50 protein-coding genes and 2 pseudogenes (2 of these 52 running past the window's edge) are annotated in these 57,671 nt (G+C 55.5%); 36 read left to right on the top strand and 16 right to left on the bottom strand.

Translation table 11 applies throughout. The features are described 5' to 3' along the window. The 3 genes from DYE26_RS18660 to DYE26_RS33535 form a co-directional block, all read left to right on the top strand. Nucleotides 1-665 carry the 3' end of an MDR family MFS transporter gene (locus DYE26_RS18660; protein ID WP_051985708.1) on the top strand. It extends 901 nt beyond the left edge of the window, so 665 of the gene's 1,566 nt are visible here — the last part of the coding sequence; its start codon lies beyond the left edge, outside the window; it ends in the stop codon at nucleotides 663-665. Between the two features lie 99 nt (nucleotides 666-764). Further along, entirely contained in the window at nucleotides 765-1,109 is a 345-nt protein-coding gene (locus DYE26_RS18655; protein WP_036626254.1) for a hypothetical protein, read from the top strand. A 21-nt stretch (nucleotides 1,110-1,130) separates the two neighbouring features. Then, complete coding sequence (locus DYE26_RS33535) at nucleotides 1,131-1,304, top strand: hypothetical protein (RefSeq protein ID WP_164815280.1); 174 nt, start codon at nucleotides 1,131-1,133, stop codon at nucleotides 1,302-1,304. A 65-nt stretch (nucleotides 1,305-1,369) separates the two neighbouring features. Here the strand turns inward: DYE26_RS33535 and DYE26_RS18650 are convergent, their stop codons facing one another. After that, complete coding sequence (locus DYE26_RS18650; protein ID WP_036626252.1) at nucleotides 1,370-1,840, bottom strand: MarR family winged helix-turn-helix transcriptional regulator; 471 nt, start codon at nucleotides 1,838-1,840, stop codon at nucleotides 1,370-1,372. A gap of 263 nt (nucleotides 1,841-2,103) precedes the next feature. Here DYE26_RS18650 and DYE26_RS18645 point away from each other — a divergent pair, with 263 nt between their 5' ends. Beyond that, the gene (locus DYE26_RS18645) at nucleotides 2,104-2,808 is read left to right on the top strand and encodes an ABC transporter ATP-binding protein (RefSeq protein WP_227872940.1); all 705 of its coding nucleotides are present in this window, start codon (nucleotides 2,104-2,106) and stop codon (nucleotides 2,806-2,808) included. Nucleotides 2,809-2,822: 14 nt separating this feature from the next. Further along, nucleotides 2,823-4,094, top strand: a complete 1,272-nt coding sequence (locus DYE26_RS18640; RefSeq protein ID WP_036626248.1) for an ABC transporter permease — start codon at nucleotides 2,823-2,825, stop codon at nucleotides 4,092-4,094. A 463-nt stretch (nucleotides 4,095-4,557) separates the two neighbouring features. Here DYE26_RS18640 and DYE26_RS18635 read toward each other — a convergent pair whose 3' ends face one another. Further along, nucleotides 4,558-5,844: a BaiN/RdsA family NAD(P)/FAD-dependent oxidoreductase gene (locus DYE26_RS18635; RefSeq protein WP_036626246.1), complete on the bottom strand. Its 1,287-nt coding sequence runs from the start codon at nucleotides 5,842-5,844 to the stop codon at nucleotides 4,558-4,560. A 190-nt stretch (nucleotides 5,845-6,034) separates the two neighbouring features. Between DYE26_RS18635 and DYE26_RS18630 the strand changes: the two genes are divergently transcribed. The 3 genes from DYE26_RS18630 to nadE all read left to right on the top strand — a co-directional run bounded on the left by DYE26_RS18630 (nucleotide 6,035) and on the right by nadE (nucleotide 9,343). Further along, nucleotides 6,035-7,735 (top strand): two-component system sensor histidine kinase NtrB, encoded by a 1,701-nt coding sequence (locus DYE26_RS18630; RefSeq protein ID WP_036626244.1) that lies wholly within the window; start codon nucleotides 6,035-6,037, stop codon nucleotides 7,733-7,735. A 199-nt stretch (nucleotides 7,736-7,934) separates the two neighbouring features. Beyond that, nucleotides 7,935-8,369: a BrxA/BrxB family bacilliredoxin gene (locus DYE26_RS18625; protein ID WP_036626242.1), complete on the top strand. Its 435-nt coding sequence runs from the start codon at nucleotides 7,935-7,937 to the stop codon at nucleotides 8,367-8,369. Between the two features lie 164 nt (nucleotides 8,370-8,533). Continuing rightward, nucleotides 8,534-9,343, top strand: a complete 810-nt coding sequence (gene nadE / locus DYE26_RS18620) for an ammonia-dependent NAD(+) synthetase (RefSeq protein ID WP_036626240.1) — start codon at nucleotides 8,534-8,536, stop codon at nucleotides 9,341-9,343. Between the two features lie 144 nt (nucleotides 9,344-9,487). On the opposite strand, the gene DYE26_RS18615 is transcribed toward nadE, so the two are convergent. The 3 genes from DYE26_RS18615 to DYE26_RS18605 form a co-directional block, all read right to left on the bottom strand. Then, nucleotides 9,488-10,096: a 3'-5' exonuclease gene (locus tag DYE26_RS18615; RefSeq protein ID WP_036626238.1), complete on the bottom strand. Its 609-nt coding sequence runs from the start codon at nucleotides 10,094-10,096 to the stop codon at nucleotides 9,488-9,490. Between the two features lie 459 nt (nucleotides 10,097-10,555). Further along, the gene (locus tag DYE26_RS18610; RefSeq protein ID WP_036626235.1) at nucleotides 10,556-11,215 is read right to left on the bottom strand and encodes a methionine ABC transporter permease; all 660 of its coding nucleotides are present in this window, start codon (nucleotides 11,213-11,215) and stop codon (nucleotides 10,556-10,558) included. Next, entirely contained in the window at nucleotides 11,209-12,243 is a 1,035-nt protein-coding gene (locus DYE26_RS18605; protein ID WP_036628822.1) for a methionine ABC transporter ATP-binding protein, read from the bottom strand. Before DYE26_RS18605 ends, DYE26_RS18610 begins: the two co-directional genes overlap by 7 nt. A 226-nt stretch (nucleotides 12,244-12,469) precedes the next feature. Here DYE26_RS18605 and DYE26_RS18600 point away from each other — a divergent pair, with 226 nt between their 5' ends. From DYE26_RS18600 to DYE26_RS18585, 4 genes are read left to right on the top strand one after another with little or no spacing between them, the layout of a single operon-like run. Further along, nucleotides 12,470-13,495 (top strand): uroporphyrinogen decarboxylase family protein, encoded by a 1,026-nt coding sequence (locus tag DYE26_RS18600; protein WP_036626232.1) that lies wholly within the window; start codon nucleotides 12,470-12,472, stop codon nucleotides 13,493-13,495. Nucleotides 13,496-13,497: 2 nt separating this feature from the next. Next, the gene (locus DYE26_RS18595; RefSeq protein ID WP_036626229.1) at nucleotides 13,498-14,322 is read left to right on the top strand and encodes a MetQ/NlpA family ABC transporter substrate-binding protein; all 825 of its coding nucleotides are present in this window, start codon (nucleotides 13,498-13,500) and stop codon (nucleotides 14,320-14,322) included. Nucleotides 14,323-14,340: 18 nt separating this feature from the next. Next, nucleotides 14,341-15,156, top strand: coding sequence for a pyrroline-5-carboxylate reductase (gene proC, locus DYE26_RS18590; protein WP_036626227.1), 816 nt, complete (start codon nucleotides 14,341-14,343; stop codon nucleotides 15,154-15,156). Continuing rightward, nucleotides 15,153-15,929 (top strand): VOC family protein, encoded by a 777-nt coding sequence (locus DYE26_RS18585; protein WP_036626224.1) that lies wholly within the window; start codon nucleotides 15,153-15,155, stop codon nucleotides 15,927-15,929. The genes proC and DYE26_RS18585 overlap by 4 nt, the downstream gene beginning before the upstream one ends. Nucleotides 15,930-16,015: 86 nt before the next feature. Here the strand turns inward: DYE26_RS18585 and DYE26_RS18580 are convergent, their stop codons facing one another. Then, complete coding sequence (locus DYE26_RS18580) at nucleotides 16,016-16,927, bottom strand: AraC family transcriptional regulator (RefSeq protein ID WP_036626221.1); 912 nt, start codon at nucleotides 16,925-16,927, stop codon at nucleotides 16,016-16,018. A 573-nt stretch (nucleotides 16,928-17,500) separates the two neighbouring features. Between DYE26_RS18580 and acpS the strand changes: the two genes are divergently transcribed. The 3 genes from acpS (at nucleotide 17,501) to DYE26_RS18565 (ending at nucleotide 20,771) form a co-directional block, all read left to right on the top strand. Next, nucleotides 17,501-17,902 (top strand): holo-ACP synthase, encoded by a 402-nt coding sequence (gene acpS / locus DYE26_RS18575; RefSeq protein ID WP_036626218.1) that lies wholly within the window; start codon nucleotides 17,501-17,503, stop codon nucleotides 17,900-17,902. Nucleotides 17,903-17,919: 17 nt separating this feature from the next. Then, nucleotides 17,920-19,365, top strand: a complete 1,446-nt coding sequence (mutY, locus tag DYE26_RS18570; RefSeq protein WP_036626215.1) for an A/G-specific adenine glycosylase — start codon at nucleotides 17,920-17,922, stop codon at nucleotides 19,363-19,365. Between the two features lie 632 nt (nucleotides 19,366-19,997). After that, nucleotides 19,998-20,771: a family 16 glycosylhydrolase gene (locus DYE26_RS18565; protein ID WP_036626212.1), complete on the top strand. Its 774-nt coding sequence runs from the start codon at nucleotides 19,998-20,000 to the stop codon at nucleotides 20,769-20,771. Between the two features lie 113 nt (nucleotides 20,772-20,884). Here the strand turns inward: DYE26_RS18565 and DYE26_RS18560 are convergent, their stop codons facing one another. Further along, nucleotides 20,885-21,100, bottom strand: coding sequence for a hypothetical protein (locus tag DYE26_RS18560; protein ID WP_036626209.1), 216 nt, complete (start codon nucleotides 21,098-21,100; stop codon nucleotides 20,885-20,887). A 33-nt stretch (nucleotides 21,101-21,133) separates the two neighbouring features. After that, nucleotides 21,134-21,748 (bottom strand): superoxide dismutase, encoded by a 615-nt coding sequence (locus tag DYE26_RS18555; protein WP_036626207.1) that lies wholly within the window; start codon nucleotides 21,746-21,748, stop codon nucleotides 21,134-21,136. A 594-nt stretch (nucleotides 21,749-22,342) separates the two neighbouring features. On the opposite strand from DYE26_RS18555, the gene DYE26_RS18550 reads away from it, so the two are divergent. From DYE26_RS18550 to folE, 6 genes and pseudogenes are all read left to right on the top strand, one after another. Continuing rightward, complete coding sequence (locus DYE26_RS18550) at nucleotides 22,343-22,786, top strand: GNAT family N-acetyltransferase (RefSeq protein WP_036626203.1); 444 nt, start codon at nucleotides 22,343-22,345, stop codon at nucleotides 22,784-22,786. 181 nt (nucleotides 22,787-22,967) lie between these two features. Beyond that, the gene (rnhA, locus tag DYE26_RS18545) at nucleotides 22,968-23,408 is read left to right on the top strand and encodes a ribonuclease HI (protein WP_036626200.1); all 441 of its coding nucleotides are present in this window, start codon (nucleotides 22,968-22,970) and stop codon (nucleotides 23,406-23,408) included. 96 nt (nucleotides 23,409-23,504) lie between these two features. Next, nucleotides 23,505-24,662: pseudogene (gene queG / locus DYE26_RS18540) on the top strand (tRNA epoxyqueuosine(34) reductase QueG); the annotation flags it as partial. Nucleotides 24,663-24,764: 102 nt separating this feature from the next. Next, nucleotides 24,765-25,805: an HD-GYP domain-containing protein gene (locus DYE26_RS18535; RefSeq protein ID WP_036626197.1), complete on the top strand. Its 1,041-nt coding sequence runs from the start codon at nucleotides 24,765-24,767 to the stop codon at nucleotides 25,803-25,805. An 86-nt stretch (nucleotides 25,806-25,891) separates the two neighbouring features. After that, a complete protein-coding gene (locus tag DYE26_RS18530; protein ID WP_036628819.1) occupies nucleotides 25,892-26,128 on the top strand; it encodes a YneF family protein in 237 nt (78 codons plus the stop codon). 119 nt (nucleotides 26,129-26,247) lie between these two features. Next, nucleotides 26,248-26,841 carry a GTP cyclohydrolase I FolE gene (gene folE / locus DYE26_RS18525; protein WP_036626194.1) on the top strand — a complete coding sequence of 198 codons (594 nt, stop codon included), beginning with the start codon at nucleotides 26,248-26,250 and terminating at the stop codon, nucleotides 26,839-26,841. Between the two features lie 85 nt (nucleotides 26,842-26,926). Here folE and DYE26_RS18520 read toward each other — a convergent pair whose 3' ends face one another. Continuing rightward, nucleotides 26,927-28,786 (bottom strand): Fe-Mn family superoxide dismutase, encoded by a 1,860-nt coding sequence (locus DYE26_RS18520; protein ID WP_115311245.1) that lies wholly within the window; start codon nucleotides 28,784-28,786, stop codon nucleotides 26,927-26,929. Nucleotides 28,787-28,850: 64 nt separating this feature from the next. Beyond that, complete coding sequence (locus DYE26_RS18515) at nucleotides 28,851-29,858, bottom strand: alpha/beta hydrolase (RefSeq protein ID WP_082208107.1); 1,008 nt, start codon at nucleotides 29,856-29,858, stop codon at nucleotides 28,851-28,853. Between the two features lie 333 nt (nucleotides 29,859-30,191). On the opposite strand from DYE26_RS18515, the gene DYE26_RS18510 reads away from it, so the two are divergent. Next, complete coding sequence (locus DYE26_RS18510) at nucleotides 30,192-30,938, top strand: IclR family transcriptional regulator (protein ID WP_036626188.1); 747 nt, start codon at nucleotides 30,192-30,194, stop codon at nucleotides 30,936-30,938. An 806-nt stretch (nucleotides 30,939-31,744) separates the two neighbouring features. On the opposite strand, the gene DYE26_RS18505 is transcribed toward DYE26_RS18510, so the two are convergent. The 3 genes from DYE26_RS18505 to DYE26_RS18495 are packed head-to-tail and all read right to left on the bottom strand — an operon-like array spanning nucleotide 31,745 to nucleotide 34,899. Further along, entirely contained in the window at nucleotides 31,745-33,352 is a 1,608-nt protein-coding gene (locus tag DYE26_RS18505) for an alpha/beta hydrolase family protein (protein ID WP_036626185.1), read from the bottom strand. 48 nt (nucleotides 33,353-33,400) lie between these two features. Then, the gene (locus DYE26_RS18500; RefSeq protein WP_036626182.1) at nucleotides 33,401-34,501 is read right to left on the bottom strand and encodes a DUF1648 domain-containing protein; all 1,101 of its coding nucleotides are present in this window, start codon (nucleotides 34,499-34,501) and stop codon (nucleotides 33,401-33,403) included. 2 nt (nucleotides 34,502-34,503) lie between these two features. Beyond that, entirely contained in the window at nucleotides 34,504-34,899 is a 396-nt protein-coding gene (locus DYE26_RS18495; RefSeq protein WP_036626179.1) for a GntR family transcriptional regulator, read from the bottom strand. A gap of 320 nt (nucleotides 34,900-35,219) precedes the next feature. On the opposite strand from DYE26_RS18495, the gene DYE26_RS18490 reads away from it, so the two are divergent. Further along, on the top strand, nucleotides 35,220-35,456 hold the full coding sequence (locus tag DYE26_RS18490; protein ID WP_082207937.1) for a GNAT family N-acetyltransferase: 237 nt from the start codon (nucleotides 35,220-35,222) through the stop codon (nucleotides 35,454-35,456). Between the two features lie 95 nt (nucleotides 35,457-35,551). On the opposite strand, the gene acnA is transcribed toward DYE26_RS18490, so the two are convergent. Continuing rightward, complete coding sequence (acnA, locus tag DYE26_RS18485) at nucleotides 35,552-38,269, bottom strand: aconitate hydratase AcnA (protein ID WP_036626173.1); 2,718 nt, start codon at nucleotides 38,267-38,269, stop codon at nucleotides 35,552-35,554. Nucleotides 38,270-38,491: 222 nt separating this feature from the next. On the opposite strand from acnA, the gene DYE26_RS18480 reads away from it, so the two are divergent. The 8 genes and pseudogenes from DYE26_RS18480 to DYE26_RS18445 all read left to right on the top strand — a co-directional run bounded on the left by DYE26_RS18480 (nucleotide 38,492) and on the right by DYE26_RS18445 (nucleotide 46,587). Continuing rightward, nucleotides 38,492-39,493 carry an amidase domain-containing protein gene (locus tag DYE26_RS18480; RefSeq protein WP_036626170.1) on the top strand — a complete coding sequence of 334 codons (1,002 nt, stop codon included), beginning with the start codon at nucleotides 38,492-38,494 and terminating at the stop codon, nucleotides 39,491-39,493. A gap of 70 nt (nucleotides 39,494-39,563) precedes the next feature. Further along, entirely contained in the window at nucleotides 39,564-40,661 is a 1,098-nt protein-coding gene (locus tag DYE26_RS18475) for a D-alanine--D-alanine ligase (RefSeq protein WP_036626167.1), read from the top strand. A gap of 251 nt (nucleotides 40,662-40,912) precedes the next feature. Beyond that, nucleotides 40,913-41,235 (top strand): annotated as a pseudogene (locus DYE26_RS18470) (hypothetical protein). Next, nucleotides 41,232-42,230: a UV DNA damage repair endonuclease UvsE gene (gene uvsE / locus DYE26_RS18465; RefSeq protein ID WP_036626162.1), complete on the top strand. Its 999-nt coding sequence runs from the start codon at nucleotides 41,232-41,234 to the stop codon at nucleotides 42,228-42,230. The pseudogene DYE26_RS18470 and the gene uvsE overlap by 4 nt, the downstream one beginning before the upstream one ends. Before the next feature lie 94 nt (nucleotides 42,231-42,324). After that, entirely contained in the window at nucleotides 42,325-43,095 is a 771-nt protein-coding gene (gene fabI, locus DYE26_RS18460) for an enoyl-ACP reductase FabI (protein ID WP_036626160.1), read from the top strand. Nucleotides 43,096-43,306: 211 nt separating this feature from the next. Beyond that, a complete protein-coding gene (locus DYE26_RS18455; protein WP_051985707.1) occupies nucleotides 43,307-44,176 on the top strand; it encodes an inositol monophosphatase family protein in 870 nt (289 codons plus the stop codon). Between the two features lie 217 nt (nucleotides 44,177-44,393). After that, nucleotides 44,394-44,642 (top strand): hypothetical protein, encoded by a 249-nt coding sequence (locus DYE26_RS18450; protein WP_036626156.1) that lies wholly within the window; start codon nucleotides 44,394-44,396, stop codon nucleotides 44,640-44,642. Between the two features lie 538 nt (nucleotides 44,643-45,180). Further along, nucleotides 45,181-46,587, top strand: coding sequence for a stalk domain-containing protein (locus DYE26_RS18445; protein WP_240534193.1), 1,407 nt, complete (start codon nucleotides 45,181-45,183; stop codon nucleotides 46,585-46,587). Between the two features lie 699 nt (nucleotides 46,588-47,286). Here DYE26_RS18445 and DYE26_RS18440 read toward each other — a convergent pair. Next, a complete protein-coding gene (locus DYE26_RS18440; protein WP_036626153.1) occupies nucleotides 47,287-49,197 on the bottom strand; it encodes an ATP-dependent nuclease in 1,911 nt (636 codons plus the stop codon). Between the two features lie 379 nt (nucleotides 49,198-49,576). Here DYE26_RS18440 and DYE26_RS34570 point away from each other — a divergent pair, with 379 nt between their 5' ends. The 5 genes from DYE26_RS34570 (at nucleotide 49,577) to pgmB (ending at nucleotide 56,643) form a co-directional block, all read left to right on the top strand. Next, nucleotides 49,577-49,756 (top strand): ribbon-helix-helix protein, CopG family, encoded by a 180-nt coding sequence (locus tag DYE26_RS34570; protein ID WP_036626150.1) that lies wholly within the window; start codon nucleotides 49,577-49,579, stop codon nucleotides 49,754-49,756. 135 nt (nucleotides 49,757-49,891) lie between these two features. Further along, complete coding sequence (locus DYE26_RS18430) at nucleotides 49,892-50,200, top strand: DUF6809 family protein (protein WP_036626148.1); 309 nt, start codon at nucleotides 49,892-49,894, stop codon at nucleotides 50,198-50,200. 966 nt (nucleotides 50,201-51,166) lie between these two features. Further along, the gene (locus tag DYE26_RS18425) at nucleotides 51,167-53,473 is read left to right on the top strand and encodes a glycoside hydrolase family 65 protein (protein ID WP_036626146.1); all 2,307 of its coding nucleotides are present in this window, start codon (nucleotides 51,167-51,169) and stop codon (nucleotides 53,471-53,473) included. Continuing rightward, the gene (locus DYE26_RS18420; RefSeq protein ID WP_036626145.1) at nucleotides 53,470-55,962 is read left to right on the top strand and encodes a glycoside hydrolase family 65 protein; all 2,493 of its coding nucleotides are present in this window, start codon (nucleotides 53,470-53,472) and stop codon (nucleotides 55,960-55,962) included. The genes DYE26_RS18425 and DYE26_RS18420 overlap by 4 nt, the downstream gene beginning before the upstream one ends. A gap of 45 nt (nucleotides 55,963-56,007) precedes the next feature. Further along, on the top strand, nucleotides 56,008-56,643 hold the full coding sequence (gene pgmB / locus DYE26_RS18415) for a beta-phosphoglucomutase (RefSeq protein WP_036626143.1): 636 nt from the start codon (nucleotides 56,008-56,010) through the stop codon (nucleotides 56,641-56,643). A 96-nt stretch (nucleotides 56,644-56,739) separates the two neighbouring features. Here pgmB and DYE26_RS18410 read toward each other — a convergent pair whose 3' ends face one another. Next, on the bottom strand, nucleotides 56,740-57,671 hold the 3' portion of the coding sequence (locus DYE26_RS18410; RefSeq protein WP_051985706.1) for an asparaginase. Its footprint extends 202 nt past the window's final position; the window shows 932 of its 1,134 coding nt (coding positions 203-1,134); the start codon falls outside the window, past its right edge — the gene reads right to left on this strand; it ends in the stop codon at nucleotides 56,740-56,742.

Below are 57,671 nucleotides of genomic sequence, written 5' to 3'. Positions count from 1 at the left end.
AGGGGGTGCGCGGGGAAAGCGCCACCGCCTCGGGCCTGATCCTGGCGCCGATGTCCATCGGCTGGATGCTTGGCTCCGTGCTGGGCAGCCGGATGATTATTACTCGGGGCTCGCGCCTGACCTCCTTGATCGGGATGGCGGTGGTCGCCGCCGGCGCTGGCGGGCTCGCGTTCATGACGGAGGGGACGCCGCTGCTTCCGCTGCTGCTGTTTAACGCCTTGTACGGAATCGGCTTTGGCTTTTCGTTCGCCGTGTTTACGATCATCGCCCAGTCGTCGGTGGGGTATAGCTTGCGCGGCGCTTCCAACGCCCTGAACTCGTTCGTCAAATCGATTGGGCAAACGATCGGCGTCACCGCCTTCGGCACGCTGATCAATCTGCAAATCGCCGCCAAAACCAAAGACCTCGCCGCTTCCGGGATCGAGGTTTCTCAAAACGACATCGACCAGCTGCTGTCCCCGGAGAAGGTGCATCTGCTGCCGCGCGATCTGTGGAGCGAGTTAAAACACGTGCTTGGAGCCAGCCTGCATTCGTTGTTTCTGGTGATGGCGGTGTTGGCCGTGATCGGCGTGCTTATCGTATTGGGGCTGCGAAACCGGGCTCCGGGTACGGACGAGGAGCAGGGGGAAGGCGCGGCCGAATCGCCGGACGCTTCCGGAGTTTAAACCGGGGAAGGGCGGCGTGCCTGTGACCGGTTTAAGTCCCCGGCACGGTATAAAAATGGCCTCTCCTCCGCATCTTAACGGGAAAGGGGAGGTGTTACCATGAGTAAGGAACATATGAACGTGGACCAGAACACGCTCGTAGACGCGTGGAAAAAACAGCTTCCGGAATACCTGAACCCCGGAGATTCGGCCGAGGTGCTGGCCGACATGGCGAATCCCCAAGGATTGCGGATTCATATCGACGCGGCGGGCCATCAAATGTATTCCTTTGATTTTTCATGCTCCTACATGGATCCGCGCGAGGTTAACGTAGAACTGGTCGATGTCGAACGCGGCGGACAGACGATCTCCGAACACACCGAGCAAATCCAGGAGCTGACGGGGGATTACGTCCGTCATATCCACGAATGCGCCCAAGCTCTCGGGCAGCTCACGAACCCATGACGAGAAAGCGAGGATAAGCGAATGGCCAAAGGCAAGGCAGGGGTGGACAAAAACCTGACCAACGTCGTTTCCGATTTGGAGCGTGATCCGGCAAACAGTCATGAGGCCCAGCAAATGCAGCAAGCGGTCAATGACCGGAGACACCGGGACGCTCTGAACCGCCATAAAAACAAGGATATGGACCCTACACATTAGCCGTAATTAAAAAGCCTGCGTCTCTTGGTTTACACACACAAGAGCGCAGGCTTTTTTGCGTCAGCTTAACCTTTACGCGCCAGCGGGGCCAGCTTTTCCGCTTCGCGTCCCATCTTTTTCAGCAGATCGATCATAATGTGTTTCTCTTCATCGTTCAGGCCGCTTAAGGCATAATCGATCCGGTTGGCAAATTCGGGATACAGCTGGTCCATCAGCGCTTGCCCTTTGGAGGTAAGCTCCGCGTAAATAACGCGCCGGTCGCGCGGGCAGGGGGTGCGGTGCAGCAGACCCGCCGTTTCCAGCTTGTCGATCACGTAAGTCACGTTGCCGCTTTGCAGCAGCAGCTTGGCGCCGATTTGCTGGATCGGCTGCGAGCCCTTGTAATACAACACCTCCAACACGGCAAAGGCCGTCGGGTTGAAGCCCTGGATCTTACTTCCGGTCACGGCGTGTTCATTGACGCTTTTGAAGGATTTGGCAAAAACCCGGTACAAATGCATGGACAAATCCGTGCCGATTTCCTCGGTTTTCAACATATACATCCCGCCTTATCTTATATTTGTGAATATTTTTACATGGGTGAATTATTGCTATCTTAAAACAATCGGAATTTTAAAAAAATATAATTTATCACAATTTGCGGTTTTTTAATGTAAAAAAGTTACAATTTTGCGAACCGTTTGCACCGCGACCACACTCAAGGGGAAGCGGCGGCGCCGGGCGCTTGAAGCCTGTCCTCGTGTCCCGCTGCCGGTTTAAGGTATAATCGTAATATTACAGTTTACGGCAGGTGAAAGATGTGACAGATGTACTATTGGACGTGGCGATCCGCAAGGCCGGATACGAGCCCGGGAAGGCCGCGATCGAGAACGTTTCGCTTCAGGTGAGGCCGGGGCGGCTGACCGGGCTGATCGGCCCCAACGGGGCGGGGAAAAGCACGACATTAAAGGCCATTCTCGGCCTGCTGCCTTACGCGGAAGCCGAGGTGCGGTTTCGCGGCGGGTCCGAGCGGTACGCTTATATTCCGGAGCATCCCGTCTATTTTGACACGTTAACGTTATGGGAGCATCTGGGCCTGGCCGCGGCCGTTTACGGCATGGAGGAGCATAGCTTCGAACAGGGGGCGGGGCTGTTGCTGGAAAAGTTCCGTATGACGAAAGTGAAGGATCATCTTCCGGACGGGTTCTCCAAGGGCATGCGCCAGAAAATGATGCTGATGGTCGGATTTCTCGGCCGCCCGGACGTTTATATCGTCGACGAGCCCTTTATCGGGCTGGATCCGCGGGCGACCAAGGATTTTCTCGGCCTGCTGGAAGAAGAGCGGCGGCGCGGCGCCGGCGTGCTGATGTCCACGCACGTCCTGGATACGGCGGAGCGGATCTGCGACGATTTTATTCTCGTGTCGGACGGCCGCACCAAAGCCGGCGGGACGCTGGATGATATCCGCGCCGCCGCTTCGCTGCCGGGGGCGTCGCTGTTCGACTGCTTCGACGCTTTGACTTAAGGAGACAATGCCGCATGAAAAATATTACTTCCATAACCGTAAACCGGTTGTTCTTCCGCAGGTGGAGGGATCGTTTGGGGCTGCAGCTCGGCGCCCTGCGCAGCACTTTTGATCTGACGATCTTGCTGTATATCGGCATCCCCGGGCTGCTGCTGGGGGGGCGGGCCTACTACGGGCTCTGGCGGGACGAGCTCCCGGCCTGGCTCGTTTCGCTGCCGTTTGCGGCCGTTCCGGTGCTGCTGCTGTTCCTGGTGTACTCCATTGGCGGGCTGTCCCTTTATATCGAAGCCGCCGACGTATTGTTTCTCAGGCAGCGCCCCCGCTGGGTCAAGGGGCTGCTGCTGCGCGGATGGATGTTGTCCATGGCAAGGCAGGCCGCGGTATTGTGCGCGGTTTTTGCGGTGTTAAGCCCGCTGCTGGTTCGGGTGTTCGGGATGAGCTGGCCCTCCGTCGCCGCCTGGTGTGCCGTGGCGTACGGCCTCAAAGCCGTGCAGATGCTGCTGGCCAATTTGCTGGGCGTCTTGACCACAGGCTGGCGGCGCATCATATATAGCTGGCTGTCCTACGGCTTGCTGAGCGCCGTTTTTTCGGTTTGGGCCTTCGCTGCGGGGGCGTCAGAGGAAGCGGCAAACTTCCTGCTTGCGCTGCTGGCCGCCGCGCTGTTAGCGGCGGTGCTTGCAGGGTGGAGGTTCCGGCTGAAAGGGCGGTTTGATGCCGAAGTCCGCGAAGAGGAGCGGCAAAAAACGAAGCTGATCGCGCTTTTGCTGGCTCCTGCCGTCGATGCGCCGAAAGCGCCGAAGCCGGGGGCGAGGCCCTGGCTGTTCCGGCGCTGGCGCAAGCTGCTGCCGTCGCGCAGCCCGCAGGCGCGGACCGCGGAAGCGCTCGTCAAAGCTTTTTTTCGCGGCGGCGAGCTGAAGCTGTACGGGCAATTGGTCCTGGCCGGCCTGGCCGCGGTTGTGCTTCCCCCTTATCCGGTGAATGCCATCGTGTATATCGCCCTGATTTTTTTGCTGATGTATTGGTTAAGCGGCCATCTGCGCGCTTTTTTCGCCAGGGATGCCATGAGGATGCTGAATCCCGGGGAAATGCTGGAGTACCGCACGGCGGTTCCGGCGATGACCCTGCTGCTGCTTCCCGGACTGGTTTGCTTTACGGCCGGGCTTGGGCTCACCTTGTATCCGCCGCTCTGGGGAGGCCCGGGGGCGATTCTCTGCGGCGTTTTGCTGGCGATCGTGCTGGGCGGCTTTTATGGAAAAATCGGGATCTTGCTTTTGCGCAGAGCGTAAAACAGAGCGTAAAATCTGCCTCCCGAAATCATGAACGTTGGTGACGGACGATCTGACTGCAAGGAGGCTAGCTAGGATTGGCTTACTGTAGGATCGTTCTACTAGTAGAATGATCCGGAAATAATATGGCTTATCTGCGGACGGGGGCCATCTTGTGCACAGTATTATCCCCATGAAATAGCGGAACTTTAGGGGCTTATTTTCCGAATTTGGGCCTATTCATCACCATAGGGGAACTTTTGGGTCTTATTTTTCGATGAACATGTCGAAAGGCGGCCTTTTGCCACTAAATCGTGAAAATAGCGCCATAAAATTCCTCAATACTTACGCAACATAGGGGATGTCGCGGAAATAGCGCCCTTTTTTTCCTTGATGTTGTCACCCGAGATCTTCAATAGGCCATTTTTCCGTTTTCTCAAGTCTTCACTTGCCATCATGCTAACGTTATTTTCAGAATCGTCTACTAGGCATCCCTTCCTGCGCTCTCCAGCGCCGCCAGCCCGGCGTGATGCCCCGCGGTGTAGCCGGTCGCGAAGGCGGCCGTGATGTTATAGCCGCCGGTATAGCCGTGGATGTCCAAGATTTCGCCGCAAAAATACAGCCCCGGCATCAGCTTCGAGCCCATCGTGCGCGGATCGACTTCTTTAAGGTTGACGCCTCCGCCGGTGACGAACGCTTCCTCAAACGAGCGGGTTCCCGTGACCTTAAGCGTAAAGTTTTTGAGCACGGCGACAAATTGCTGCCAGGGCTCCTTGGGCAGATGCTCGTAAGTCGTATCGGCGGCGAGGCCGGTCCGTTGGAACAACAGCGGCAGCAGGCGTTCGGGCAAGGTGCCCTTAAACACGTTTTTCAGCGCTTTTTTCGGTTCCGCCGCGGCCAGCTGCCGCAGGCGGAGCTCCAATTCGCCGGCTTTTTCGCCCGGAAACAGATCGATGGCCATCGTGACGTCGGCGCCCCCGTTTTTCTGTTTGACGCCCCGGATAAATCCGCTGCAGCGCAAGGCGATCGGGCCGGACAACCCGAAATGGGTAAACAGCATGTCTCCCCGGTGGGAAACAACCGGTTTGCCTTTCGGGTTCAGTACGGACAGCTCCACGTCGCGCAGCGACAGGCCCTGCAGCTCCCGGCTTTGAATAAACGGCTCCCGGGAAACGATCGGCACCTCGGTCGGATATAGTTCAGTAATCGTATGGCCGGCGGCGGCGGCCCAAGGGTATCCGTCCCCGGTGGAACCGGTATGCGGCACCGATTTGCCGCCGGTTGCCACGATGACCGAGGCGGCGGGCAGCGTTTCGCCGGAGGCCAGCTTTACCCCGCGCACCCGGTCCGCCCCGTATTCGATTGCGCCGACGGGATGATGGACGAGCAGCTTTACCCCGAGCGAGCGGGCTTTGCCGATCAGCGCGTCGACCACCGTCTTCGCTTTGTCCGACACCGGAAACATCCGTCCATTGTCCTCTTCCTTCAGGGCGATCCCCAAATTCTCAAAAAAAGCGATAATGTCCCGGTTGCCGAACAGCGAAAAGGCGCTGTACAGGAAACGGCCGCCCCCCGGGATATAAGCGATCAGCTCGTCGATGTCCTTGTTGTTGGTTACGTTGCAGCGGCCGCCCCCGGAAATGCCGAGCTTGCGTCCGAGCTTGTCCCCTTTGTCGAGCAGGGCCACATTTGCGCCTTGTTCGGCCGCGGCGATCGCCGCCATTAATCCGGAAGGCCCCCCTCCGATGACGATAACGTCGTATTTTTTCATGCCGTCGTTCCTTTCCGTTTGTACTTTCTTACTTATTTTTAAAACTCTTGAGACGATGCAACACTGCGAGGCTCATCCACCTGTGCCCTAAAATAATTTATATTTTTCTGAACCAAGCATTATTGTAAAACTTTGTCGCCTATGTTTTAATCGAACTAGAATGGTATTCTTCCGCCTGAGGAGGGAGAACGTGGAGGCTGTAAAAGAAATCGTGTTGCAGGTGCTCATTGCCAGCTTGCCTGCGCTTCTGTTTCCGTTGTCGTATGAAAAAAGAAATTGTCATTTACAGCAAAATGGTGCCGCTGCTAAAGGGACGCCCTACGTCCAGGGACTTACGTTTACGTGTATGTTCAGCATGCTGCTCTGCGCCTTGTTCGCTTCTCGCCTGTGGGAAGCGGTCCCGCTTAATTTCGGAATACTGCCGCTGTTCGCGCTCATTCTTTACGGCAGGTTTCGGAGCGGAGCGATCCTTGCGGCGCTTCATATTATAATCTATCCGTTGTATACAATAAACCACACCTTGGCCGGAATTATACTGGAGACGGGGCTGCCGCTTTATCCGCTTGTATTTTTAGCCTCCCGTTATTTCAGAAGGACCGAACGGCACGGCAAAGTTGCGATTCTTTCGCTGTGCTTCATGGGCGGCGGGCTGATGAGCGGCGGATCTCCGTTCCTGACGGGGGATTTATCCCTGATTTCGGATTTAAGCGCTTTAATTTCCACTCTGCTTAATGTCGGCATTGCGATGGCGGTTGGCAGCTTGTTTGTCCATATGGTGGAGAACACGCTGGAAAAGGAAAAACTCCGCGAGCAGGTTACGCAGCTTTCGGGCGAATATTTCCGCGAAGCCGAGAGATTGCAGCAGATGATGGATGCCGCGCCGCTTGGCATCGTTCTGCTGGATCAGCAAGGCTTTATTATCTCGGTAAACGATACGTTTCTCCAGTTATATGGAATGCACCGCAACGAGCAGGCGGAAACGGCGGCGCGCGCGGATCTGATCTCGCGCAAGCTGGAGGACGTCCTCGGCGGCTTGCCGATCGGCAAGCTCGCTTCCCGGGTGAAAAGTGCGCTTGCCGGAAAGTCGAAAACGTCCGAGCTGCTGCAAAGCGATGACCATATTTATTTTACCAGCGCTTCGGCGATCCTAAAAAGCCGGGAAATCATCGGCGCCGTGGCTATCGTCCAGGACATTACGGAGCTGGAAACCCTCCGCATGGAGCGGGGACATGTCGAGCGGCTGAGCCTCGTCGGACAAATGGCGGCCGGCATTACGCATGAGCTCCGCAACCCGATGGCCGTCGTTCGCGGCTTTCTGCAGCTGATGCGGGAGAAGAGTCCGTCCAATCTGGACCACTATTACCGGATCGTGTTGGACGAGCTCGACCGGGCCAACGGCATCATCAACGATTTTCTCTCGCTGGCGCAAAACCGCCCGATGGAAAACGAGCTGTGCGATCTGCACGACATCATCATGGAGCTGACGCCTTTGCTGTGGGCGGATGCCAATTTGCGCGGACAGACGATCGAGGTCAAGCTGGATGAGCAGGTGCCGGCGCTGCTGCTGAACGGGAAGGAGATCAAGCAGCTGATCCTGAATTTGGCGCGCAACGCCATGGAAGCGATGGAGGGAAAAGGGCAGCTGACGATGGAAACGAGGTTGGCCGATTCCGGCGTGGAGCTGCTCGTGACCGATACGGGTCCGGGAATACCGCCAAGTCAACAGGCGAAGCTGTTCGAACCGTTTTATACGACGAAAGAGAAGGGGACGGGGATTGGACTGGCCTTATGCCTCAGCATCATCGAACGCCACCGGGGCAAAATCAGCGTCCGCTCCGGGGAAGGGGAAGGAACGACGTTTACGGTCTTTTTTCCGTTCGCCGAGACGTAAAGCGCCTAGTGAAGAACCGCTCCGCAAGAAGTTGGGCGCCGTCAGGAACGGGCCGGTCAACGCAGGGTTCAATCTTGCGCCGTTTGTCTTTGCTTTCCAACTTGATGAATGTATAATAGATATAATCCGTAAGCCGGGAGCTATAGGTACGGCAAGGCTGCGGGTGCCACTTATTTCGTATGCACAAGGAGTGATTTGAATGTCTATGTCATTTGACCAATATATGAGAGACATGGTTCAACCGATGAGAGACGAATTAACCGTACTGGGGATTCAGGAACTGCGGACGCCGGAAGAGGTTGAGGAGAAGCTGCCCGGAGCGAAAGGAACCGCTTTGGTCGTCGTGAACTCCGTCTGCGGCTGTGCGGCGGGCCAATGCCGTCCGGGCGTGGCGAAGGCGCTGCAGCACGATTTGACGCCGGACCATCTGTTTACGGTGTTTGCCGGACAGGATAAGGAAGCAACCGCCAAAGCCCGCGAATATTTCGCGCCGTATCCGCCGTCCTCGCCTTCCATCGCGCTGATGAAGGATGGGGAATTGGTGCATTTTATCGAGCGCCATCAAATCGAAGACCGCTCGGCCGAGGAAATCGCCGCTGATCTGACCAGCGCGTTCGACCGCTTCTGCCGGTAATCCGCATGTTTGCAATCCGCGGCAGGGCTATCCGCCCAGCGCCGCAAGCGCCCCGAGGTTCGGCTCAAATCCGTTACCGCAGGGGCATTTTTACATAGTAGCGCGAGTTCCAAACGGGCTCATGGCACATGGCAAAAAAGATATTGGAGTTGGAGGGATAAGGAATGAGTCTGCAGCAGGAAATTATTGAGCGTTTGGGCGTAAAGCCCGTCATTGACGTCGATGCGGAAATCCGTAAGCGCGTCGATTTTTTGAAGGAGCATGTGAAAAGCTCGCGGACGAGCGGTCTGCTGATCGCCATTAGCGGCGGCATCGACAGCGCCGTGACGGCCGGCCTGTGCAAACGGGCGACGGATGAGCTGACGCAGGAAACCGGCCAGCCTTACATGACGCTTGGCGTGTTCCAGCCTTACGGGCAGCAGGAAGACATTGAGCACAGCTACGAGGTGGCCAAGGCGTTTGGACTCGAGCATACCGTGGAGACGAACATCGAGGAAGCTGTGGACGAAATCGCGCTGGAGGTGGAGCACGGCCTCAAAAACATCGGCAAACCGCGCCATCTCAGCGCGCCGGGCAAAGGCAACGTCAAAGCGCGGACGAGAATGGTGATGCAATACGCGCTCGCCTTTGAATTGAATTTGCTGGTGGTCGGCACCGATCACGCCTCCGAAGCGATCACCGGATTTTATACGAAATGGGGGGACGGCGCGGTTGACATTACCCCGCTCAGTTCCCTGAACAAGCGCCAGGTCCGCCAGCTCGCCGCCCGCCTTGGCGTGCCGCAGAGCGTGCTGGACAAAGCGCCGACCGCCGGGCTGTGGGAAGGCCAGACGGACGAGAAGGAGCTGGGAATCAGCTACGAAGACAACAGCGACTATCTGGAAGGCAAAGAGGTCGATCCGGCCGTTCGGGAGCGCCTGGAATCGTTCTATTTGAAAACGGAGCATAAGCGCAGCCCGATCCCGGGGATCTGACATTAGCCGGCCGGCATGTGCGCTTGCAGGAAGCCAAGCTAAAGAGGATGAATTTATTTAAAGTCCCTTTGCTTGGCTTTTTTTGCCTTGTGCGATGGTCTTACGGCAGGCGGAATGCCCCAAAATTGACTCTTTGCCTGCATTTCATTGGCCGACTTTTTGCTGTTTTTTGGGCAAAGCTTTAAAGGGAGTATAACCGCCCGCATACATCGTTCCGGGATTGTAACCCTGACTGACGGCAAGCTGGAGCGGATCGGCCTGCTGCTGCTGCTCCATTAGTTTCAATAGAATATAAGCGGATGCCTTAGCGTCATCAAGCGCATCATGATGTTTAAAGCTGATGCCGAAATGCTTGGAGACGATATTTAGTTTATGGGAAGGAAGCTCCCGGAGCATCGCCTTTCCAATGCGGTATGTACATAAGTACTGGAAATCAGGGTAACGCAATTCCGCGGCATCCAGACAATAGCGCAGCACGCTTATATCAAAAACGGCGTTATGGGCCACGACGACTTCTCCTTGAAGCAGCGGCTCCACAATAGGCCAAAGCTCGGCAAAGGAAGGTTGTCCCTCAACCATGGAAGGAGTGATTCCGTGAATCGCGATATTCATCCTGTCAAACGGCTGGAGCGGATCGATCAACCAGACATGTTCTGCCGTCACCACTCCATTTCTAACTTGAACCAGCCCAAGGGAACAGGCGCTTGAACGGCTTGCATTGGCGGTCTCAAAATCAATGGCTGTAAAATTCACCGGTACATCCTCCTATCAATCAGGTATATCAGTCTCTACTTTAATAGTATAGGAGGCAAATATAATCCGCGCTATGAGGATAAGAACATCTTTTTATCCGGCACCCCAAAACTGCGTTTGGACGCTGAACTATCAGACGTACATCCTGCCTTGGGCAAATCCGGCAAAAAATAAGGACAAAAAAGCGCGTTATTCCGGCGATATCCGTTCAATTGAGAGAATTAGAGGCAAATTATGTCGCTATTTCCCCTCGTCGCCAGGAAATGCCCGCGTTCTGGACCATTCATAGGGAAATAAGTACATAAAATGGCGCTAATGGAGACGAACTAGCCGGGCTCCGGATCATAAGTACATAAAGTGCCGCTATTTTGCAGGCCGACGGCCGGCCGTTCCGCTAATCGGCTGTTAAAGTGCCGGCTTCCAGGTTGAGCTTGTTTTATGCGGCCGCTTCGCCGCGCACTAGCGGCGCCTTACTTTTCGCGCCAGCCAGTTGCCGAGGGATTGCAGCCCCTGAACGAACAAAACGAGCACGATAACCGTAGCCACCATCACCACATCGTCGAAACGCTGGTATCCGTACGAAATAGCCAGATCTCCGACGCCGCCCCCGCCAACCGTTCCGGCCATCGCGGTTGCGCCAATCAATCCGACCGTTGCGGTGGTCAGGCTTAAAATAAGCGAGCCGAACGCTTCGGGCAGCAGAAAGTGCCAGATCACCTGCGCGGGCGTCGCCCCCATGGCTTCCGCCGCTTCCAATATTCCCGGATTTACTTCCAGCAGCGAGTTCTCGACCAGCCGCGCAATATACGGGGCAATATAAATGATCAGCGGAACGATGGCCGCGTTCGTGCCGATGGAGGTTTGAACGATCGCCCGAGTCAACGGGATGATAGCGACGAGCAAAATGATAAACGGCAGCGAACGGACGATATTGATGACCGGATTAAGCAGGGCGTACACCGCCTTATTTTCCAGCAAACCTCCGGGCCGCGTTACTACGAGCAAAATACCCAGCGGTATGCCCAGCAATGCCCCAAGCAGCAAAGAGAAGCTGACCATGTAAATCGTTTCATAGATGGCTTGCATAAATTGATCGAGGGTAATGGTTGTACTTAACATACGGTTTCGGTCACCTCCTGAATTTGAACGCCTTGGGCGTGAAGGAAGCAGGCCGCTTCATCGATGGTACGGGAAGGTCCTTGGAGCTGAAGGATCATGCTTCCGAGCGTCGTATCTTGAATTTCGGAGGTGGAGGCAAACAAAATATTAACCTCCATGTCGGTAAAATGGCGAATCAGCCTGCTGATAATCGGGGAAGATGCGGCGGCCCCGACAAACCCCAGCTTAAACAGGCGGGCTTTCTCCGCTTTCCGGTCGAGGCTTATTTTAACGCTTTGCGGCAGGCGGTCGTGAATGACCGTCTGCACGAAGCTTCGCGTCGTCGGATGCTGCGGGCGGCCAAACACATCCAGCACGGGGCCTTGTTCGACGATCCGGCCGGCCTCCATTACGGCGACGCGGTTGCAAATTTCCTGAATGACAGCCATTTCATGCGTAATAATCATGATCGTAATATGGTATTCGGCGTTGATGCGTTTAAGCAGCTGCAAAATCGCTTGCGTGGTTTGCGGGTCCAGCGCCGAGGTAGGTTCGTCGCACAGCAAAATGGACGGATTGGAGGCCAGCGCCCGGGCGATCCCGACCCGCTGTTTTTGGCCGCCCGACAGTTCGCTCGGGTAACTTGCGGCTTTGTCGCCAAGGCCGACGAATTCCAGCAGCTCGCTGACCCGTTCCCGGATCTCTTGCTTCGGCTTTTTTTGCAGGATGAGCGGTATGGCCACGTTATGATAAACCGTCCCCGACTCCAGCAGGTTGAAATGCTGAAAAATCATGCCGATCCGTTTCTTCAAAGCCCGCAGTTGCTCGGCATTTAAGGAATCAAGCGGCTGCCCTTCGATAAATACTTGTCCGCCGGTGGGTCTTTCCAGGCGGTTGACCAAGCGGATTAAGGTGCTTTTGCCCGCTCCGCTGTAGCCGATTACCCCGAAAATATCCCCTTTTTCCACGGTTAAGCTTACCCCTTGCAGCGCGGTGCTGGAAATTCCTTTTCGTTCGAAAACTTTGTAAACATCCCTGATCTCAATCATTTGCCGTCCTGCCGATGAGTTTAGAGTCATGTGGCTTCCTCCTGATTCATTGATGCTCGTATGCATACTTTTCCGATGAATTTTATAGTATTTTCAAATATATATAACCCCATCAATGAAGGAGTGTCAATTAAAAATCACATTGACGTCAAACTTTTTGGTATGCTAGTATGATTTAAACTTATCCAACCTGATAACTCGGAATTGTTGGAGGGAGAACAACGACATGGCAGACTGGAATAAAACGGCCCGATTTCGGGCCCTGTTGTCCGGCGAAACGGCGGATCGTCCGATTGTCAGCGGCTGGCATCATTTTTTGAATAAAGAACAAAATGCCGGGGACTTGGCGGAAGCGACGATCGCTTTTACGCGGGAATTCGCTTGGGATTGGGTCAAAATCAATCCGCGGGCGACCTATTACGCGGAAACTTGGGGGAACTGCTACGATTTCCGCGATTACCGCACGGTGTTTCCCAAACAGACCGCGGCGGCCATTCGGGAGGCGGCCGATGTATGGCGGATTGAGCCGCGGCGGGCGGCGGAATCGGCCCCGCTGGCGGAGCAGCTGCAGGCGGCCCGGCTGATCCGGTCCGGACTGGCGGATACGCCGTTGACGCAAACCGTCTTCTCGCCGCTGACGGTATTGTTGTTTCTGGCGGGACAGTCGGCTTACGTGAACGATACGGTTTACGGCAGCGAACGGCCCGTCCCGCTCGCAGCTTTATTCGGCGGGCAGCGGGCCGGGGTGCACCGCGCTTTGCACGCCATCGCGGTAACTTTGGCGGAGTATGTGGAGGAGCTCGGCCGGATCGGGATCGATGGCATTTTTTACGCGGTGACGGGAACCGCCCATCCGGGATTGTTCGACGAATCCGCTTTTAACGAGTTCTCAAGGCCTTATGATCACATCGTGCTTGAAGCGGCAAGTTTCGGCAAACGGATTCTGCATACTTGCGGAGCTCATTCCCAGCCTGAACGGTTTAACGATTATCCTATCGAGGGGATCAGTTGGGATACATACGCCGCCGGCAACGCCGGTTTGGACGCTCCGCTCCGGGCAACGAAGGTGGGAGGGATCGACCATGCCCTGTTCGCCGGCGGCGATCTTGAACGCATTCGCGCGCAAGCCCGCGAGGCGCTTTCGCTGATGCGGGGCCAACCGTTCCTGCTGGCGCCGAACTGTGCGGTGCCGGTGAATGCGACGGACGCTGCTTTATACCAATTGCGCAATTCACTGGAAGAGGGGTTGTAAACATGAAGAAATTTTCGGCTGTTTTATTGATCGGACTGTTGCTGGTGCTTTCCGCCTGCGGCAAACAAAGCACCGCCGGCCAAGACAAAAAGGAGATTACGGTCGGCTTCGGCGTCGGAACCTATGAGGAACAATTCCGGGCGGGCATCTTGCCGATCCTTGAGAAAAAAGGGTACAAAGTGAACATCAAAACTTTTTCCCAAAATATGCAGGTGAATCCGGCGATGCAGGAAGAGTCTATCGATGCCAGCGTGTTCCAGAGCACCGCATACATGGAAGGGATCAATGACGAGCTGCATATGGACATGACCGGCATCGCCTTTGTTCCCAGCGCGCCGCAGGGCTTGTATTCCGAGAGACATCAGTCTTTGGACGAAGTGAAGGACGGCAGCACGGTGGCCGTTCCCAACGATCCGGTGAATCAGGAGCGCGCCGTCCGGATATTGGAGGAGCTGGGCTGGGTGAAGGTGGCCGAGAATGCCGGCACGACCGACTTCAACTTGAACAGCGTGTCGCCGGGGCAATACGCTATCGACATTCAGGTGCTGGATCCGGCGCAAATTTTAGTGTCGCTGAAGGATGTCGATTTCGGGGTGGTGAACGGCAACTATATCGCGAATGCGAAGCGGAAAATTACCGAGGCTTTAAAAATCGAAAATACGCCTGAGCAGCACCGGATTATCGTATCTATAAACAAGGCCGACGAAAACACGCAATGGGCAAAAGACCTGAAAGCCGCTTATGAATCCCCGGAGTTCGAGGAGTACATCAAGTCCCAGGACAAGTATGACGGATTTATTTTGCCGGCGGCATGGGAGAACAATTAATAGAGGAGGTAATGTAAAATGGCGCAGCAACGTATTCATTTCATCGGCGGAGGGCAGATGGCCGAAGCGATCATCCGGGCGCTTGTCGGCAGTGGGACGGTGCCGGCCCATCTGATCAGCGCGGCGGATGTTCGGGAGGAGCGCGTACGATATTTAAGTGAAACCTACCGTATACAGGCCGCGGAAGAACCGAAACAGGCGCTGGCGGAGGCCGAGCTGATCGTGATCGCTGTGCGGCCGCAGGATGACTTGGCCGGGGTCGGCGGATTGATCCGCGAGTTTGCCGGCAAGGACGGCGTTGTCGTATCAATCGTAGCGGGCGTGACCATAGCCAAGCTGGAAAGTTATGTCGGCTCCAAGCGTTCCGTTGTCCGGGTTATTCCGAACACGCTTACGGACACCGGCTTCGGATACAGCGGAGTGGCGTTTAACGAACATGCGGAACTGGCCCAAGTGGAAGCATTCCTGAACGGGTTTGGCAAAGTGCAGGTGGTGGACGAAGCGCAGCTTGACGTTTTTACCGGTTACGGCGTGGCCGGACCGAATTATGTTTATTATTTCATCGAATCCCTTGCCGATGCGGGGGTGCTCGCCGGACTGCCGCGGGAACAGGCCTGGCGGATCGCTTTGGAGAACGTCGAAGGCGCGGTGGCGATGCTGCGGCATACCGGGCTGCATCCGCGCCAGCTTCTCGACATCAACAATTCCCCCGGCGGGGTGGGCATTAACGCCTTGCACGAGCTGAACCGCAGCGATTTTGCCGCCGGGTTGCAGCGAAGCGTGCTGACGGCGGTCAGACGGACAACGGAACTTGGAAAGGAAGTGTCCCAATGATGCTGAAGTGGGACCACACCGTGCAATACGTCAACGATTTGAATACACCGGTTGAGGCGTTTGCAAAATGGGGACTGACGGCCTTTAAAGGCGGTTCCCATAAGTTCTGGGGGACGTATAACGCGCTAAGTTATTTTGGCTTAACGTATATCGAATTTCTCGGGATCGAGGACCGGCCGCTGGCGGAAAAAATCGATACGCCCAACGCGGTTGTCCGCGACGCCTTGGTGGAGTTGCCAGCCCGCGAAGCGTTCAGCCGGGTCGCGCTGCGCACGGACGATATCGATGGGCTGGCGTCCCGTCTACAGGGTCAGGGCCTTGAACTCTCGCCGATTTTGGACGGGCGGAGGCTCGATGCGCGAGGGAACTGGATCGAATGGCGGATGTTTACGATCGACGGGCATTACCGGGGCCTAAATTATCCGTTTATCCTGCAATGGAACGGTACGGATGCTGAGCGCTTGTCGGGGCTGAAAGCATCGGGGATTATCCAAGATCATCCCGCGGGAGAAGTGGACATTCACAGCGCCGTGTTTACGGTCTCCGATCCGGCGGCCGCGGCCGCACACTGGCAAGCGTTGTTCGGTTTGCCGCTGCTGGAATCGGAACCTGGCGGCGAATCGGCCCGGCTTGGCATCGGAGACAAGTCGTTTCTGTTCAAGCGGGGGGACGCGGAGCGGTTAACGCAGCTTGTTTTTAAGACCGGCGCGCCGGGCTTGCAGAACGGGACGCTGGAAATCGGCGAAGCGCAATTTGTCTTTTTGCCGGAATGAGTTGAATGAAAATATTGAGGCTGTCCCGTTAGCCGCAGCGGCTTACGAGGCAGCCTCTTTGTCGTTTTGTTTGCGTTGTTGGCTACTTAAGCTTCCGGATTGGATTTCGCTGGCTGGACGGGAATGTAGATATCGATCTGCTTGCCTTCTTTTGGCCAACAGCGTTCATCGTACCATTCGAAATCGGGGGCATTGATTTGCTCGTAACCGGATACAGGGAACCAGTTCGCAAAAATCCCGTCCCAGGTCGTTTGGATGGACGTGCTGAAATTGTCCTCGCCGGCCGGAGGTGTCGTAAAGATGGCGTAGGTAGCCGCCGGAATGAGATATTCTGTTATGCCCTCCTGAACCTCGGCCGCTTCGTCCACTTCAAAGCCGATGATATATTGGAAGGTTCCGTCTTCGTCGGTAGGGGAGCAAACGCCAAGCTCGACGTTTGGATTTTTTTTGCCGGGAATCCGTTCTCCGAGCCGCTCCTGCATGTACGTTTGCCAAAATGCCGGAATATCGTCATGGTTTTTGCCTTCCACGATGGTGCTTTGCATCGCGTAGCCCAGAATCCGCATGGCGGGTAGTTGTTCGATACGGTATTGCATGATTTGATCTCCCCAATCACTGGTTATTTGCGCATCGATGGTCGGAAGAGGCGCGGCGCGCGGCACAAGAAACGGCGGACGGCCCAGCTTGCGGCACTCTGTCGGCAGGATGCCGTACATTTTCCGGAACGCCCGGGTAAAGGCTTCATGGGAGCCGAAGCCGCACCGCAGCGCGATCTCCAGCACCTTCAAGTCGGTTTCGGTCAGCAGTTCCGCCGCCGTCGACAATCTCCGTTTCCGCACATAGGATGTGACCGTGTCGCCGACAAAGTACAAAAAAGTGCGGTGAAAATGGTACTCGGAATAAAACATCGCTTTGGCGATCCTGCTTAGCGTCAGCTCTTCGCCGAGCCGCTCTTCAATGTAGTCGATGCTTTGCATGATAGTGCTGACAGCGTTCATGAACATCCTCCAGACCGGTCTATGTGCTTAGTATAAATGGGGGGCGCCGCTTCTTCTTGATCATTCTTGCTTTCCGGGAAACCAGGGGCGGGGCAAAAGCGCGCTTGATCGGCCCCACTCTGAACGTTAATTGCAAATTATACAACTAACTTTATAACCATTTATCCAATCATTCGTTTAATTGCATTTCGTACATTTATTTCTACGTTTTTAGCCTCATTTTTCGAAAGATACCTGAGAACTGCAGGTATTACACTTAATCGAGCGCTGTGGCAGCATTTCCGGATAAGTAACTGTACATTTTGCAGCTATTTCATTTGTCCACTAGTATATCAAGAGTAAAATGGCAGGAGCTAGTCCGGGGGAGGGAAGCGGGGGAGTATTTGGAATCGCACCGCACTTCGTAAGCTACACCTGCACCGCTACTCGCTTAGGAAGGCGGCGGGTGTCAGGCAGGCGCCGTTTTGTCCCTGCCGGACTCGCGCCGGAGCGGCTTCCCTGTTACAATGTGATTGGCGGCTTGTAAGGCAAGCCAGGCTATAATCCCAACCGTATGAGGAAGAAGGGCTTACGTTGATTTACGGAATCGGACATGATGTTGTCGAAATCGAACGCGTCCGGCGGATGTTAAGCGGTTCGGTCGGCGAGCGGCTGACGCGGCGCATCCTGACCGCGGCCGAACGGCAATTGCCGGGGCAAACCGCGCGTGCGGCAGAGTTTTTGGCGGGGCGGTTCGCCGCCAAGGAGGCCGTCAGCAAGGCGTTTGGCTGCGGCATCGGCAGGACGCTCGGGTTTGCCGACATGGAGATTTTGCCGGATGCGAGCGGCAAGCCGTGCGTATTTATGCCGCCGGAAGCCTGGGAGCGGCTGGGGTTGACGGGCCATGGCCGGTATACGGTCCATTTGAGCATTACGCACGAACGGAATTTGGCGTCCGCCTTTGCCGTGGTGGAACGCATTGAACAGGGCACATAAAAGGAGAACATAGATCGATGCAGGAGAGCAGGGAAAACAAGATTTTCTTCAGTACGGAGCTGCTGGATTGGTATGAGCGCTCCAAGCGGGATTTGCCTTGGCGCAGGCACCGCGATCCGTATTATATTTGGGTTTCGGAAATCATGCTGCAGCAGACGCGCGTGGATACGGTGATTCCGTATTTCCACCGGTTCATCGAGCGGTTTCCGACGATTCAGGACCTGGCGGAAGCCCCGGGGGAAGAGGTGCTGAAATGCTGGGAGGGGCTCGGGTATTATTCGCGGGCCCGCAACCTGCAGGCGGCCGCGCGCCAGGTGGTCGAGCGGCACGGCGGGGCTGTGCCGGACAACAAGGCCGACGTGTCCGCCTTGAAAGGGGTCGGCCCGTATACGGCGGGGGCGATCATGAGCATCGCCTTTAACCGGCCCGAGCCGGCCGTCGACGGGAACGTTATGCGGGTGCTGTCGCGGTATTTCCTGATCGATGAGGATATCATGAAAACCGGCACCCGCACGCTGATGGAGGACCTGGCGGCGGAGCTGATCCCCGAGGGCCGGGCCGCGGATTTTAATCAGGCGCTGATGGAGCTGGGGGCATTAGTCTGTACGCCCAAGTCGCCGCAATGCCTGATTTGCCCGGTCATGGCCCGCTGCGCCGGGCGGCTTGCGGGCGCGGAGGAGCGCCTGCCGGTGAAGAGCAAGGCGAAGCCGCCGCGGCCGGAATACCGGCTTGTCGCCCTCGTGGAGGGCGGCGGGGCGCTTGGGGGCCGCGTGCTCGTGCGCCGGCGGCCGGATACGGGGCTGCTCGCGCGGATGTGGGAGCTGCCCCATATCCCGGCCGACGCCGTGCCGGGCGAAGGCGCCGGGCTGCCGGACGGCCCGGCGATGGACCGGCTGGCGGCGGCGCTGGCCGCCGCGGGCATGCCGGCGCGGCCGGGGGAAGCGTGGATGAACGCGGAGCATACGTTCAGCCACATTCACTGGAACCTCCGCGTGTTCCGGTTCGCCGCGGAAGATGCCGCCGGCCAGGCCGAAAACGATGAGGCCGAAAACGACGTGGCCGTGACGGGCGGGACCGACGGTATGACCGGCAGCGCCGAGGCCGCATACGGCCAGGCTCCCTACGCCGGGGCCTCCGTTGCCGCTCCGAATTCCGTCCCGTACGCGGGAAATGCCGATTCGGCAGCGCAGCATCAGGCGGCAGCCGGTTCGGCCGGCTTATTCGCCGCCGAAACCGCCGCGGCTTATGAGGCGGAGGCGAATCAGGCCGGCGAAGCGAGCGCGTCTACGGGGTGGGCCGAGCAGGAGGCGGCATCGCCGGCCGGGGACGGGGTCAAGCAAGCGGGCTTCGATCTGGCCGCGGACTCCGCGGAATACCGCTGGATCACCAAGGAAGATATGGGAAGTCTGGCGTTTCCGAACGTTTTTTTGCGGATATTAAACCGGTATTTTAAACAAGTATAGGCAAAAACCGCACGTAGGTGTTTTACCTGGGTGCGGTTTTCTTTTCCGTAATGCGGGGTTCCGCGAAATGCAAAAGTGCATGCGGTATTTGTCGAACTTCCCCGAAAATGGCTCGTCAAATGCAAAAGTGCAGTCCATTTCTGTTTAAAATTCTCTTTGTTACCGAATAGTTTCAAAATAGATGTATTTTTGCATTTCATACGCTCAAAATAGGCAGGTTACGGGAAAATGAGATGCACTTTTGCAGTTGAGCTACTTTCACCAAACCATTGATCCTTTCACGCCCCGCGAAACCCTGCACCGCGAAACCTCACACCACGAACCCCACATAGCAGAATCCCATGCTGCCTGCCACGTCCGCTTGCCGCGTGCCGCTGAAAATTCTAGTACCGCTTTATCATGCTACTCCACTGGATGCTGCTACTTCCTGCTCATACCCAACATCTTTCTTCTATGGTACATTTATGCATATAATAGACAGCTTGGATCGGCATGGCGGATACATTGCGCAAAGGAGGGAGCGGAGCTTTCCAGCGGAAATGCTGGAGCAAACCCGGCGTTATTTTCCGTGATTTTTTTGCGGCAATTATGACGCGGCAATCATGACGCGGTAAATTATGAGGAGGGATATGATGAAAAACTTTGCGCTTTTGCCTAAAATTTGCAGCGGTTTGGGAGTCTGTCTGATAGGCTGCAGCCTGCTGCTGGCGGTCCCGGCGGCGGACGGGTTTGTGGAGCCGCTGAACGCTTTTAACGGGAACATGTTTTATGCTTCGGACGGCTGGGAGAACGGAGAGGATTTCGGAGTAGGGTGGCGGGCGAACAATATAGAATTCAACAATGGAGTCATGGCCCTTCGACTGGACAAGTCGGGGTGTCCAAGCCGATGCACCGGCAAGCAGTACGCCTCCGGCGAATATGCGACCATTGGGGAAGACTACGGCTACGGGCGTGTGGAGGCGCGAATGAAGGTAGCGAAAGGCGAGGGACTGGTCACTTCACTGTTCACTTATTATGACCTCAATCCGGATCCGGACACGGAAGAGAATGACGAAATTGATATTGAGATTCTCGGAAAAGATCCGACGAAACTGGAGACCAACTATTATACGGCCGGAGACGGGGATCACAGCACGGTCATTGATCTTGGCTTCGATGCATCGCTGGACTTCCATGACTATGCTTTTGAATGGTCGCCGGCCTCGATCAAATGGTATGTCGACGGCAAGCTGGTGCATACCGAGGACGGTTCCCGCGGACCACTGCCGAGCCATCCGGGCAGCATTATGGTCAACTTCTGGGCGGGCGCGGGCGATGCCGCCAAAACTTGGACGGGGAAATTCATTTATCCCGGGTCCCCGGTTCGGGCGTACTATGACTGGATCAAGTATACCCCGGCGGAATAGCGGCCCAGTAAGAATCAAGCCGTGCGCCGGTTCAAGCTGGCGCGCGGTCGTTTTCATACCATAGCCGATAAAAAGAGGCCTCCCTTCCAAAGGGAGACCACTTTTTATCGTCACTATTCCAGCATGCGGTTTTCCACCGTTTTCATATAGTTTTGCGTATCCGGTTCGCGGTGTTCTTCGCCCACCACTTTGCCCGGATCCGCCGCCTCGGCTCCACCGGTAACGCTGTGCGCGAAGTTCGTGAACTGCTGCTTATGCTCGTCTTCCGCGTGCTTGGCTTTCAGCAGTTCCTCCGGATCGTTGGTCAGCTTACGCTTTTGCTCGGCCATGTGTAACCTCCTTCCGGCGATCGTCAATCGCCCTTATTTCTTGGCGGCTTCGTAACGGCGGTTAACTTCGTCCCAGTTGATGATGTTCCAAAATGCCGCGATGTAATCCGGGCGTTTGTTTTGATATTTCAAATAGTAGGCGTGCTCCCAGACGTCCAGGCCAAGAATGGGCGTCTGCCCCTCGGAGAGCGGGTTGTCCTGGTTTGGCGTGCTCGTTACGGCCAGTTTGCCGTCCTTGCCGACGACCAGCCAGGCCCAGCCGCTGCCGAAACGGGTCGTCGCCGCTTTTGTAAACTCCTCTTTGAATTTGTCGAACCCTCCAAGGTCGCTGTCGATGGCGGAAGCGACCGCGCCGCTTGGAGCTCCGCCGCCGCCGGGGCCGATCACGGTCCAGAACAAGCTGTGGTTGGCGTGGCCGCCGCCGTTGTTGCGCACGGCCGTGCGGATATTTTCGGGAACGCTGCCGAGGTCGGAAATGAGCTCTTCCACGCTTTTGTTCTGCAGTGCCGGGGCGCTTTCCAGCGCGGCGTTCAGATTGGTCACGTAGGTATTGTGGTGACGATCATGGTGAATGTTCATCGTCTGCTCATCGATGTAAGGTTCAAGCGCGTTTGCCGGATAGGGCAAAGCAGGCAATTCATGGGCCATAACGGAAAACCTCCCGATTTTTTTGTTAAAGAGTTGTTCAAAAAGTCGTCTTTTGATCACGAAGCAGGTCAGAAAGTGGATCGGGCGTCGAATCTTGAATTCAGCCAGGCCATAGCATATGCTTCCGTAGCATGTTTCCTCATGTTTCCTGCGGAAACATGTCAGATGCTCACGCCCCCAAAACCTACGCTCCGCTCCTTTCGTCCCTAGCTTCATCCGACCTACAGCGTTTTGAAAAAACGCACATCGTAAGCATACGCTTCGGTGCTGAAAACCCGACTTTTTGAACACGCACTTAAAATGTCGATCACATTTACATACTCGAAACAAAACCTATTATTGACATACGATCAAAATATATGTATGAAAACCTGTTTTTTTGAAAGGAAATTCACAAAAAATAAATGTAAACGCTTAACATTAAGCGCTTTCAGAAGAAAATTGGTGTATTTCGTTGATTTATATGGTTTAATGGACGAAGAAGCAGTTTTTTTCTCGTTTTTTGTCTGGATTCAATTATTCGCTTGATGTAAAAATAAAGGCTGCGCCTTTAGCATGAATCTATCTAGTGTTAAGGAAAAAGGAGATCATAGCATGCTTATTCGTTCCTTTCAGTTGAGTGATGTGAATCAAGTGATGGATCTTTTGCAGGTATCCTTGTCCGAGGCTTGCTACGAGGACACCAAACAAGCTTTTGCCAGACAATTGGCCTGGGATTCCGAACTGATTCTAGTTGCGGAAGCGGAGGAAGAAATTCAGGGGGTCCTGATCGGAACGATCGATCAGCATACCGGGTGTATTTACCGGATGGCCGTTCACCCGGATTATCGCCGGCGCGGCGTAGGCAGAAGCCTCGTTTCCGCGATGGAACAACGTTTTCAGCAGCGCAATGTCCGCCGGATCATGGTGGCCGGAGACGAGCATAACAAAGCGATTATGCCGCTGTACGAAGCGATGGGCTACGGCGCAAGCAAATTTTTAGAGGCGTTCCAGAAGCTTGGCATCGCTGCTGCGCGTTCTTTATCGGGGTCTAATTGATTTTTAAATTATAGACAGGTAAGAAGAGGAATGATTGAAGCATATCTTCCATCCGTTGCAAATGGGTGCGGGATATGCTTTTCTATTTATAGATTGACCAAATCGTCGGTAGGCCGAATTCATGTTTTGGCCTGTCGGCAAAATCCGCGGTTTATGGCCTGCGAATCTTGGAGGATGAACGGTGAAGGAGATAACGATATATACCGACGGCGCCTGTTCCGGAAACCCGGGCCCTGGGGGATGGGGCGCTGTATTAATATTTAACGGGCATCGCAAGGATCTGTCCGGCGGCGAGAAAATGACCACAAACAACCGGATGGAAATCCAAGCGGTTATTTCGGCGCTCAGTCAACTGAAGGAGCCGTGCCGGGCCAAAGTATACAGCGATTCCGCCTATGTGGTGAACTGTTTTCAACAGGGTTGGATTCGCGGATGGCTTAAAAACGGTTGGAAAAACAGCAAAAACCAGCCGGTGGAAAACAAAGACCTGTGGCAGGAGCTGTGGCGGCTGATGGGCATCCATCAGGTCGAATACGTTAAGGTCAAAGGGCACAGCGACAATGAGCTCAACAATCATTGCGATATGTTGGCCCGGGAAGCGATCAAGCGGCTGTCTTCCTGATTGGCTTCGTTCGAAAAACAACAACGATATGGGGGATGGGGAACGTTTGTCGCCCGTAAAATTCACATCAAGGAGGGGAAGGGAGTGGCAAAGACAATACACGACGGCAGCGTCGTTTCCGCAAACGCCGGCGCGTGGGCGGATTTGAAACGCGAAATTAAGGAAAACGCGGCTTCGCTCGGCATCGACGATATCGGCTTTGCCTCCGCGGACCCTTTTATTTCGCTGAAGGCCATTTTGCTGGACCGGCGTGAAAAAGGATACGAATCCGGGTTTGAGGAACCGGATATCGATAAGCGCATTTACCCCGAGCTGTCTCTCGAACAGCCGGCTTCCCTGGTTTCGATCGCCGTGGCGTATCCGTCCAAGATGGATAACCCGCCGAAGTCCGAGCCGGGGCAGCGGCGCGGGATATTGGCCAGATCGGCCTGGGGGCGTGATTACCACCTGGTGCTCCGCGAGGCGATGGCCAAGCTGGAGGATTTCATCCGCCAGCGGGTTCCGGAAGCGCGGATCGAGAGCATGGTGGACACCGGAGCGCTGGTCGACCGTGCGGTGGCGGAGCGGGCGGGAATCGGCTTCAAAGGGAAAAACTGCGCGATCATCTCGCCTAAATGGGGATCGTGGATTTACCTTGGCGAGATGATTACCAACATTCCTTTTCCGCCGGATTCCCCGGTCACCGAGGATTGCGGCGAATGCACGAAATGTATCGACGCCTGTCCGACCGGGGCGCTGGTCGGGCCCGGCGTGCTGAACGCGCAGCGGTGCATTTCCTTTTTGACGCAAACGAAAGGGTTTGTGGAAGAAGAGTTCATGCTCAAAATCGGCAACCGGCTTTACGGCTGCGACACATGCCAGATCGTTTGTCCGAAAAACAGGGGCAAGTCCTGGAACCACCGGCCGGAGCTGCAGCCCGATCCGGAGACGGTCAAGCCGCTGCTCCTGCCGCTGCTCGATATCAGCAACCGGGAATTTAAAGAGCGCTTCGGCGACAGCGCGGCGGCCTGGAGAGGGAAGAAGCCGATCCAGCGGAATGCGGTGATTGCGCTCGGCAACTTCAAAGATACCGCTTCCGTGCCGAAATTAATAGATATACTGTTTCATGATCCTCGTCCGGTGCTGCGCGGCACGGCCGCTTGGGCGCTCGCCCGGATCGGGGGAGAAGCGGCGGCGGAGGCGGTGAGCCGGGCGCTGGAGAGCGAACAGGACGAGGAAGTGCTTGAGCGTCTCCAGGCGGCGGACCGGAAGCTGCGAGGGGGAGCGTCGCCTGGAGAAAGCCGCCCGACGGTGAAGGAAAGCAAACCGGATTGACAACGATGACGGGAAGCGATTGCCGTCAAGGGGGATGGAAGGATGCGTTTCATCAGTATTGAAGATATCGAGCCAGGGCAATACTTGGGAAAAACGGTTTATTCCGCAAACGGCACCGTGCTATTGTCGGCGGGGATTCAGCTGACCGTATTTATGATCAATACGCTTAAGCGGATCGGCGTTACGATGCTGTACATCAAAGATGCCGATTACGATGATGTCGAAGTCGAAGATGTGATCAGCGAATCGACCAAACAGGCGGTATTTCACGAAATGGTGGAAACGCAGGAAGCGATCCGGTCGGGGAAGGAATGGAGCACGAAAAAGATCAACTCCAGCGTGGATTCATTGCTGACGGACGTGCTGAACAACAAGGAAGTGCTTCTGCAGCTGACCGATATTCGCACGGCGGACAACGCGGCTTATCTGCATGCGGTTAACGTTTGCCTGATCTCGTCCATGATCGGCCTGAACATGGGACTGGGCTATTCCCAGTTAAAGGATCTGGCGATCGGAGCGCTGCTGCACGATATCGGCAAATCCGTTCCTCTGCCGGAAGGCGCGGCGGAGGACGATCCGAAGCATCATCACACGTGGCGGGGATATGAAATGCTGAAGCAAAAACGCGAATTTAATCTGCTCATCGCCCATGCGGCGCTTCAGCATCATGAACGCCTTAACGGCACCGGGATTCCCCGCGGCCTGGCAGGGGATGAAATTCACCTGTTTCCCCGCATTATCGCCGTTGCGAATATGTACGACAATCTGATCAGCGGCGGCGGTGAAGGCGGATCGCAGCGCGGCCTGTTGCCGCACGAGGCCTGCGAGCAGCTGATGGCCTGTTCGGAGCATGAGTTGGATCACGACGTGCTGGTGGAGTTCACCCGCATCGTATCCGTGTACCCGAACGGCACGGCGGTAAGGTTGTCGACGAAGGAAACCGGCGTGGTCGTCAGCCAGCACCGGGGCCTGCCGGGCCGCCCGGTCATCCGCATCGCGCGCGGCGCCGGGGATGAACTGGACGTGAAGGAAGTGGATCTGGCAACGGAAACAACGCTGTTTATCGAAACGGTTCTGGCTTGAATCGCGGCAGGGTGAATGCTATTATATTTGGAGTGCGTTAGCCAAACGGGGGGCTGCACGGATATTAATGCAGGGGTGGCTGAATGATGGATATCGTAATTCCAATTATTACGCTTGTCGTCGGATTGGTCGGCGGTTTTCTGATCGGTGTTTTTTATTTGCGGCGGCAGATGACAAAAATGCAAAACGATCCGGAAATGCTGCAAAAAGTGGCGAAACAGATGGGTTATAATCTGAACAGCAAGCAGATGCAGCGCGCGCAGCAAATGATGAAAAACCAGGGCCAGGTTCCCGGAGGGGCGCGGCCGCGAAAGAAAAAATAAACATCGGCTCGAATGAAGAGTCTTAAAAAGTGTGGCCTGTTCGCAATTCGCGGCGTCAGCATATAACCGGCGCCGGGTGCGTCATCGCCATGCTTTTTTTGAAAGGAGGAGGCGCTTAAATGGCTGGACTTAAAGATTACGTAAACAAGCAGGTTGGAGAAAATCACGAGAAAATCGAACATCATGTTCGTGAAATCTTAAAGCTGATCGGGGAAAACGTCGAACGGGAAGGGCTGCTCGATACTCCCGCCCGGGTTGCCCGGATGTACGAGGAGATTTTTGCCGGTTATGAGGTTGATCCCCGCGACGTGCTTGGGGTAACGTTTGAAGAGAACCATGAGGAGCTCGTCATTGTCAAGGACATCGTCTATTACAGTCAATGCGAGCATCATATGGCGCCTTTCTTCGGCAAAGTGCATATCGGCTACATTCCGAGCGGCCGAATCGCCGGGCTCAGCAAGCTGGCCCGCCTGGTGGAGGCGGTAACCCGCCGCCTGCAGGTGCAGGAGCGCATCACCTCGCAGATCGCCGACATTATGGAAGAAGTATTGAACCCGCAGGGCGTAATGGTCGTTGTGGAAGGCGAGCATCTCTGCATGTGCGCGCGCGGCGTTAAGAAGCCGGGCAGCAAAACGGTCACGTCCGCGGTGCGCGGCAGCTTCCGCAAGGACGCGGCTTCGCGAGCGGAGTTTTTGTCCTTGATCAAGGAATAACGGAAAGCCGCGCTCCGTCGGTTACAAAGGTTGAGGGTTTACCGAGCGCGCCTGCGGGGGAGTCTTCCGCATTATGGCAGCCGTATTAATACGGCTGCCATTTTAGTTTTTTCGCGGCTTCGTAGCGCTCCGCCACGGCCGGCCAGTACACGACGTTCCACCAATCCTTGATGTAGTCGGCCCGCACGTTTTGATGCTTCAAATAGTAAGCGTGCTCCCAAACGTCGAGCGGAAGCAAGGGCACGATGTCCCATTGCGACAGGTTTTGGTGCTTCTCCGCGGTCAAAATTTGCAGCCGGTGGCTGCGCGGACTCCAGACGAGGATCGCCCAGCCGCCGCCTTCCACTTTGGCGGCCGCTTCGGAGAATTGCCGATGGAAAGCGTCGTAGCTGCCGAAATCGCGGGTGATTTGCTGGAGCAGTTCGCCCTCCGGTCTTCCGCCGCCCTTCGGGTTCATGATCTCCCAAAAGATGGTGTGAAGATAATGGCCGGCGCCGTTAAAAGCGAGTTCCCGTTCCCAATGCTTGACCAGCTCGAAGTTTCCGTTTTTGCGGGCCTCCTGGAGCTTTTTTTCCGCCTTGTTCAAGTCATCGACGTAGGTTTTATGGTGCTTGTCGTGATGGATGCGCATCGTTGCCTCATCGATGTAAGGCTCGAGGGCATTGTAAGGGTAGGGCAGGGGCGGAAGCGTGTGCCCGCCGATCGGGACGGGACGCTCGGGGATACGGGAGGCACCGGAAGGCGCGTCGTTTTCATACCGCAGGTTTTCGTTGCCGGCTGCCTCATCGGCATTTCTTTCTGCCAAACTTTCCGCCGCATTGTCATTCGGCAGATTTTCGGCTGGCGCGGCCGATTCCGCTTCAAGCCCCGTGTTCGAAACAGTTGGTGTTTCGAAGCCGGAATTCGCCTCCTCCGGTGAAATCGCCTGCTGATGCGGCGAGTGCTGCGGCCAGGATTCCTCGGGTTCTTCTGCTCGTCCTTCGGCCGCCTCCTCCGCTCTCGTGCCGGTTGGCCCGTAATAAGGCGGCTGTCCGCCTGCCGCCGGCCCGAAGGGAGCGGGTCCGCCAGGCTGCTGGTAAGGCCCGAAAGGAGCGGGTCCGCCAGGCTGCTGGTAAGGCCCGAAAGGAGCGGGTCCGCCAGGCTGCTGGTAAGGCCCGAAAGGAGCGGGTCCGCCAGGCTGCTGGTAAGGCCCGAAAGGGGCCGGTCCGGTAGGCTGTTGGTAAGGCTCGAAAGGAGCAGGTCCGCCGGGTTGCTGGTAAGGCCCGAAAGGAGCGGGTCCGCCAGGCTGCTGGTAAGGCCCGAAAGGGGCCGGTCCGCCGGGTTGCTGGTAAGGCCCATAAGGCGGCGGATCGTCAGGCTGCTGGTAAGACCCGAAAGGAGCTGGCCCGGTAGGCTGCTGGTAAGGCCCATAGGGAGCGGGTCCGGTGGGCTGCTGATAAGACTCATAGGCCTGCGTTCCCCCGCCTTGATGATACGGGTCGTACACCGGCGGATCGCCGGCGACACAGCCCGCGATCTCTCCGGGGCGGTTCAGCCTTTCCAGCACGGCCAGGAAATACTCCGATTCGCGGATAATGTGCATCAGCACGACGGGGGCGAGCGGAACGGCCTTGACCGCCTCACTCCGGTCGAGAATATGGTGCAGCTGGCGGATAAATTCCTTCGACTGCTGAAAGGCGGCGCCGAGCAGTCGCTCGGTTTGCTTGATCAGCTGGGGGCTCGAGGCCGCTTCCTTGGACGTCAGACCGTGCTGAAGCAGCCGGTCGGCCGCCGCCTCCGTGGCGGTAAACACCTTCTTCCACTCGTCCAGCAGCTTAACGTAGTGGTGCTCCAAATTGGGAATGATCGCTTTGATCACTTCCGTATGCTCCGCTTCCTGCTGCTTCCAGAAGCGGATTTCTTCCAAAATGCGTACAGGCAAATAAGGCCCGTAAACGAACAGCATCCGGTTAACCTCCCCTTGCTTTAGTCATTACTACCAGCTTATTCGCGGGGAGGTTTGGCCTATGCTATTCGATTGCGGACCCGGTAAGGGCGCTTTCGCTGCCGCTGCCGGAAGCGGCGGTTTTGATCCGGCTGAGGAAAAGCGACACTTTCCGCAAATATTCCTTGGGATGTTCGCGAAAAATCAGTTCATGATGCGAGCCTTCCACAATCCAAACGCCCGAATCGGGATTCGTCTGATTGGCGGCCAGCTTCTCGGCGATCGGATAAGGCGCCTTCTCGTCTTCCGTCCCATGAATGAACAAGGTCGGGAACGGGTAGTCCTCCGATTTGACCTGCGTGTACGGAATTTGCCGCAGGCTCGTGCCGTTCAGCACCGGCAGCAGCATGCCGATGATTTCCAGCGACGGATGCCGCGGCAGATCGATTTGCTGGCGGATGTTGTGGTACATCGTGTCCGGCTCAAGCAGAAACGTGCTGTCGAGGATCATGCCGTCGATATCGCCGCTCGTTAGTCCCGCCTGAAGCGCCGTGCCGGCGCCCATCGAGAACCCCCAGACAACGATTTCCCGCGCCCCGCGCTGTTTCACGTAATCAATGGCGCCAAGCAGTTGCTGGGCTTCTTTTTTGCCGCCGGTGGCCACTTCTTTGCTGTTCTGGGCGGCGAAGCCGTAGTCGAACATTAAGACGTTAAAATTCAGCCGGTGGGCAAAACTGGCCAACTCGTACATCGGAATCCAAGATTCCTCGCGATTGGCGCCGTAACCGTGGCTAAAAACGATCGTTTTGGCGGAATCTTCAGCGGGGATATACCACCCTTGCATCATTCGGCTCCCGTCTGCGGCAGGAAACGTGATGTTCTCGTAATCCAGATTTTGGGCCAGCTTCGGATTGGAATAAAGCGGGGCCACCGTCGGATTGGACAGCACCCAGGCGATATATCCGTGCAGAGAAACAAAGCAGAAAATCAGGAAAAACAAAATGGACAACAGCAAAGCCACGGCAATATGCTTGATGCTGATGCGCCGGCTTGCGGTTGCGGGAATATCGTTGTTAGGGAACGCCGAAGGCATGGGAAGGTCGTTGCGGCCGGTGTGGCTCATAGGCTTCCCTCCTGTTTCTTTAAAATCTTTAAAATTGCGTTTATTAGAGTATATGATGAAAAAAGCCGCAGTTTACGGATAAGTCCAATATATTGATACTGCCGATACGAGCAAATTACGTAGATAATGTCGAAATAAGGCGACACCCTTTAATTTATCGTAAGTCCGGGGTGCCGTAAAGTCAATGGAAAACCGGGGCATGGGCAGGACCGTTACCGTTCATTGACGGAATCCACGGTCTTTCATATAATTTATGTAACCGAGTTTCATATAGTGAAACATCCTAAGGAGAGTGGATGCCGGATGGAAGACCGGAAGCTAACGGTTCGCGCCGTCGAAAGGGCGCTGGATATATTGATGTGTTTTACGAAAGGAAGCGATTTGGGGTTAACGGAGATTGCCGGCGAGATCGGCTTACATAAAAGCACGGTGCACCGTCTGATGACCACGCTGGAAGAGCGTGGATTCGTCGTGCGCGATCCGGCGACGGAGAAATACCGCTTGGGCTTGAAAATATGGGAGCTGTCGGCGCATTTGTCGCATAACGACGATCCGGCCGTTCTGCTGCTGCCACTGATGGAGCGGCTGCGCGACCGGTTGGGGGAAACGGTCAGCCTCTATTTGCGCGACGGCAACGACCGGCTGCGCATCCAGGCCGTGCAGAGCAATCAGGCGATCCGGCGGGTGGCCCAGGTCGGGGCGCGGTTGCCGCTGTATGTCGGGGCGTCCAGCAAGGTGCTTGTCGCCTATTCCGACGAGCCGGTGACGCGGGCGGTCCTGGACAGCCCCGACTGGCCGGCAGGGCTGGACCCGGCGGCTTATGTGTCCCAGTTGCGGCAGGTCCGCGAGCGCGGATACGCCACCAGCTATGAGGAACGGGAGCCGGGGGTTTCCGCCGTCGCCGCGCCGATCTTCGACCGGAGCGGCAAAATCGCCGCCGCCTTGTCCGTGTCCGGGCCGGTCAGCCGCCTGACGCCGGAACGGCTGGAAGAATACGGCCCGGTGCTGATTGAAGCGGCCCGGGAGATGGGAATGATGATCCAGGGCTGATCCCGTTGGCCCGTTGGGGCAGCACCTATGGCAAATAGGAGTAGTAAGTGCAAAAAGTACATTTAAATGGGCGGGATTTGCGGTTGAGCGGAAAATAATTGCGAAAGGTACAACTAAAGCTGCTGAAGTCAGAGAGGGGTTCCGGCTAGACCTGTTTAACTGCATGGTTTGCAATTAGATGGCAATTATCGCTGCCCACCTTCCGGATAAATGTAGAAAATGCAACTATCTTCATACGAAACGCCCGTTTGTTGCGATATGCCGGAAATTTCCGGAAAATTCAGCTATCCTTCTATAACTTCGCCACTAGCGTTGCATCAAGTCTTATCCGACAAGTTACATTTTCTAGTCACACAACTATTCTAACGGTTGCCACAAGCGCTATTTGTTCCAAGAACCTTGATTTCGAATTCTAACGGTTGCCATCACGCTTATTTCACTGAAAATCGGCTAATTGCGCTTAAGATCAGGCAAATAACGGCCATCACAAACGTTAGAGTTTTGAAGAGGTCTTTTTTTGGAAAATAACCGCTGCTGCAACCGTTAGATTTCCGGCATACCCTATTTTGATTCGAAAACCTAGCCGTTTCAAACAACGCCGAAATCGCTAACCTTAAAACCGTATGTGTATAAGAAAACGGACAAGGAGCAGAAAAAGGAATACATGAAAGAGCTGCAAATGAAGGTTTCGATCGACGCCAAGAACGCAGCCCGGTAAGCCAGACCATAAGCTAGACGCGGCAAAAGCCCAAAGGCCGTCCCGACAGTAAATTTGACTGTTTTGGGACGGCCTATTCCTATTTGCTTTATTTCACGCTATGAATCCAATTTGCAATATCGTCGATGATGGCCTTGGACACATTGGAAGGCTTGCCGTATTCGGTCCCGGTGGACAGGCCGTCATATTCGGTGAGCAGATGGTTCACCTTGGGGTAAGACTTGAACTCGACGTCCCCACGGTTTTTCAGCGCCGTTTCCCAGCCCTCGAATTGCTTCATCGTCACCTGCCAGTCGTTTTCGCCCTGCAGCACGAGCATCGGCCCGGTTTGCGTTTTGGCGAGTTCGGCCGGCACGTAATTTTTCTGCTCGAACCACCAGTAGGCAGGCTGCAGCGGGAATTGTTCAGGCATATGGTCAACCGTATATTCAGGGTCGTTGACCATATCGGCGATCGACGTATACATCGCGGCTTGCTGCTCGTACAGCGTCGAATCAAGCCCTAGCTGTTTGACGCGGCGGACCAGCTCGGCCTGCTGCTCGGCCAGCACGTTGGCGAATTTGCCGCTTGGAGCGGACAGAAGAATCGTTCCGGCGATGCCTCCATCCGGGGCGGCGGCGCTGATCAGCGGCATGGCGTAGCCGCCCTGGCTGTGGCCGGCGACGAAAATGCGGGAGTCATCGATGCCGGACGTGTTTTGCAGCAGTTTCACCGCTTCCAAAGCGTCGTCAACGCTTTCCTGCTTGAGCGTAAATTTCGGATCGGCCGCCACCTTGAAGGAATGCTCGTAGGTCACTTTGTCGTACCGCAGTACAGCGATGCCCTTGGCGGCGAGACCGGCGGCCAGATCGCGGAACGGCTTGGCCCCCAGAATCGTGGCGTCGCGGTCGTGCGGGCCGGAGCCGTGGACGAGCACAACCGCCGGGAAGGGGCCTTCTCCCGCAGGCACGGTTAAGGTGCCGGGGAGCGCCATCGCGCCGCTTCCGATGGTAACTTCCCGTTCGCTATAAGCCGCGGGATTGTCGTAAGCCGGCTTTTGATAAGCGGAAGCGGAGGCCGCGGCGATGTATAAATCATCGATCTTCCCGTTCTGATCCAGACGCAGCGTAACTTGAAACGGAACGATGGTGCTTTGGAAAGAGTACGTTACATTCCGGTGCACCGTGTTCAAGCTTTCGCTTTTGGCTGGTTCGCCCGCTGTTTTGCCGAACATGGCCTCGTAGTTGCTCCACAGCCGGTCCAGCAGGGCGGCCGGCAGCGCATAGGCGGATGCTTCGCTTACGTACTCGGCGGCTTTGGCCCCGTCTCCGGCCTGCAATGCTTCGAGGAACAAATCGGCCGCATCCTCCGTTTGCCCGTTATCGCCGGTGAGCGCTTTGGCGATCAAACCGGCGTCGGCCAGCGTCCGGCCGCCGGAGAGGCGGACCGGCTGGTTAAGGGCGACGGTTTCGCCATCCAGAACCGCCCGGTCCGAGCCGGCCTCAAGCTTCAGGACATGGCTGCCTTTTGTTACGGTTATCGTGCGGGTGCTTTGTTCCCACGATACCTCGGCGCCAAGCTTAGTTGCGGTTTCTCTTACCGGTTCAAGCGCCGCGCTGCTTTGCTCGGCGGCCAACGCGGATGCTGTGGGCACGGCGAGGCTTAAAGCCAGGGTAGCGGCAACGGCGTGTTTTACTTTTTTGGGATGTTTGTTCATCATCGTCTCCTCCTTGGGATTTACCTCTTAATTCATTTATTTGGCCGGTCAGTTCTTGAAAAACAGGCTGGAACCGATAATCACGGCGGCGATGCCGGCAAGCACAAACCAACCGACCGGGTTTGCGAAGTTGAGCGTCCAGCCGATGCCGGATCGTTTTTCCACAAAAACGGAAGGGTCCTGCGGGTTGAAATAAAACGCTCCGAGCTTCCAATAGCGGTCATCGTTCAGCGGCGCGGCCGCCGAAGCTTCGGCCGATCTTCCCAGCCGGCTTCCGCCTTGGCCCGTTGCAACAGACAGCACCATCGCAAACAACACGATAAAAACCGGAACAATCAGGCTGACGAGCGTGACGATGTTTGTGTCAAGCGGATGAAGCATATTAACCTGTATAAACGAAAACATGAATACAAGCGCCAATGACGACAAAATCGTAAACAGCGACCATCTGCGGCGAAAGGCCGCATTTTGCCGGACCGATTGCTCGGGGTTGCCGGCGTGGATTTGCTGCTTGCTCTTTTGAATGCTCCAGTTGACGAACCAGAACAACAGGGTCATGATCGCCTGCATGACGCTAGGAAACAGGACGACGCGGTACGATTTGGCCGCGCTGCTGACGACATTGCCCGCGAAATCGAACTTCATGGCGACCGGATCGGGAACGGCCTCGTAGTTCATGAGCATGATTGCGGCGCTTACGGCTATGATCAGGACATGAATCAGAAACCATCTGCCGGAAAAAGTCAGCTTTTGCCGGTGAAATCCGGTGTCCACCGCCAACAGAGCTTTATGCGCCTGGACGGAAGGAAGCGTCGGACGGATTTTTTTCATCCGGAAATAAAAGCTTATATTCAGCAAAATCGAAACAACGATCGTAACCGTGACAAATATGGCGAATACTCCGCCTTGCCCGTTTCCTTCCACGCTTAGCATCCCGGCGATGCAAAACAGAAGCAGGGCCGTATAGATCGCGCAGCTGAGGACGGCGTACTGCTTGCGCATCCGGCGCAACGGTTCGCTGCGATATTGCTCTTCGCTGACGGACACCCCGAAGCTGACCGTTTCCCTCGTTAAGTAGGGCATAAAAGCGAGTGAAGCCAAAAGCGGCACAAACATCAAGATCAGCATCAAAGCGGACATCCATTGCATCTTTATTCGCTCCTTTCGGATTGGGTAATTTCGTGGTGAATGCGTTCCAGCATCTGCAGAAGCTCTTCCTTGTTCATGCCCCGGCAAATGGCTTCCGCCACAATCGGCCGCATTTCCCGCTCCTGCTTCTCCAGAAACTCCGCGGTAACCGGCGGCATGCCGACGGGATCGACGACGACGCCTTTTTGGCGGTGGATTTGAATGTAACCTTCCTGCTTCAGCAGGGTATAGGCTTTGTTGACCGTATGCAGGTTGACGCCGATATCGGAGGCCAGGCTGCGCACCGAGGGGAGAGGTTCGCCCAATTTCAGCTTGCGGCTGGCAATCCCTTCGATGATTTGGTTCACCAGCTGTGTATAAATGGGAACCTCCGACTGCAAATCCAATTTCATGATCAAGGGTAAGGCATCTCCTTTGTTACAACTGTTATAGTCATAATATAACACATGGAACTAAAAATTGAAAGAGCCAGGTCTTGCTATTCCCGTAACGTCCTGTAAAAGGTATGATGGTCCTAATTAGCATGAAGTGGAGGCGGTAGCTATGGCAGCTTACAGACAGCGGACAAATTTACCGGGGAGGATAACCCCTGCTTGTCCATAAACCGCGTGGTTCCTTCCGTAGATGAGGGGGATCGCCAGATGACGCACAAAGTACCCCGAGAAAATAAAGAGCTGGATCAGCTATGCAAAGATTTTGACCAGTCCGGGTTAATCATATTCCGGACGGTACGGCTGTGATTCATGATTTCTGCGTCCTTCCTGCCTGTCAGGGAAAAGGCTTCGGGCGGGAAATTCTTTCGCAAACCGTGCGGCTGCTTCTTGGGAAAAAGCTGCCCCGCATTCGTCTGAGCGTGATCACGCAAAATCAAAACGCGTTAAGCCTGTATCAAAAGGCCGGATTCGCAATTACGGCGGAGTTTCACTATTACGTAAGCAGCTTAAACGATATATAATCTAAAAAAACAAAAGCGCGAGTTGCAAGGGGCGTTCCGCCCTTCGCACTCGCGCTTTATCATTCAAACTTTTATCTCGGAGATTTCCGCAAAAATCACACGCCTGCCGCGATCATTTGCCGCAGCACGGTTTGCAAAATACCGCCGTTGTGGTAGTAATCGACGTCGACCATACTGTCGAGGCGGGCGATGACCGGGAACTGGAACGTGCTGCCGTCCTGGCGGGTCGCCGTTACGGTCAACTCCTGACCTGGCTTCACGTCATTGCTAAGGCCGGCGATATCGAACGTTTCCGTGCCGTCGATACCCAGCGTTTTCCAGCTTGTGCCTTCCTGGAACTGCAGCGGCAGAACGCCCATGCCGACCAGGTTGCTGCGGTGAATCCGCTCGAAGCTTTCGGCAATGACGGCTTTGACGCCCAGCAGGTACGTGCCTTTGGCCGCCCAGTCGCGGGAGCTGCCGGTGCCGTACTCTTTGCCGGCGATGACGACGAGGTTCTGGCCGTTCGCCTGGTATTTCATCGAGGCGTCGTAGATCGACATCACTTCACCCTCCGGCAAATATTTCGTTACGCCGCCTTCCGTGCCCGGCGCTACCTGGTTGCGGATGCGGATGTTGGCGAACGTGCCGCGCATCATCACCTCGTGGTTGCCGCGGCGGGAGCCGTAGGAGTTGAAATCCTTGCGCTCGACGCCGCGCTCGCTCAAATAGCTGCCCGCCGGGCTGCTTGGCGAAATGTTGCCGGCCGGGGAAATATGGTCGGTCGTCACGGAATCGCCGAGCAGGGCCAGTACGCTCGCACCGCGAATGTCGGCGATATCGGACAGGCCTTCGCCGATCTTCTCGAAGAACGGCGGGTTCTGGATGTACGTCGATTTTTCATCCCACTCGTACAGTTCGCCTTGCGGTACCGGAATCGCGTTCCAGCGCTCGTTTTGCGTAAACACATGCTCGTATTTGCGGCGGAACATATCCGGGCTTAAGGATGCGGCGATCGCTTCCTTGATTTCCGCCGAAGACGGCCAGATATCCTTCAGATATACCGGCTGGTTGTTCCCGTCGTAGCCGATCGGATCGTTTTGCAGGTCGATATTGACCGTGCCGGCCAAAGCGTAAGCGACGACGAGCGGCGGGGAAGCCAGGTAGTTGGCTTTCACCTGAGCGTGCACGCGGCCTTCGAAGTTCCGGTTGCCGGACAGCACCGCGGCCACGGTCATGTCGTTATCGGCGATCGCCGCGCTGACTTCCTCCGGCAGCGGACCGGAGTTCCCGATGCAGGTCGCGCAGCCGTAACCGGCGACGTGGAAGCCCAGCGCTTCGAGCGGCTCGATCAGGCCGGCTTTTTGCAGGTACTCGGTTACGACGAGGGAGCCCGGCGTCAAGCTGCTCTTCACGTAGCCCGGCTTTTTCAGGCCGCGTTCGACCGCTTTTTTCGCCAGCAGGCCGGCGCCCACCATAACGCTCGGGTTTGACGTGTTCGTGCAGCTCGTAATCGCCGCGATCACGACCGCGCCGGTTTTCAGCTCGCTGGTGGAACCGTCCGGATGTTTGACCGCCACCGATTGCCCGATTTTGTCCTCGCTGAGGCCGTATCCGCCTTTATCGATCGGCGTGCGGATGATGCTGTTAAAGCTCTCCTTCATCGCCGTCAATTCGATGCGGTCCTGCGGGCGTTTCGGTCCGGCCAAGCTTGGTACGACCGTGCTGAGGTCGAGCTCGATCAGGTCGGTGAACACCGGATCTTCCGTGTCGTCCGTGCGGAACATGCCTTGCGCTTTGTAATAATCTTCAACGAGCGCGATTTGCTCCTCGGAGCGTCCGGTGCTGCGCAGGTAGGACAGCGTTTCCTGGTCTACCGGGAAGTAGCCGATCGTCGCACCGTATTCCGGAGCCATATTCGCTACGGTAGCGCGGTCGGCCAGGCTGATGTTCGACAGGCCCGGGCCGTAGAACTCGACGAATTTGCCGACGACGCCTTTTTTGCGCAGCATCTGCGTAACCGTCAGCGCAAGGTCGGTCGCCGTTGCGCCTTCGGCCAGACTGCCGGTCAGTTTAAAACCGATGACTTCCGGCGCCACGAAATACAGCGGCTGGCCGAGCATGCCGGCTTCCGCTTCGATCCCGCCGACGCCCCAGCCGACGACGCCAAGGCCGTTGATCATCGTCGTATGGGAGTCCGTGCCGACGAGGGAATCCGGGAAGACGAACGTTTCGCCGTTCACCGTTTTGGTCGCCGCTACGGATGCCAGGTACTCCAGGTTGACCTGGTGCACGATCCCCGTGGCCGGCGGCACGGCGCGGAAGTTGTCGAACGCCGTCTGCGCCCAGCGCAGGAAGCGGTAGCGCTCCTCGTTGCGTTCGAATTCAACCTTCATGTTGTATTCGAGCGCTTCCGGCGACCCGAAGGCGTCGACCATGACGGAGTGGTCGATAACGAGATCGACCGGCACGAGCGGGTTGATCCGTTTCGGATCGCCGCCGGCTTTCTTTACGGTGTCGCGCATGGCGGCCAGGTCGACGACGACCGGAACGCCGGTAAAGTCCTGCAACACGATGCGAGCGGGGATAAAAGGGATCTCTTTGTTGTCATCGCGGCCCTCGCTCCAGCCGGCGATTTGCTTCACATGCTCCTGGGTAATGGCTCTGCCGTCAAACTGGCGGACAGCCGCTTCAAGCAACACTTTAATGGAAAACGGCAGTTTGGAAATTTTGCCGAGTCCCTGTTCTTCCAAGGACTGCAGGTTGAAGTAACGGTAGCTTTTGCCGCCGACTTCAAGCGTACGGGCTGCGGAGTTAAAATCGTTCGCTGACATAAATGTACCTCCTTGTTTCATTAGGTGAAACATAATTTCAAAAATAACCGCTTCATTTAGTATACCGTCCCTGACCTGGAGAGTAAAGAACTTTTTGCGGCCGCTCCCGCCTGATTTTGCCGAATTGACGCGGTTGAATGGGCTTTCATGGCCGCCTTCGGGGAACATACTCCCGTACGGGCGTTCATATACTTGGAACTAATGGAAAAGGAGGCGTGAACAGTGGCGGAAGAATGGAGAAAAACGTTGTCCATATATGTGAACGAACAGAACCAGGATGAAGTGGATTACCGGACCCCGAGCGCAGGAACGGTCGTAACCGACCTGGATTACCTGCTGCGGCGCGGAGAGCGCAAACGGAAGCTGGACATGTGGTATCGCAGCCGGGGAGCGGCGCCGCTGCGCTGTGAAACGCGGGCCAAGCTGGTGCGGGAAATCGAAAAACGGGAAGGCGAGCTCGAAGTCGATCTGCAGCTGTTGAAAAAAATATATTACGAAAAAGGCGGGGCGCGCCACCAGGAGGAGCGGATCGAAAAGCAGCGGCTGACGCTGCAGCGCGACAGGGCGGGCTGGGTCGTCTCGCGCGTGGAGCTGCCGGTGCCGGAGCGCCATCCGTCGCTGCCTTTTCCGGCGCCGGACGAAGCCGGGGAAGGCCGCAGGCCGGCGGCGCCGCGCCCGTTCTTAAACCGCGAGCTGCTTGGGGGGAGCCCGCCAAGGGGGATTGCTTACCGGCGCGAAGATGCGGTGCTGTACGCCGATCGGTGGTGGGACGGGTTCAACCCGGAATTCGCCGCTTTTGAAGTCGACTGCACCAATTATATCTCGCAATGCCTCTTTGCAGGCGGAGCCCCAATAAACTATACTGGAAAAAGAGAATCGGGCTGGTGGTACAAAGGTTACGTCGGCGGACGGGAAGCCTGGAGTTACAGCTGGTCCGTGGCGCATGCGCTGCACGGCCATCTCGCCCGCAGCGACGCCGGGCTGCGCGCCGAAATCCGCGAACGTCCGGAGCAGCTGGAGCTGGGGGATGTGATCATCTACGACTGGGACGGCAACGGCAGGTTCCAGCACAGCACGATCGTCACCGCCTTCGACGCCGGCGGGATGCCGCTGGTCAACGCCCATACGACGCCAAGCAAACACCGCTATTGGGACTACCGGGATTCCTACGCCTGGGGCGAAAATACGGTGTATCGTTTTTTTCATATCGCGGACCGGTTTTGAAAGTGAGGGTTTAAAAAGTCGGCTTTTCAGCACCAAGAAGGTTGCATAACAAAAGAAAAGAGGTTTACCCATGGGACAGGACAAATTGACCGTAGGGCTTATCTACGGGGGCAAATCGGGAGAACATGAAGTATCGCTGCAGACGGCCTTCGCCGTTTCGCAGGCGTTTAATTACGATAAATACGAGTTGCTTCCTTTTTATATCGACAAACAGGGAAAATGGAGCGTGGGCGGCAAGCTGTCGGCTCCGTTCTCGGCGCTCGAGGAGCTGAAGCTGGAAAGCGGCGCGGGCGATACGGCGGCGGCGATGAGCCTGCTGTTCGGAAAGCTCTCGACCGGCGAGTCGGCCATCGACGTAGCGTTTCCGCTGCTGCACGGGACGAACGGCGAGGACGGGACGATTCAGGGGCTGTTCGAAATGGCCGACCTGCCTTATGTGGGGGCCGGCGTGCTCGCTTCGGCCGCGGGGATGGATAAGGTCATCATGAAAAAGCTGTTCGCCGAAGCTGGCCTTGCGCAGTGCAAGTATTGCTACTTCACCGCTTCGGAATGGGAGCGGGCAAGCCATACGCTGGTCCAGGGCATCGAGGATAAGCTTGGCTACCCATGCTTCGTGAAGCCCGCCAATCTCGGCTCCAGTGTGGGCATTTCCAAAGCGAGAACGCGGGACGAGTTGATGAATTCGATCGCGATCGCGCTTCGTTATGACGTGAAGGTGATCGTCGAGGAGTTCGTCGACGCCCGCGAGGTGGAGGTCGGGGTGCTCGGCAATGACGAACCTTTGCCGTCCGTCCCGGGGGAAATCGTCTCTTCCGGTGAATACTACGATTACCAGGCCAAATATTTGGACGGCAAATCGCAAATGCTTATCCCGGCACCGCTGGACCCGGAATTGGCCGAACGGATCCGGGACCTGGCCGTCAAGGCGTTCAAAGCGATTTCGGGGAGCGGGCTTTGCCGCGCCGATTTTTTTGTGCGGAAAGCGGATCAGGCGATATGGATCAACGAAGTCAACACGATGCCGGGTTTTACCCCGTTCAGCATGTACCCGCTGCTGTGGCGTGAGACGGGGGTGTCCTATGAAACGCTGCTGGACCGCTTGATCGGGCTGGCGCTTGAGCGCTACGAAGCCCGGCAAAACCTGGAGTTCGAGAGCGGCGTGCTTTAAGTTCGAGTTCAAAAAGTCGGGTTTTCAGGACCGAAGCGTATGCTTACGATGTGCGTTTTTTCAAAACACTGTAGGTCGGATGAAGCTAGGGACTGAGTAGCGGAGCGTAGGTGAGCCTACGTGAGCAACGGAAGGCCCGGCTGAATTCAAGATTCGACGCCGAACCCTCTTCATGAACGGCTTCGTCATGGAAAGATGACTTTTTGAACAACCGCTTTAACCTTAACCAATCTAAGGAAGGAAGTGAGCCGATGGGTTTTCAAACGGAATTCAACTCCGTCTGCAAATTCAAAAATGAGCAGGAACTGTATGAACTGCTGGAATATGGCCGCGGCAAAATGCTGAAGCAGGGGCTGCGGGTGTTTCCGACCGGGCAAAAGGTGATCGCCTATACGCCCGGCAACAAGGCGGTGGCCATCGTCAAAATCACCGCCTGCGTCGCCGAAATCAATTTCAATGGAGAGGAAGTTACATCGGTGGAGCTGGAGCTGGTGCGCCAGCTGACGGAAGAAGAGTCCAAGGTACAGACGCTCTGGCTTACGAGATGTTTTTCGGAGAAACGTCCGCTTCATGATCGTGCGCTTTGGCTATGTGGCCATGTCGACCGTCATCAAGGACGCTTCGCCGTCGAAAACGATGACGTTCAAAACGTTCCAAAGCCTGGCCGACCGGGACGCCGCCATCCGGCGCCTCGAGCGGATCGCCGCGGAAAATCTGCACAATACGCTGCGGCTTCTGCGGCATAACGTAGCGAGCGACATCCGGGTCTACCGCTTCTCCTCGAAGCTGATTCCGCTGGCAACGCATGAAGCGCTGTCGGACTGGAATCCTTACGAAGCGCTGCGGGAACCGTTTGCCGCCGTGGGGAACTACGTAAAGGAACAGGGGCTTCGGGTGTCTTTTCATCCCGATCATTTTACGGTGTTCAGCACGCCGCGGCCCGAAGTGCTTGAATCCTCCATCCGCGATCTGGAATACCATGTCGCTATGTTTGAAGCGATGGGGCTGAACGCGCGGGCCAAAAACAACATCCACGTGGGCGGAGCTTACGGGGACAAGCCGGCGGCGGCCGAACGCTTCCAGGCCAATGTCGCGGCGCTGCCGGACCGCATCAAGCGGCGGCTGACGTTGGAAAACGACGACAAGACGTTTAATGCCCCCGAGACGCTGGAGCTGTGCGAAGCGCTTGGGGTCCCGATGGTGCTTGATATCCATCACCAATGGGTGAACAACGCCGGCGAGACCCTGGCCGAGCTGTGGCCGCGGGTAATGGCGTGGTCTGCGCCGTACGCCCAGGCGGATTCTCCGGCGGACGACCCGCTGCCGCCGAAGATTCACGCGTCCAGCCCGAAAAGCGCCGGCGACCCGCGCGGGCATGCCGACCATGTCGCCGCCGGGCCGCTGCTCGATTTTCTGCGCAGCATCGCGCCTTACTCCGAGCGGGTGGACGTCATGCTGGAAGCAAAACTGAAGGACGGCGCCTTGTTCGCGCTGATGGAGGAGCTTAAAGATTACAGCGGAGAAGGCGTGGAGGTGCTGGACGGGGCTACCGTGCGGATTCGGCCTTAAAGATGGGACAAGCTCCGGCGGCGCATCCCTTGAATAAAGCCGGCAAATAAGGTAAGTTGTACAAAATGAAGTGTCTTTATTGAGGAGGATCATGATGGGTGATTTATTGGCAGGTAAAAATATTATCGTGATGGGGGTTGCCAACGAGCGCAGCATCGCTTGGGCGATCGCCCAAAGCCTTGCGGAGCAGGGCGCGCGCCTGGCGTTTACATACGAAAGCGAACGCGTGGAAGGCCGCGTGCGCAAGCTGGCCGAAACGATTCCGAATTCGCTGATTCTGCCGTGCAACGTAACGGTGGACGCGGAGATCGACACGCTGGCGGAAGCGCTGCGCAGCGAGTTCGGCGTGCTGCACGGGCTCGTGCACAGCATCGCGTTTGCCAAAGCCGAAGATTTGGCCGGCGATTTTGTGGACACCTCCCGCGAAGGCTTTGCCCTGGCCAACGATATCAGCGTGTACTCGCTCGTGGCCGTGTCGCAGCGGCTTGCGCCGCTGATGACCGAAGGCGGCAGCATCATGACGATGACGTACATGGGTTCGGAGCGCGTGATGCGCAACTACAACGTGATGGGCGTGGCCAAAGCGGGGCTGGAGGCATCGGTGCGCTATTTGGCGAACGATCTCGGCCCGAAAAACATCCGCGTCAACGCGATTTCCGCCGGTCCGATCCGCACTTTGGCGGCGAAGGGCATCAGCGACTTCAACTCCATCCTGAAGCAGGTGGAGGAAAAGGCGCCGCTGCGCAAAACGACCGAAACCGCGGAAGTAGGCGATACGGCGATGTTCCTGCTCAGCCATCTCTCCCGGGGCATTACCGGGGAAGTTATTTTCGTGGATGGCGGCTACAATATCGTCGGCGCTTAAACCGCCGCATTTCATGAAGAAGAAGTTCGTTTCCGGCGGGGCCTTGAAGAGGCCCGCTCCGGATGCGAACTTTTTGCATATGGGCGGCCCGGGCGTGCCCTGCACGCCTGATGCGTAAACGGTGCGAAAAAGGGAAAAAGGACGCAACTTTGCCCTTTGCGGGACGTATAGATTTACGGGTGAAGCATTACAAGTTTAAGATGAAGGTAGAGTGAAACCATTGGAATCAAATCCGAAAGTACCATATGTGGTGGGCAGTAAAAGCCCGACGGCCGTGGCGATCAACTGCGCATCCAAGGCGGGGGAATGGATCAAGAGCAAGCTCGGCGGTTACGGCGAGCTCGGCACGAAGCTTTCTTCGCGCGATTTGGTGACGGATGTGGACAAGGGCGCCGAAGCGATGATCCGCAAACTGATTTTGACGCACTTCCCGGATCACAGCATTCTCGGCGAAGAAGGAGTCGCTCCCGGGGCGGCGGCTTCGGCGGCCGCGCTCGCCGCGGCAAGCGAAGCGGAATATTTGTGGATCGTCGATCCGATCGACGGCACGACCAATTTTGTGCACGGGTTTCCGTTTTTTTGCGTATCGATCGCGCTTGCGTATCGCGGGGAAGTTACCGTCGGCGTCATTTACGACCCGATGCGCGACGAATTGTTTTTGGCGGAAAAAGGCAAGGGCGCTTATATGCATGGTCAAAAATGCAAGGTCTCGGCGGAGTCGGTGCTTTCGGACAGCGTGGTGGCGGTTGGCTTCAACCCCGACCGGGAGTTCGCGCTGCCGACAAATATGCGCGGCTTGAACGCCTTGTCCGGCGAGGTTCGCAGCCTGCGCGCCGCCGGCTCGGCCGCCCTGCATCTGGCCTATGTCGCGGCCGGACGGCTGAGCGGATATTATGAAGTAGGGCTGAATGCCTGGGATGTCGCCGCGGGGGCGCTGATCGTCGCGGAATCGGGAGGAATAGTCACCGATACCGTAGGCAACCCTTATGACATCGGCGTTCGTCACCTGGCAGCCAGCAACGGCAAAATCCACAACGAACTGCTGGGGGTTTTGAAGAGCGCGGACGCCACGGGGATGTAAAGCTTACCGGCTCATTCGGCCGATTTGCCAGGGTGGCGAGCAGTAGTGCCGGGAGCAGTAGTGCTGAGAGCTTAGTGCTGAGATAGTAGCGCTGGGAGCAGTGGTACCGGTAAACAACAGCACTAGTGAACAACACCACTAGTGAACAACAGCACTGGTGATCAGTGGCCGTAGCGGCAACCGATAAAGCCAATTTAACCGGAAGGGGTGTCCAGGGATGAGCGATCATAAAGAGTTGGAACGTGAGCTCAGCGAGATGCTGACGGAAGGGGAATACGGCAGTGAAGAGGAGCGCCGAAAGGAAGAACGGAGACGCTTGTCTCCGAGATACGAGATCCGGGTCCAGACGACGCTGGATCCGATTGTAGAGGAAACGTTGGCCTACCGGAAAATGGGCAAGGAACTCGATGGACGGTACGACGAATATTTGAAAAAAGCCAAGCGTGCCGACGGAAAGAAGGAATAACCCTGCCGGCTCCGCCCGGCTGATGGAAGGGCGGCTGTATGCGTTAAGGGCCTGCTGTGCATGGCATTGTGCAAGGCGTCGGGGAGAAGATGAGTGCGCGAGAGCAAAAATACGAGCGGTGATCGGGCTCTCTAAACTGCCGGAAAGCGGTAAACGGTCGGCAAGCGGGAAGCTGTCGGCACAAGAGGCAACTTTAGCCTGGGGCGGCAAATGTCCCAGGCTTTTTGTAATGATCGACCCCGGATAAAGTAAGTTTAAGTTGCGCAAGAAGGATTACACAAGTTGAAGGTTCGGCGGAGATTCTAAGGGACCTGAGAGGCGTTATTTGTTCAAAAACAGGGAAGCAAAAATTGTAACGGACCGAGCAGACCTTATTTGGCTCAAATCAGCCCAATCCGTTAATTTGTAGCCCGATAGCGTCTGCTCTGTCCGTTAAGTTGGGAAATATCCGGGAAATGAGCGAATAACGTCATTACGGTCCGTTACGTTTTCGGGCGAGACTAGTTTATCAAATCGGCGGGACAAGGGGTGGAGTGGGATGGTGCAAATTCGAATTGGGAATGGACTTGGGAGAGTACTTTGGAAACGATTATTGCCGACGGGAGCTATGGCGCTTATTTTATTGTTGACCAGCGGCGGCGCCGCGATGGCCGAGGCGGAACAGGGGCGTATGCAGGCTCGGCCGCTAGAGGGGGAAGTGGCACAGGTGCAAGAGCAGACGCATACACAAATACAGGAGCCGTTGCATCCACAAGTGCAGGAGCAGACGCAGGTGCAAATGCAGTCACATGTTCAGGACGGTGATTACTTGATCGTCGCGCTCGGCGATTCCATTACCGCTGGGTACGAACCGGGGGTGAACGCAAGCAGCGTCCTGTACGGTTTCGTTGAACGGCTCAGGGAGCAAGGTCTGTTCCATGGCCGGACCCGAGCGGTCAATTACGGCATTCTTGGTTTGACCAGCGAAGGCCTCAAAAACTATGTAGCGGCGATCCGGGCAGGCGAGCCGGTCGCGGCCGACGCGATCCAGCCCAAGCTGGCGGATCCGCGGATGGCGGCGTTGGCAGCGGGGACGGCTGCGGCCAAACGCCAGCTGGAGCAGGCGGATCTGATCACGATTACGATCGGCGGGAACGATCTGCTTAGGCTGCTGCCGGACGTGCAGCACGTCACGTTGGACGAGCTTCGCGCCGGGGCGGACGGGGTGCTGAACGCCTATGGGGAAAATGTCCGCGAGGTGCTTGGCATCCTAACGGAGCTTAATCCGTCGGCGCAAATCGTGCTCGCCGATCAGTACCAGCCGATTCCGCCCTTGGCCGGCGCTGACGCCTACGCCGAGCTTACGGCCATGGCGGGGAAATTTACCGCGATCGTTGACGGAATCGCCGCCGAGTTTGCGGCCAGAACGAAGCCTGTTCAAACCGCGCATGTGGCTGCGGCGTTCGCGGGCCGCGAGTTGTCATTGACGCATATTTTCACGGAATCCGACATCCATCCGAATCAGGCGGGATACGAGGAAATCGCCAAGGTGTTCGCGCAGGCCGTTTGGGGAAGCTACCGGGAAACGGGGGCGAAAACCGGCGTGGCGCCATTTTCCGTCGTCGTTAAAGGGAAGGAACTGAAAACGCCGTATCCGCCGGTGCTTAAAAATGGCCGGACGTTTGTGGCGATCAAGGACATTACCGAGGCGATTGGAGCGCAGAGCAAATGGGATTCCCGGACGCAAACCGCCAGCGTCGTCTACGGAAGCCGGACGGCTGTCATCCCGATCGGTTCCGGGCAAATTACGGTAAACGGGACTCCGGCGACGACGGCGTCGCCTGCTTTTTTGCAAACCACCGGCGGGGAGCACAAGACCTATGTGCCACTCACCGTACTGGCGCAAGATTTGGGGCTGGACGTACAGTATAGCGCCAAAATGAAAACGGTATTCGTGAACGAATAATAACATGTGTCAGCAAGACGGAACGCCGGGGCAAAGGAGCTTCGGCGTTTTTCAGGTTTGGATGAACTGCAAAAGTACATTTGAATTTCCGCAGATTTCTGCTTTAGAGCGATTGAAATGCAAAAGTGCATCTCATTTGGGGCTATTGGATAAAAAAGTGTCTTACGACCGGAAATGAACTGCACATTTGCATTTGGTGTAATTTCGCACCAACGCAGGTTGACCCAATGTAATTACCGGTAATTTGTTTTTTACGAGGTGTGGAAGCAAATAATAAACGAAAGTGAAGGGGATACATACAAAATTATATCCCCTTTCTTGTTTAACGTTTTTATTACACAAACTATATCTTGCATTTAAGGTTTAAACAGTCTGCTTAAATTGTTTAGGTTAACAATAAACTAGTTTTGTGGAGTTCAAAATTGCTTCCTATTATTATTAAATGCAATATTTCTTAAGGCTCAAGACCAAAATCAGTGCTTGACAAAATAAATGATGACGGAGATGGGGGTGGTGTTGTCTCTCCAAACCACTTTGCACGATTATCCCTTTGGTTCAGGAAGCCAAGTCACCTGATAAAACGGGATAATCGTGCAAAGCCCCCGGATAGCGAGTCCCGCCCCAGGCCACGGTCTGTTGCCGGCTTGACTGTCAAGCACTGATGATTAGGTTGAACCTATTTTAAAGTGAAAGTTTTGATTAAACATTAACATCTGACTGCGAAGCTGCTACTTTTACATTATCAATTTCTTGATGCTCGCGATCCAAATTAAATGATTCTTTAAATATATCATTAATAATTAATTTCCACATAGGAGACACAGATTCCCATTCGCTAGTCCAATTGGTTGTGATATAATTAAATGCCTTATACGGTTTTTCGTTAGAAGGAGCACTGTATCCAAGAACATCCTCTATGCAGTTTGTTAGCATTATCCTTCTATTTTCGTCACCAACAGCTTCAAGAATTGGGGCGTTGAATACTTCTGCACGTTCATTACCCTCATCTTTATCATGAATGACAACCGGGTTTATTCCCATAGCTCTTAAATATTTCACAAGAGCAATTATCGTTGCTTTTCCTCTTGCCTTAACAATTTGCCAATTGCTTTCTATGTCTTTTCTTACTATTTCAGGGAGTCTGCTTATTGTTTCTCTAAGAACAATATCTTCTGTATCTCCTTCAACTAGTAGTACATGCTTTGAAAAGAAAACCCTAGATATATGGTCGTCTAATTTCAATAGCATTTTTACATATGTTTTATCATTGCCTTGAAGTTTTGAAAATTCTTCACTGGTATTAAATGCATTGCACCACAACTTTTCAACTTTAATTTTACGTCCATCAATCACAAACTCATCATCCGTTCTCGATAGACAATTTAATACTTGCAAAGGCTTTTTGCTCAAATCAATCATATATGGAGAATGAGTTGTACATACAATCTGATTTTTATCAGTTCCTGCTAGATCGTATATAGTGTCCCTCATTTGTTTTGCGGCATTTGGATGCAAGTATATTTCAGGTTCTTCAAAACCGATTATTAGAGGTCTCTGTTCTTGTCCAGTTGTTTTTCTATTGTTACGTAAATTTCTATATCGTAATAATGCAAAAACAGCCGAACGAATAATCCCAGTACCCTGCAAATTTACAGAGGTAGTGATGTTACTAAACATGGAGATGGTGAACTGTGGTTTAATAACCTTATCTGCATCTGAAAGGCTTGTAACTGCCTTTAATCCAGTGTTTGGAAAAACATCTTTCATGACCAAGTTTAATTCGGTCATCATTTGTCCGAATTCACTTTGAGTGTTTGCTGGATCAAGTTCCTCAGCAAGTTTATTTAAAAATTGTTGGGCTTGTTTATAGTTTTCTGAGGAATCTCTCACATCATTAAATAACTCAACTAGAGTGGAGACTAATGTACCTGAGTTACCTGATAGTTCTTCTGTTTTATCTTGAGCAGGAATTAATAAAAATTTTGGTAGCTTGCTTAAAACATTTGCTGGGATTCCACCTGGATTCCTAAACCATTCTTCGGCATCTTCATTATAGTCATACAATTCGTCAACTTCCTCGATAATTGCTCTTTCTGGTTTAGTCAATTTCTTATCATGATCAATCTTAGAAATTTTTGTTTCTATAGATGCTAGGTCAAGACCCGCTTCTATGTATTGATTAATGGTAGTGCATTCTGAAAATTGTGTTTTTATCGTCTTTATTTGTTGACGTAATTCTACAATGCAATCAGAACCAGGTGCAAAAGTTTTTCTATAAATCACCCTTAATTCGTTTTTTCCATCATCATCAATATATTTTAATACTCTTCCTTTGAATCCGATCCATTGCTTAGCTTCTTCTGGAACCTTTCTGAATTCAGCAGTTAGTACCACTCTATCGGCTCCGCGTCTCATTATGTCTCCATCCATGTAAGAGAAAAATTCTTCATCTGAGATTCTCTTAACATCGTTCAAGAGGAGGTTAAGTGCTGAGAGTATAGAACTTTTGCCTACATTATTCTCACCGATGAGAAATGTAGCATCAGAAAACAACACTTCAGAATCCGTATGTCTCCGATATCCTTCAATTTTCAATTTATACAACTGCATACACAATCCCTCCAATTTTGTTCTTAGATTATATATTTCGCCAACAGATTCCAAATACCTCCAAAAAAATGGATCAAATGAACTAAAATTATAGGTTAAATCTGACGGAAGTCTTGAGTTCCTAAATAGAAATATCCAACTAAAGATTCGATTTATTAATGGTAGGGGACAAAAATTTACTGGCAGGGGTGGGGAATGGGCCTTAGGAATCTCCCCTAACAAGCGAATTTGGATATCCCAATTCAGTGCTTGCTACAACACGAGACAGAAAAACACTTAACCTGCCGAGAAGAAAACAATTTTATCAGCAGGATGATTGCATTGACTTTTTGTCCCAACAATAATATATTATTGTTGGGACAAAAAGTGGGGTGAAGCGATGTCCTCGAAGAAGATGGGGCGTCCACCATCTGCTAATCCCAAAAGCGAAACGATTAAGATACGGGTCGATCAGGATATTATGAATAAGCTCGATGCTTCTGCCGAGAAGCTGAATACGACACGTTCAGATATTGTTCGCAAAGGGATTGAGAAGGTGTATGACGATCTCCAAAAATAAAGAAGGAAGCAGCGTGAGTCCCGCGAAGAACACCGCTACTTCCTAGTGCGCAACCGCTTAAATAAGCAGACTGCATAAATATCCTATCATGTGCAGGAATCTCATTCAAGCGATGCGATGATGAGGAGGATAAACATGAAAACAATTCTGGAAGCCCTGTACCACGGGCAGTTACATCCCGATGAGGTGATTGTACCGTCTCAGCCAGAATATCGTTCTGTAAGCCGACAAGTGGCGGCCCAAACGGAGCAATGGCGTGAGCGATTAGGGGAGGAAGCGTTTCGTGAGCTGGAGGAATATTTTGACCTATGCGACAGCGTTGACAGCATGCATATAGAAGAAGCTTTCCTGCACGGATTCAGACTGGGAGCGAACCTAATCATCGAGGTCATGAGCAACCGGGAGGAGTTGGTTCCGAATGTAGCTTCAGGCATATCATTATGATGATAATAGCGACATATTTACAGTTGTAAATTTGAAGCAATTCGCCAAAAGTACAGCAGAGAGTGTCTGAAGCAGCAAAACGAATTGGAGGAACAACTTACTGTACATTTTCAAGACAAGGTGTATGCTCAGGTCATTACCAGATAAATGATGATGTATCGCAATTAAGTGAATCTTCAATTCGGGGAAGCGAATGGGGCGGAGATAACTTTCAGACCCATCTGACCGTACGATGGGTAACGCTAAAGGCAATGTGCTGCCATTCGCTTCCCTTATCTTTTTCTCGGCTGATGAATGAATACGAGACAACTGTCTCGTGGTGTGGCAAGCACTGAATTTGGATACCCAAATTCGCTTACCAGAGGTATGCCCCTGATACCCCGACGTCTCAAGCAACTTTACTCGCAAGTTACATTCCAGTTTCAGCTACTCTAAAAAAGCTTCAAGGGTGATTTCTCCGCGTAAACAAGCATCCCGATTGATCTTCGCCAGCTCAGCCCACAGTTAGAACGCTTCTTCCGTTGTCCTCTCGTAACGAATCCAGGCAAAGCTTCTTTTGTATTCACGTATATAAGCTTTGAGTGCTGGTGAATCGGCTTTTTTTGCGCTCCTATTGGTTAAGTGCACCGATTTCCTTGCGGGTTTAAGCAGGAACGGCAAACGATTCCTTGGTTTAATTTCGTAAACAACAGAGTTTTTACCTCGTTAAAATAGATTACACCATCACAGTCACAATATCTCATGCCACGCCATAGCAAGCCTCACCATCACCGCATCTCGGCATACCGGTCTTAAGTTCCCGGTCCAACTCCGTATAATCGCACATAAGCTCATTAGACATGGGCATTTGGCCGCGGCGGTTGTTTCGCTAAGCTGGAGGAGAATGGCCGAAGCAGCCATGCGGCACGGGTTGCCGGCGGCAAAGCGGCCGAAAACAAGCGATTCTACAGAAGGAGAGGGCGGAGCATGCCGAAAATCGCGGACAGATATTTGCAGGTCGATCCTTGGAAGGTTGTGGAGGAAGGATTTGACCCGGGGCGGAACCGGGTGTCCGAGTCTATTTTTTCGCTGGGCAATGAATATATGGGGGTGAGGGGTTACCCGGAGGAAGGGTACGGCGGGGACTCGCTGCTGGGCAGCTATTTCAACGGACTGTTCGAGGAAAGCCCGGTGACGGCCCATTACAAAGGCATCATCAAATCGCTGCGGTTCATGGTGAACGCGGTGGATTGGCTGTATACGCGGATTGCGCTGGACGGGGAGACGCTGGATTTGGCGGTCAGCCGGTTTAGCGGTTTTCGCAGGGAGCTGGATTTTAGGACCGGTATCTATACCCGGGAGCTGGTGTGGCACCTATCCGGCGGAAAAGACATGAAGCTCACCTTCGAGCGTCTGGTCAGCATGAAGGTGCCAAATCTCGGCTGCCAGCGGATTACGTTTGAGCCGCTTAATTTTTCGGGTACGGTGAACGTGCGGACGGGGCTGGATTTTTCCATCATCCACGAGGATCAGCAACGCCGCTACTGGCAGGCGCTCAAGCAAGGGGAAGCGAGCGGTGGGATCGCGGGCATCCTGGGGCAAACGGAGAACACGGGCAACCGGCTGTTTTCCGCTTTCCGCATCGAGGCGCAGGAGGCGCTGGAGAACAAGCTCGTGGAGGGCGACCGGTTTATCGGCCGGGACCTGGTGCTGAAGCTGGAGCAAGGGGGGCGGACGGTGCTGGACAAACAGGTCGTCAATTACGCGGAAAAAGACCGCTCACTGCAAGACGAAACGGTTTGGCAACGGGGAATGGAGTTGGCGGCGCGGCACACGCCGGCGGGCTACGAAGAGGCGGCCGCAGGGCAGCGGGCCTACTGGTCGCAGGTTTGGGCGGATTCGGATATCGCCATCGAAGGGGACCCGGAGAACCAGCAGGGCATCCGCTTCTGTATTTTTCAGCTGTACCAGACCTATCACGGGGACAATCCCGGCTTCAACATCGGCGCGAAGGGGCTGACCGGCGAGGCGTACCGGGGGCTGGCTTTTTGGGATACGGAGTCGTATTGTTTGCCGTTCTACATTTTCAACAACCCGAAGGCGGCCAAAAGCTTGCTCGAATTCCGCTACAAATCGCTCCCCGAGGCGCTGAAGCGGGCGCGGGAGCTGGACTGTGAAGGGGCGTTTTATCCAATCGCCACGATCGACGGCACGGAAAGCTGCGACCTGTGGCAGCATTCCAACCTGCAGCTGCATGTCGGCACGGCGGTGGCCTACGGGCTGCGGCATTATGTGAGCATCACTGGGGATAAGGCGTTTTTGTTTGAAAAAGGGGCGGAAATGCTGATTCAGATCAGCCGTTTCTACGCAACCCGGGGGCAGTGGGGACAGCAGTCGGGATTATACGGATATTTCGGCGTGATGGGGCCGGACGAGTTCCAATTGATGGTCAATAACAACTCCTATATCAATTTTATGGCCAAAAAGCTGTTCGAATACACGCTGGAGGTGCTCGCCGACATGCAAAGCGAAGCTCCTGCGGCTTATGACGTCCTGGCGGGACGGCTTGCTCTGACGGAGGCGGAGCAGGCCGACTGGCGGAACAAATCGGAGCATATGAAAATCCCGCGGGATGCGCGAACGGGCGTGTACGAGGAGCATGACGGCTTTTTCGATCTGCCGCATCTCGATATCCATGCGATTCCAGTCAGCGAATTTCCGCTGTATTCGCATTGGTCGTACGATCGCCTGTACCGGTACGATATGATCAAGCAGCCGGACGTGCTGATGTTCATGTTCCTGTACAGCGGCGAGTTCACGCCGGAGGAGAAGCGGGCGAACTACGATTACTACGAGCCGCGCTGCATCCACGAGTCATCGCTGTCGCCGTCGATCCACTCGATTTTGGCCGCGGAAATCGGGCGGGAAGCGGAGGCGTACAAGTTTTTCGAATTCGCCACCCGGCTCGATTTGGACAACTACAACCGCAATACGCGGGAAGGCCTGCATACGACGTCGATCGCCGCGGCCTGGATGAATATCGTGTACGGGTTCGGCGGGATGCGCTCGGACGGAGACACGCTTGTGTTTCAGCCCAGCTTGCCGCAGCGCTGGAACAGCTACCGCTTTCCGGTCTCCTATCGCGGCACGAAGCTGCTCGTGGAGGTTGACCGGGAGCAGGTGTCGATCCGGGCGGTGTCCGGCGGAGAAGCGGAAATCACGGTGTACGGGGAGACCTGCCGCGTGGGCGAAGCGGGCATCCGGGTGCCGCTGCGAAAGGCGGTAGCTCAATGAGCTGGATCGTGCGGGAAAGCGGGTTTGACCCGGGAAGGATCACGGTAAACGGCAACAAGTTTATGATCGGCAACGGAGTTTTGGGGTACCGGGGAACGCTGGAGGAGTTTGGAAAAAGCGAGCTGACGGCCACGATCGTCGCCGGACTGTACGACAAGGTCGGGGACAAGTGGCGCGAGCCGGTGAACGCGCCGAACGGGTTGGCGACGGCGGTGTATTTTGACGGGGCGCCGCTCAGCGTGCTGGAAGCGGGGTCCGGGGCTGCCGCCGGTCGCGGCGGCGGGCAGATGCACCTCAGGGGCGACGGGCAGGCGCACCTAGCGGACGGCGGACACGGCGGAGGCGGGGAGCAAAAAGCGCCGCAGGCTGGCGGCGGACGGGAACGCGGCGGGGAAAGCCGCGAGCATTCGCTTGCGGCGAGCTCCGGGGCTGCCGCCGGCGCTGAGCTGCTCGAGCACGAGCAGGCGCTGGACCTCCGCCACGCGGTCCATCGCCGCCGTTCGGTATTCCGCACGGCGGACGGAGCGCAAGTGACGGTTACGTCCGAACGGTTTTGCAGCGCGGCGCGGCCGCATCTGATCGTGGGCCGGTTTACGGTGGAGAGCAGCCGGGAAGGTGAACTGGAGATCTTGACGGGCATTGACGGGGATGTCTGGGACATCAACGGCCCGCATTTGGAGCGGTTGGCCAGCGGCGTGGACGAGGCCGGCGAGGTGCTGACGCTCACTGGCTGGACGCATGAATTGAACGTCCCGGTATCCGTGGCGGAGGCGGTGGAATGCGGGTTTGGGGAGCAGGAGCTGCTGCGCGGGGAAACCTCGATCCGCCGGAAAATCCGGTTGATTTGCAAGGCCGGAGCGGCCTATACCTTGGTAAAATACGTCTCCGTATTTACCGGGTTGGATGAGGCCTTGGACATCGATTTGGCGGCGGCCCGGTCGAGCCGGGAAGCGCGGGAGCTTGGCTATGAGCGGCTGCTGGGCGAACATGCCAAGCGATGGGAGCGCAAATGGGACGAAACGGACATCGTCATCGAAGGCGATGAAGAAGCCCAGCTTGCGCTGCGGTACAGCATGTATCAACTGCACATCATTGCGCCGGACCGTTCGGAGAAAGTGTCAATCCCGGCCCGCGGGTTATCCGGGCAGGTCTATAAAGGAGCGGTGTTCTGGGACACGGAAATGTTTATGCTGCCGTTTTTCCTGTACACCCAGCCGGAGGTGGCCCGGAATCTGATGATGTACCGCGTGCATACGCTGGACGGAGCCCGGCGCAAAGCGGCGGAATACGGCTATGAAGGTGCGTTTTACGCTTGGGAAAGCCAGGAGACGGGGGATGACGCCTGCACGCTGTTCAATGTGAACGACGTGTTTACCGGCCGCCCGATGCGCACCTATTTCCGCGACAAGCAGGTGCATATCAGCGCGGACGTGGCGTACGGCATCTGGCAGTACTACATGTTTACCGGCGATGAAAGCATTTTGCTGGACGGCGGGGCCGAGGCCGTTTGGGAGTGCGCGCGTTTTTTTTACTCGTACGGTTATTTCAACCCGGGCAAGCAGCGGTATGAGATTCTCGATGTCACCGGGCCTGATGAATACCATGAGCGGGTGAACAATAACGCCTTCACCAATATGATGGTAAAAGAGTGCCTCGGCATTGCCCTGGAAGCGCTAGAGGTGCTGCGGAGCCGCGACCCTCGGCGGTATGAGAAGTTGCTTGCGGGCAGCGCCATCCGTCCGGAGCACATCCGCGACATGCGCGACCGCCTGTATGTACCGGAGCCGGATGCGGCGAGCGGGCTGATCGAGCAGTTTGACCGGTATTACGCGTTGGAGAACGTCCCGCTGGCGGAGTTGAAGGCGAGGATGCTGAATCCCCACGAGTACCTGGGCGGGGGGAACGGCCTGGCGACGACGACGCAAATTTTGAAGCAGGCCGACGTCGTGCTGCTGTTGCATCTGTTCAGAGAGCGTTTTGATCAGAACGTCAAACAAGCCAACTGGGAGTACTACGAGCCGCGGACCGAGCACGGTTCAAGCTTAAGCTCCTGCATCTACGCGCTGGTGGCGGCGGATATCGGCTCGCCGGACTGGGCGTACCCATACTTTATGCGGACGGCCACGATCGACTTGACCGGGGATTCCAAACAATACGTCGGCGACCTTTACATCGGCGGCACGCATCCGGCGGCTAACGGCGGGGCCTGGATGGCCGCGGTGCTGGGCTTTGCGGGGCTTAGGTACGATGGCGGCAAAGTGACGCTGGAGCCGGCCCTGCCATCCTCCTGGCAGGCCGTGAAGTTCCCGATCCGCCTTCGCCAAGGATCGTATCGGGTTCGCGTCGAGCGGGAAGCGATCGTGATTTCGGCGGAAGCGGGAAATCCGCAGCCTCTGCTGTTTGCTATCGGCGGGCAGGAGTTTACCGTCGCTCCGGGACAGGAGATTTGCATCCCGTACGCGATTGCCGGGAACCCCGGGCGGTTCTGAGCAAAGTTGAACTAGAACACACCATTGACCAAAGGAGAATACAACATGCTGGAAACGATGAAAGGCGCGATTTTTGACCTCGACGGCGTGATCGTCGATACGGCCAAGTACCATTATCTGGCCTGGCGGTCGCTGGCGCGCCGGCTTGGTTTCGAGTTCACCGAGGCGGATAATGAGCGGCTAAAAGGCGTCAGCCGGATGGAGTCGCTGCGCATCCTGCTTGAGATTGGCGGCGTAGAGGCCACGGAGGAAGAACGCGAGGAAATGGCGGCGAGCAAAAACCGGGAGTATGTCGACTACATTTCCAGGCTGGAGCCGTCGGAAATATTGCCGGGAGCGGACGCGTATTTGCGGCAACTGCGCAGCCAAGGCGTGAAAATCGCTTTGGGTTCGGCCAGTAAAAACGCCGGGCTTATTTTGTCCCGGCTCGGCATCACGGATTTGTTCGATGCGGTGATCGACGGCACCAAAGTGTCCAAGGCGAAGCCGGACCCCGAAGTGTTCCTCGCCGCCAGCGCGGCGCTGGGGCTGCCTCCGGCCGAGTGCATCGTGTTCGAGGACGCGGCGGCGGGCGTGCAGGCGGGCAAAGCCGCCGGCTGCGGCGTCGTCGGCATCGGCAGCCTGGCGATCCTCGCCGCCTCCGATCTGGTCGTCAGCGGATTGCAGGAGCTGGTGGTTTAACAGACAACCGCCCAGGTACATCGCCTTATGGCCAAGCAAGCCGTCTCCTATTTAGTCCGAAAACCAAATAGGAGACGGCCCCAACGATTAATTATGTTAACGGGACATGTTGAACTCGGGCAATCCCATGGTGGTAAACCATTGACGGACCTGCTCGGGATTGTCGGAGAAAGTGAGTCCGAGCTGCAGCAGAATGCGCGCTTTCTGCGGCAAGAGGTCGCCTCCACCGATAATTCCGGGCGTTTTCGCGTCATAGACAGCTCCCGAGCCGGTACGGGTAGTGGTAACAAAAACAACGCCTTTCTCAACGCCTTCCGCACGAGCCGCCTGCTGCTCCGTCGAAATTCCCCCTGCCCCGTGCCCGGCGGTGACGATACCGTCCACACCTGCGTCTACCAATGCTTTTATCGGTAAACCGCTGGCTTCGGTATAGCTGTAAACGATTTCCACCTTGGCTATATCCTCAGCCTTGATGGTGGATAGATCAAACGGTGTTTTCCAGCCGCTCTGGCCGCATTCCATCACTCTTGCTGGTGCTCTGACGGAGCGGATGCGGTCCTCATCAACGGTACCCAGTGCTCCGTAACGTCCTCCATCGAATGTATCCAGACGGACGGCGTCCGTTTTCGTGACTTCACGGGCGGCGAAAAATTCATCGTTCATCATTAGAACGGTACCGTAACAAGTCGTCTCTTGGCTGGCCGCCAAACGGATCGCGTTGAACAGGTTCGCCTCCCCGTCAAAAGAGAAGGTGTTGGACTGTCTCATGGAGCCGGTAAATACAACGGGCTTGGGGCTGCGTACGGTCAGATCCGCGAAGTAAGCCAACTCCTCCATAATGTTGGTGCCCGCAGTCACGACAACCGCATCGGTATTTTGATCAGCCAGCACCTCGTCAATAGCCAAGCTTAGATTGTAAAGGTGTTCCGTTGTCGTTTGGGCAGACCCGATGTTATCAAGCTCCTTGATGCGGACGTTCGCAACCTTGGAAATTTCGGGCTCAAGACGGTCGAGAATATTTTGAATTG

Source organism: Paenibacillus macerans (assembly GCF_900454495.1).
GTDB lineage: Bacteria > Bacillota > Bacilli > Paenibacillales > Paenibacillaceae > Fontibacillus > Fontibacillus macerans.
The sequence above is the reverse complement of the archived record's forward strand: the minus strand, read 5'-3'. Positions and strand labels throughout refer to the sequence as shown.

Coding starts and splice junctions, on each gene's coding strand:
- DYE26_RS18655 (WP_036626254.1), top strand. CDS start 765: ATGAGTAAGGAACATATGAACGTGGACCAGAACACGCTCGTAGACGCG.
- DYE26_RS33535 (WP_164815280.1), top strand. CDS start 1,131: ATGGCCAAAGGCAAGGCAGGGGTGGACAAAAACCTGACCAACGTCGTT.
- DYE26_RS18650 (WP_036626252.1), bottom strand. CDS start 1,840: ATGTTGAAAACCGAGGAAATCGGCACGGATTTGTCCATGCATTTGTAC.
- DYE26_RS18640 (WP_036626248.1), top strand. CDS start 2,823: ATGAAAAATATTACTTCCATAACCGTAAACCGGTTGTTCTTCCGCAGG.
- DYE26_RS18635 (WP_036626246.1), bottom strand. CDS start 5,844: ATGAAAAAATACGACGTTATCGTCATCGGAGGGGGGCCTTCCGGATTA.
- DYE26_RS18625 (WP_036626242.1), top strand. CDS start 7,935: ATGTCTATGTCATTTGACCAATATATGAGAGACATGGTTCAACCGATG.
- nadE (WP_036626240.1), top strand. CDS start 8,534: ATGAGTCTGCAGCAGGAAATTATTGAGCGTTTGGGCGTAAAGCCCGTC.
- DYE26_RS18610 (WP_036626235.1), bottom strand. CDS start 11,215: ATGTTAAGTACAACCATTACCCTCGATCAATTTATGCAAGCCATCTAT.
- DYE26_RS18605 (WP_036628822.1), bottom strand. CDS start 12,243: ATGATTGAGATCAGGGATGTTTACAAAGTTTTCGAACGAAAAGGAATT.
- DYE26_RS18600 (WP_036626232.1), top strand. CDS start 12,470: ATGGCAGACTGGAATAAAACGGCCCGATTTCGGGCCCTGTTGTCCGGC.
- DYE26_RS18595 (WP_036626229.1), top strand. CDS start 13,498: ATGAAGAAATTTTCGGCTGTTTTATTGATCGGACTGTTGCTGGTGCTT.
- proC (WP_036626227.1), top strand. CDS start 14,341: ATGGCGCAGCAACGTATTCATTTCATCGGCGGAGGGCAGATGGCCGAA.
- DYE26_RS18585 (WP_036626224.1), top strand. CDS start 15,153: ATGATGCTGAAGTGGGACCACACCGTGCAATACGTCAACGATTTGAAT.
- DYE26_RS18580 (WP_036626221.1), bottom strand. CDS start 16,927: ATGAACGCTGTCAGCACTATCATGCAAAGCATCGACTACATTGAAGAG.
- mutY (WP_036626215.1), top strand. CDS start 17,920: ATGCAGGAGAGCAGGGAAAACAAGATTTTCTTCAGTACGGAGCTGCTG.
- DYE26_RS18565 (WP_036626212.1), top strand. CDS start 19,998: ATGAAAAACTTTGCGCTTTTGCCTAAAATTTGCAGCGGTTTGGGAGTC.
- DYE26_RS18560 (WP_036626209.1), bottom strand. CDS start 21,100: ATGGCCGAGCAAAAGCGTAAGCTGACCAACGATCCGGAGGAACTGCTG.
- DYE26_RS18555 (WP_036626207.1), bottom strand. CDS start 21,748: ATGGCCCATGAATTGCCTGCTTTGCCCTATCCGGCAAACGCGCTTGAA.
- DYE26_RS18550 (WP_036626203.1), top strand. CDS start 22,343: ATGCTTATTCGTTCCTTTCAGTTGAGTGATGTGAATCAAGTGATGGAT.
- DYE26_RS18535 (WP_036626197.1), top strand. CDS start 24,765: ATGCGTTTCATCAGTATTGAAGATATCGAGCCAGGGCAATACTTGGGA.
- DYE26_RS18530 (WP_036628819.1), top strand. CDS start 25,892: ATGGATATCGTAATTCCAATTATTACGCTTGTCGTCGGATTGGTCGGC.
- folE (WP_036626194.1), top strand. CDS start 26,248: ATGGCTGGACTTAAAGATTACGTAAACAAGCAGGTTGGAGAAAATCAC.
- DYE26_RS18520 (WP_115311245.1), bottom strand. CDS start 28,786: ATGCTGTTCGTTTACGGGCCTTATTTGCCTGTACGCATTTTGGAAGAA.
- DYE26_RS18515 (WP_082208107.1), bottom strand. CDS start 29,858: ATGCCTTCGGCGTTCCCTAACAACGATATTCCCGCAACCGCAAGCCGG.
- DYE26_RS18510 (WP_036626188.1), top strand. CDS start 30,192: ATGGAAGACCGGAAGCTAACGGTTCGCGCCGTCGAAAGGGCGCTGGAT.
- DYE26_RS18505 (WP_036626185.1), bottom strand. CDS start 33,352: ATGAACAAACATCCCAAAAAAGTAAAACACGCCGTTGCCGCTACCCTG.
- DYE26_RS18500 (WP_036626182.1), bottom strand. CDS start 34,501: ATGCAATGGATGTCCGCTTTGATGCTGATCTTGATGTTTGTGCCGCTT.
- acnA (WP_036626173.1), bottom strand. CDS start 38,269: ATGTCAGCGAACGATTTTAACTCCGCAGCCCGTACGCTTGAAGTCGGC.
- DYE26_RS18475 (WP_036626167.1), top strand. CDS start 39,564: ATGGGACAGGACAAATTGACCGTAGGGCTTATCTACGGGGGCAAATCG.
- uvsE (WP_036626162.1), top strand. CDS start 41,232: ATGATCGTGCGCTTTGGCTATGTGGCCATGTCGACCGTCATCAAGGAC.
- fabI (WP_036626160.1), top strand. CDS start 42,325: ATGGGTGATTTATTGGCAGGTAAAAATATTATCGTGATGGGGGTTGCC.
- DYE26_RS18450 (WP_036626156.1), top strand. CDS start 44,394: ATGAGCGATCATAAAGAGTTGGAACGTGAGCTCAGCGAGATGCTGACG.
- DYE26_RS18445 (WP_240534193.1), top strand. CDS start 45,181: ATGGTGCAAATTCGAATTGGGAATGGACTTGGGAGAGTACTTTGGAAA.
- DYE26_RS18440 (WP_036626153.1), bottom strand. CDS start 49,197: ATGCAGTTGTATAAATTGAAAATTGAAGGATATCGGAGACATACGGAT.
- DYE26_RS34570 (WP_036626150.1), top strand. CDS start 49,577: ATGTCCTCGAAGAAGATGGGGCGTCCACCATCTGCTAATCCCAAAAGC.
- DYE26_RS18430 (WP_036626148.1), top strand. CDS start 49,892: ATGAAAACAATTCTGGAAGCCCTGTACCACGGGCAGTTACATCCCGAT.
- DYE26_RS18425 (WP_036626146.1), top strand. CDS start 51,167: ATGCCGAAAATCGCGGACAGATATTTGCAGGTCGATCCTTGGAAGGTT.
- DYE26_RS18420 (WP_036626145.1), top strand. CDS start 53,470: ATGAGCTGGATCGTGCGGGAAAGCGGGTTTGACCCGGGAAGGATCACG.
- pgmB (WP_036626143.1), top strand. CDS start 56,008: ATGCTGGAAACGATGAAAGGCGCGATTTTTGACCTCGACGGCGTGATC.